This window comes from Clostridium sp. AM22-11AC, assembly GCF_003473545.1.
GTDB lineage: Bacteria > Bacillota > Clostridia > Lachnospirales > Lachnospiraceae > Enterocloster.
Genome location: NZ_QUCM01000008.1, coordinates 39307 through 95803, shown reverse-complemented (window position 1 = coordinate 95803; position 56497 = coordinate 39307). Strand labels below are relative to the sequence as shown.

The following is a 56497-nucleotide window of genomic DNA, read 5'->3' as shown; positions in this document are numbered from 1 at the left end:
GTGAAGACAGCTCTATTCTTGGTAAATCCCTTATCTTCGTAGGTCTTGCCGAAGGTGTGTGCCTGTATGGTCTGATCATTTCCTTTATGATCTTAGGTAAGCTTTAATATGAAAATGTATCTCATCAGCGATAACATCGACACCTGGACCGGCATGCGCCTGGCAGGTGTTGACGGGGCTGTGGTACATGAGAGGGACGAACTGAAACGTGAGCTGGATAAGGTTCTGGCCGATAAATCCATTGGTATTATCCTGTTAACTGAAAAGTTTGGCAGGGAATTTCCGGAGATCATCGACAATGTAAAGCTGGAGCGGAAGCTGCCGCTGATCGTAGAGATCCCGGACCGCCACGGAACCGGCCGCAAGCCGGACTTTATCACCTCTTATGTAAACGAGGCCATTGGACTGAAACTATAGAAAGCAGGTGAAGAGCTTGACAACAGAGGAAAAGCTGAAGCATTTTCAGGAGATCTGTATGACAGATGCAAGGGAAAAAAGTGCAAAAATACTGGACGATTACGCAAAAACTCTTGATAAGGCCTATGAGGAGCATACAGAGGATGCCAGGAAGCGGGCGAAAATGCAGGAAGAGGCTGAGACGGAAAAGTTAGGGCGTGAGCGCAACAAAAAGCTTTCCATCGGACAGCTGGACTTAAGAAGAGAAGTAAGCCGCAGACAGGAAGAATTAAAGGATAAACTGTTTGTAGAAGTGAGAGATAAACTGGCGAATTTCATGGAAACCAGAGAGTATCTGGATCTGTTGGAAAAACAGATCGGGGCAGCTAAAAAGGTTGCCGGTGATGAGGCCATGATCGTGTATATGGATCCTTCAGATGAGGATAAGGCCCGCAGACTGGCCATGCACCACAATGTAACAGTGAAGATCAGTGAATATTCCTTTGACGGCGGTATCCGCGCAGTGATCCCGTCCAAACATATCCTGATCGACAGTTCCTTTAAGACAAAACTGGAAGAAGCGCGCCATGAATTTAAGTTTGACTTGGGAGGTAAGCAGTAAATGGCTAAGACAGGTGTGATCTACGGTATCAACGGACCTGTAGTTTCTCTGGCCGGTGATCCCGGATTTCAGATGAACGAAATGGTGTACGTTGGTAAGGAAAATCTGGTAGGCGAAGTCATTGGGCTTACCTCAGAAAAAACAACGGTCCAGGTGTATGAGGAGACCAGCGGTTTAAAGCCTGGTGAGGTGGTAACAGGAACAGGAGCACCGGTTTCTGTTACACTGGCCCCTGGTATTTTAGATAACATTTTTGATGGTATTGAGCGTCCGTTAAGCAAGATCGCAGAGCGCAGCGGCTACTATATCAGCCGTGGCATCAGCGTAGATTCTCTGGATACTTCCAAAAAATGGAAAACACATATGACAGTAAAGAAAGGCGACCGGGTGCTTCCGGGAACCATTATCGCAGAGGTTCCTGAGACAAGGGCTATTATCCATAAGATAATGGTGCCGCCGGATACAGAGGGCTATGTATTAGACGTAGTGGAAGATGGGGAATATACCATTAATGAGCCTCTTCTTACGCTTCAGTTACTTGATGGAACAGAAAAGAAGCTGACCATGACCCAGAAATGGCCGATCCGTGTGCCGAGACCTTCTGCAAAGCGTTATCCGGCAACCAGACCTCTGATCACCGGACAGCGTATCCTGGATACCATGTTCCCACTGGCAAAGGGAGGTACAGCGGCAATTCCAGGAGGTTTTGGTACAGGAAAGACCATGACCCAGCATCAGATCGCAAAATGGTCTGATGCGGATGTTATTATCTACATCGGCTGTGGTGAGCGTGGAAATGAAATGACCCAGGTTCTGGAAGAATTTTCAGAGCTGATCGATCCAAAGAGCGGAAATCCCCTGATGGACAGAACTACATTGATCGCAAATACCTCCAACATGCCTGTTGCAGCCCGTGAGGCAAGTCTGTATGCCGGTGTAACATTGGCAGAATATTACAGGGATATGGGATATCATGTAGCAATCATGGCAGACTCTACTTCCCGTTGGGCTGAGGCGCTACGTGAGCTTTCCGGCCGTCTGGAAGAGATGCCGGCAGAGGAAGGTTTCCCGGCTTATCTGGCATCCCGTCTGTCTTCTTTCTACGAGAGAGCAGGCATGATGCGCAATTTAAATGGTACAGAAGGTTCCGTTACCATTATCGGTGCGGTTTCCCCTCAGGGCGGTGATTTCTCTGAGCCTGTTACCCAGAATACCAAACGTTTTGTACGCTGCTTCTGGGGACTGGATAAGAACCTTTCTTATGCAAGGCATTTCCCGGCGATCCACTGGCTGACCAGTTATTCAGAGTATGTAAATGACCTGTCATCCTGGTATATTGATAACGTAGACAAGAACTTTGTAAGTGACAGAAACCGCCTGATGGCGTTATTGACCCAGGAAAGCAGTTTGATGGAGATCGTAAAGCTGATCGGTGCAGATGTTCTCCCTGATGACCAGAAACTGGTCTTAGAGATCGCAAAGGTCATCCGTGTAGGTTTCCTTCAGCAGAATGCATTCCACAAGGATGATACTTCCGTACCCCTTACCAAGCAGTTTAAGATGATGGAGACCATTTTATATCTGTACAAGAAGTCAAAGGCACTGATCGCCATGGGAATGCCTATGTCCGTGTTAAAAGAGGACAAGATCTTTGATAAGATCATTTCTATTAAGTATGATGTGCCAAATGACCGTTTGGACATGTTTGATGATTACAAGAAACAGATTGACGCGTTCTATGAGCATGTGCTGGAGCGCAACGCATAAGGAGGACTTAAAATGGCAGTTGAATATTTAGGTTTAAGTGAGATCAATGGTCCTCTGGTAGTGTTAGAGGGCGTTCAGGGCGCAGCTTATGATGAAATCGTGGAAATGACCGTTGGCGGCACTACAAAGAAGATCGGACGTATTATTGAGATCTACGGGGATAAAGCCATTATCCAGGTATTTGAGGGAACAGACGGTATGGCCCTTAGAAATACCCATACAAGGCTGACAGGACATCCTATGGAGATCGCCGTTTCAGAGGAAATGTTAGGACGTACCTTTAATGGTATCGGACAGCCTATTGACGGACTGGGGGATATTATTTCTGATATCCGCATGGACATTAACGGACAGCCCTTAAACCCGGTATCCCGTGAGTATCCAAGAAACTACATCCGTACCGGAATTTCCGCCATTGACGGACTGACTACACTGATCCGCGGTCAGAAGCTTCCTATTTTCTCAGGAAATGGCCTTCCTCATGACCAGCTGGCGGCCCAGATCGTGCAGCAGGCATCATTAGGTGATAATTCTGATGAAAAGTTTGCCATCGTTTTTGGCGCTATGGGCGTAAAGCATGATGTGGCTGATTTCTTCCGCCGTACCTTTGAGGAAAGCGGTGTTTCCGAACATGTAGCCATGTTTATCAATCTGGCAAATGACCCGGTAGTAGAGAGGCTTATCACGCCAAAGATCGCATTGACACTGGCAGAGTATCTGGCTTATGAAAAGGGAATGCACATCCTGGTCATTTTAACAGATATGACTTCTTATGCAGAGGCATTGCGTGAGGTTTCTTCCTCTAAGGGCGAGATTCCTTCACGAAAAGGCTTCCCAGGTTATCTGTACAGTGATCTGGCATCCTTATATGAAAGAGCCGGTATCGTAGCAGGAAGAAATGGATCTGTTACCCAGATCCCGATCTTAACTATGCCAAATGATGATATTACACACCCGATCCCGGACCTGACCGGTTATATTACAGAGGGACAGATCGTTCTGGACCGTCAGTTAAACAGCCAGTCTGTTTATCCGCCGATCAGCGTACTCCCATCTCTTTCACGACTGATGAAGGACGGTATCGGTGAAGGATATACAAGAAAAGACCACCAGGATGTGGCAAACCAGCTGTTTTCCTGCTATGCCAAGGTAGGTGACGCCAGGGCGCTGGCATCTGTTATCGGTGAAGATGAGCTGTCTGCCATTGACAAGAAGTATCTGGAGTTTGGTAAAGCATTTGAGGAGCATTTTATTGGCCAGGCACATCATGAGAACCGCTCCATCATAGAGACTCTGGAGATCGGCTGGAAACTTTTACGTATGCTTCCAAGAGAGGAATTAGACCGTATTGATACCAAGGTTCTGGATCAATACTACGAGGAGTGAGGTGAGCAGGAATGGATCCAAATACATTTCCCACAAAAGGTAATCTGATCGCTGCGAAAAACTCCCTGAAACTGGCAACTATGGGCTACGGATTAATGGATAAGAAGAGAAATATCCTGATCCGTGAGCTTATGGGGCTGATCGATGAGGCAAAGGGGATACAGTCTGAGATCGACACTGTGTTTAAGGCTGCTTATGAAGCACTGCAGAGCGCCAATATTGAGCTGGGCATCAATTATGTCCAGGAGATCGGAATGTCCGTTCCTGTGGACGATACGGTAAAGATCAAGGCAAGAAGTATCATGGGAACGGAAATCCCTCTGGTGCAGCATCAGGAAAAGCCTATGGAGCTGGCTTATGGGTTTAATAATACCTCGGAGGCGTTAGACATTGCCAGAGAGCGGTTTGAACGGGTAAAGGAGCTGACCATTAAGCTGTCTATGGTGGAAAACTCTGCATACCGGCTGGCAAATTCTATTAAGAAGACTCAGAAGCGTGCCAATGCGTTGAAGAACATTACCATTCCTCATTATGAAGAGCTGTCCAAGTCTATTTCCAATGCTCTGGAAGAGAAGGAAAGGGAAGAATTTACCCGTCTGAAAGTCATTAAGAGGATGAAGACCGGGTGATGGAAATAATAAAATGGAGAAGCTGACAAAGCGCCTGAATGGATTGAAATAGGGGGATACTGTATCATGTATACATTTAAAGATCTGGTAGAGATCACCGCGAAATTACGGGCAGAAGATGGCTGTCCCTGGGACCGGGAACAGACCTTTGAAAGCCTGCGAAAATATATGCGGGAAGAGGCAGAGGAAGCAGTTCAGGCAGTGGATAAAAATGACATGGAAAACCTTTGTGAAGAACTGGGAGATGTGCTCTTTCAGGTGATGTTAAACAGCCAGATCGCAAAGGAAAAAGGGCTGTTTTCTATAGATGATGTGATAGGTGGGATCTGCGAAAAAATGGTGCGCAGACACCCCTGGGTATTCGGTGGTGAAAAGATAAATTCGACCGAAGAAGGAGAGGCTCTCTGGGCCCGGATAAAAATGCAGGAAAAGGCCAAAAAACCTTGACAAATTATAGTAAAACAGATATAAATGATAGGGTATCACAGACAAGAACGAAAACGGTCCGAACCTGTTTTTTTCGGATTCGGTTTAGGAGGAAAATTTGATGAACAAGACAGAGTTAATCGCAGCAGTAGCTGAGAAGGCAGAAATTTCTAAAAAGGATGCAGAAAAGGCAGTTAAGGCTTTTACTGATGCAGTAGCAGAAGAACTGGCAAAGGGCGGAAAGGTTCAGTTAGTTGGATTTGGTAACTTTGAAGTTAGCGAAAGACCAGCAAGAGAGGGAAGAAACCCAAGAACCGGCGAGACTATGACCATCGCTGCTTCCAAGACACCTAAGTTCAAACCAGGTAAGGCTTTAAAGGACGAGATCAACAAATAATTGATTTTATAAGAAAATTCGGTAATCCCCTCCGTGAACATTTGCATCATGGAGGGGATTTTGTATTAAAAGGAGCGACTTTATGAGATTAGATAAATACCTGAAAGTATCCCGTATCATCAAGAGAAGAACCGTGGCCAATGAAGCCTGTGACAGCGGTCGGGTTATGCTTAATGACAAAGTAGCAAGAGCCAGTGCAGAGGTTAAAGTAGGTGATGTGATCGAAATTGCCTTTGGTACCAAGGCTGTGAAAGTGAAGGTTACAAGCGTACAGGATGCCATCCGCAAGGAAGATGCCAAAGAGATGTTTGAGTATCTGTAAAAACAGACCAATAAATAGACTTCGTCAGGGAATTCTGTGAAAGTTACAGGATCCTCTGGCGATTTTTAGTTGCCTGAAAAAATTTTTTAATCTATAATACAAATAGAGTGTCAACTCAGTTGTGTAGCAAAACTTTAAAATGTGTTTCTGATCTGAAAGGTTGGGAATGCATTAAAAACATGGAGAACGATATGGCAAGAAATACGGAACGTGACGAGAGAGAAGCCACGCGCAGAAAAGAACAGCTGATGAAAGCTGGATTTAAACTGTTTTCAGAGAATGGGATCGAAAATGTAAGTTTGCAGAAGGTGGCAGATGCAGCGGATGTAGGGGTTGCCACTATGTACAAATATTACCAGACAAAGGTAAAACTGGTAGTAGCCATCAGTGGAAAGATATGGGGGGATATCTGGAAAAGTGTGCTGGCCCAGAATGGACCGGATTTCTTTGAAAACTTTACAGCTTATGAGTATATTGAATTTTATCTGGACATGATCATCCGGTTATACAGGGAAAAACCGGAAATGCTCCGGTTCAGCAATAATTATAAGAACTTTATTTACCATGAAGGAATTGAAGAAGAGCCTTTAGGGGAACACCTGGACGTGTTGGAACCTTTAAGAGCCATGTATCACAAGCTTTATGAACAGGCAAAAGTGGATCACAGTATCCGCACCGATCTTTCAGAGCAGGAGCTTTTCACAACTGTAGCCATTGCCATGCTGGCGGTGGCAGAGCGCTATGCCCAGGGGATCGTATGGGCCAATGATCATAAAACGGACCATACCCAGGAGTTAAAATATCTGAAAGAAATGCTTCTTATGTGGTGTAAGGGAAAAACGGAATAAAAGAAGACAGGAATAGAAGATGGGATCTGGTTTGGGGAAATTTTTCCCCAGCTTCTTTGCTATGATCTGGTAACAGAGATAGCAAAGGAGGATTTTCTTATGAATACACTGTTTACCAGCCGTTTAAATGGGATCTTTATTTTAAACACATTGTTGGAGCTGCATAAGCCGGTTACAGTGTCTGAACTGGCAGGGATCATTAACCATCGCTATGATCATGTAACAGCTCCCCGGAAAATGGTTTCTGCAGATACGGTAAAGCGGTTTCTCAACGATTTTTACCAGACCACTTCCGTGACCGATTACTGCAGCATCCGGCTTTTCTGTTTTAAGAAAAACCGTTATGGCAGTCTGGTCCCGGATCATGATCTGGAAAATGTGACTTTAGCTACTTATGTAGCTGCCTGTCTGGAACTTAATCCTTCGATGAACGTGCGAGACGGAAGGGGATTAAAATCCAATTCTGTTGTGCACTTTCACACGGCCTGAGATCTGTTTGTTTTCTTCCCTTGCCCGCCGGATCGCGCCTTCAATGTCGCTGATCCGGCATTGTTTTATGGCTTTTTCATTAATGGAATTTTGAAGACCTCCGTTTGCATCGCCCATGATCCGTTTCGCCATCTGGACAGAAACTTTTTCAAATAAGGCTCTGGCTTCACGACCGTTTCCAAAGTTTTCATCATTTACACGGGTTGAGAAATAAGCAGTGATCGGTTCTTTCCAGTTTTCCGGCAGTTCGTATCCACTCATTTCCGCATGTTTCTTAAAGATCTCCGCCATCTCCGGGGCTGTATAGGACGGAAAATAGAAAGTGGAGTTAATACGGCTCTTGATACCGGGGTTGGCATCGATAAATTCTTTCATCTTGTTGTTTTTTTCATCTATATCCGTTCCGCCATATCCGGCAAAGATCACCAGTTTATCTTCTGCATGTTCTTCTAACTCGATCACTAACTGGGCAATGGCTTCTCTGCTGAAGGAGTCCGGTTCGCTTCGGTCACCGGTGAGAGAATAAGCTTCATCAATAACGATAATGTCATTTTCCTCAAATAAAGCTTTGGTTTTCGGGGCGGAATGGCCTACATACATGCCCTTTAATTCAGCACCGTTTACGCAGGTGAACTGACTTCCAGGCAGAAGTTTTTCTTCTTCCATGATCTTTCCCATTAATTTAGCTACTGTGGTTTTGGCAGTTCCGGGAGCACCAAGCATCATGTGAACGTTGTGGTAACTGCTCTTTTTCATGCCCATTTCCTTGCGCAGACGGTTGAATTTCATGACCTGGACGGTTTCCATGACCTGTTCTTTTACCTGGTCCATGCCGATCAGATCTTCTCTTAAACAGCGGATGGCAGAACGGGTCTCTGTCTTCTGCTCTGCAGGTCCCCGTTTGCCTGCAAAACGTTCCATAAACTGAAAATCCTTTTTTCGCAGGATACCATGTTCCTTGTTCCGCAGGGCATATTTTAGGATCTTATCTAAAAAGTCATAGGAAAACTCTTTATTCATTTTTTCAATATCCAGTAAAAAATCATGGACCGGAAATTTACGTTCCAGCTTGCAGCCGCTGTTTGTGACCATTTGTTTCCAGATATTTTCATAGTAGAGAGAGACAGAGCTTGTTTTTGGTATTTCCAGCTCTTCTGCGGTAAGGCTTAATATGATCTGGTTCAGGTTTTTATCCTCATTTGACTCAAAGGTGTCAAATCCGCCAAATCCTCCAAAAGAGTTAAAGGAGTCGAAGTCATTTTCTTCGTGAAGGATCAGGACGTAGACCTGTTCATTGCTGCGGAAGCTATTTAAGGTATCAATGATCGGGTCACACCTGAAAAAACTGATATTCTCCATAGAGATACAGACAGGTTTATCCTCATTTTCTGCCCAGTAAGGAACAAAGGTGTCATTTGTCTTCTGGCTGGCCAGAAAGGAGTTTCCAAAAGAGGAGAAGTCATTTTCCTGCCAGTTGTAATAGTCATCGGCTTCTTTAAATGGAATAATGGGGAGGCATTGCCAGCTGTCTGACCACTGGATGTCAGGCTCTGCCCCTTCTTCCCACTCTCCACGACTGTGAATCTCATTGTAGATACCTGCTAAAAGGCTGATAGCCAGGTATCCTTCTTCCAGTTTGGAAGCGTGTACCAGGATATACTGTGGTTCCTGGTGATCCTTTACAAATTTCTGGATCTCTTTAAACTGCACTCCCCCGTCTTTTATGATCTGTGAAAGTCCTTCTTTACAGAACTCTTTGGATATATATAAATACTCTGCTTTCTGGGGATTGACTTTGCCCAGATTTTGTTTTTGAAGTTTTGGTACGATCAGGTTCTTTTTAGTACTCATAGGATCCGCTCTTTTATCTGTATCTGTTTTCAGGTTTTTAAGGTTGTTGTCTTGTTGATCACGCCCTTACTATAACGGATCAGGCTATGCAAAATTGCCTGATTTTGAAAAAATTTATTTTTTCCTGTATACTTGTGAAAGAGAATGGAAACGAGGGTACATAAAATAAGATTACATAAAAATACAAAAGGAGATCACAGACATATGGCTTCCCGGTACAATCAGCTGACTATGCTTTATATTTTTAATATTCTGAAACTGGATGCTTCTCCGAAAAAGCCCTATTCGGCACCTATGGTCCATCGCCGTTTAAAGGAACTGGGGATCGATCTGGACCGGAAGACGGTTTTTAATCATATGAAGATCCTTACAGACCAGATGCTGTCTGCGGACCAGGATGAAGAGTCTTTTTTCAGACAGTATCTGTGCAGCAGGCTGTTTCGCTGCCGGAAAGAGGAAGGGAAAGAAAAAAGCAGGGAAAATGGCAGAAAGCCCGGAAATGAAAGCAGCTACCGGATCTGTCTGCCGGAAGAGGAAATCCCGGAAAACAGTGTTTTATATTATTATATAGAAGATGAAATGTCACCGGAGGAGCTGGAACTGCTTCAAAGTACCGTTGCTATTAACCAGTACCTTTCAGCGGAAAAAACAAGGGAGATCCTGGCTGATCTGGAGCATAAAAAGCCTTTTGACTGCCGGGAACAGTCTCTTTATACAGCATTTGCGGACCCCAGGCTGAAAAACCAGGCAACGGATATTTTCGCCAGTTTGTCAGTAATACGGGACAGTATCCGCAAGAAGAAAAAACTCCGGATCCTATATGGACGGTATGACAGAAATCTGGAACTGGCGCCTACCAGTGAAGATGCACGGACCATTGAACCTTATGCAGTGATGTCAAGTAACGGTTATTATTATCTCATAGCAGGAAATCCCAAATATCCCGATGGACTGACCAATTTCCGCATTGACCGTATTTTACAGATCCAGATGTTGGATGAGCCCAGAAAACCATTGCCGAGCGCCCTTCTTCCCTATTTCAAGGATGCGGCCCATGAAGTTTTTCAGGCCAGCGAGTACCGCAATGACCATCCGGTCATGTATTCAGACGAAACAGTGCGGATCCATTTAAGCTGTGATCCGGTGATCTTAAATAATCTGGTGGATGATTTTGGCTGGAACATCCAGACACGGGATATAAAAGATCCGGACCATCCAGACTGGGTCCATGTAACTGCAAAAGCAAGCCTGATGGGGGCAGCTGTTTTCTGTACCCATCACTGTAGGCACTGCAAGGTGATCAGCCCTCAAAAACTGCGGGAAAAAGTGGTTGAAAACCTGAAAGCAGGGCTGGCTCTTTACGAATAAAAACTTAAAAGTCATAGAATGTGTTTCCACCCCATATATTTAACTGATACATACTCTGAAAGCTCAGAGCAGGTTAATGAGTGAATATATGGGGGTAATTTTTATGGAAGAAAAAATATCATCCGGCAGGCTTCACCGGCTGGTGCTTTCGGACAGGCATACAGGTTCTGTAACAGGAGTCAATGATGTGGTGTCTTTTGATGAAAATGAGATCGTGCTGGATACGGATATGGGCCTTTTGACTGTCAGGGGAAAGGAACTTCATGTAAAGCGGCTTACATTGGAAAAGGGGGAGCTGGATCTGGAAGGACAGGTGGACAGTTTGAATTACAGTTCCAATGCAGCACTGAAACGGTCGGGAGACTCATTTCTTAACCGTCTTTTTAAATAATCCTGGAGGTGATTTATGAGCATGCAGATCCGTTTTGAAGCCTGGCTGCTACTTTTGAGCCTGTTGGTGGGCTGCTGGCTGATGCTGGTGTATGACCTGCTGCGGGTATTGCGGCTTATGATAAAACACAGCTCTTTTGTAATGGGGATAGAAGACTTTTTTTACTGGATCTATGCGGGGACAGCCACTTTTATGCTGCTGTATGAGCTAAATGACGGCGGAGTCAGGATGTATGCAGTTGCGGGCGTCTTTACGGGGATGATCCTTTATGATAAAATTGTCAGCCGGTTTCTCTTTGCAGCCTTGAAAAAGGCTGGTAAATGGTTTAAAATAAAAAGAAATAGATAAAAAAGATGGTGACCGATACATGAGCTCCTACGGAAGATCAAAACGCGTAAAGCGGGAAAAATGGGCAAACAGAATGGCTGTACTGGGCGTTACAATGGTAGTTCTCTGTCTTGCAGTTGCTGTAAATGCCAAGGGCTCAACTTTGAAGAAGTCTGACCTGGATTATCAGCAAAAGGAGAAGCAGCTGGAAGAACAGGTACGGGAAGAAGAAGAACGGACGAAAAAGCTGGAAGAGTACAAGGTATATGTAAAGACAAAACAGTTTGCAGAAGAAGTTGCAAAGGAGAAACTGGGTCTGGTAAATCCGGATGAGATCCTTTTAAAGCCCAATCAGTAAAATGAGTTTCGGAATAAATGACCGGCAGAAAATGTCGAAACATTTTCTGGAAGAAACATGAAAATATGACAGATATTTCCCTCCTGGGTGCGTATACTGGATGTTGCGCAGATTAGGAGGGATTTTTGTGTTATCAGGCAAAAATGAAAATGGGATCAATTATTATACAGCCAGGAAATTAAAAGATATGGCGCAGTCATTAGAGCAGCTGGCAAAGGCCTTTGATGAAGGTGCCGGTGAGACAATGAGCCTTACAAAGGATGATGGACTGGCTGCCATGCAGACCTGCGCTGCACTGGTCTGCGGTAACTGTGGCGGATGCAGCCTTTATGCAGACAGTGAAAAAGAAGACAGTTATTATCTGTATTATCTTTTGCGTATATTTGAACAGAACGGGCGGATCGGCACAGAGGATATGCCGGAGCTTTTTAAGAAGGACTGCCGCAGGAAACGGGATTACTTAGAGCAGTTAAACCGCAGTTTTACCAGGGCTTCCATGAATTTGTCCTGGAAGAACCGCTTTCTGGAAAGCAGGGATGTGGTCATATCCCAGTTCCGTGAGCTGGCAGTGATACTGGAAGAATTTTCCAGGCAGATCGATGAAGCAAAAAATATTACAGAGGAATATAAAGGAGCAGTTAAAAAAGCATTTCGCAGGTATCATATCCTGGTGGACAGTATGCTTTTGCTGGAATATGAAAGCGGGCGCAGGGAGATCTATCTTACAGCAAAGACCACAAACGGACGCTGTGTTACTTCCAAGGATGCGGCAGAGCTGATGGAGAGCGTTTTTCCTGATACCACCTGGCTTCCGGCAAAGGACAGTCGCAGTATCATCACACGCAGGTATGAAACAGTGCGGTTTGAAGAAAAAGGAGATTATTATCTTACCTGGGGTGCTGCGGGAGTTCCCAAACAGGGAGAACGCTACTCGGGCGATAATTACAGTTTTTGTGAGCGAGGCAGCTGTCAGGTAATGTTCAGCCTGTGTGACGGAATGGGAAGCGGGGCAGTGGCAGGACAGGAAAGCCGGCGGATCGTGGAACTTTTAGAGGCGCTTTTGGAAGCCGGTTTTGCCCCCAGATCCGCTTTTAAACTGGTAAATACAGTACTCCTTTTAGCAGGCGGAGAACAACACCCGGCAGCGTTGGACGCAGGCTGTATTGATCTGTATACAGGCGCCCTGGAAGTATTCAAACTGGGGGCTGCTCCTACTTTTGTAATGGGAGAAGAAGGCATACAGGTGTTAAAAGCAGGCCAGGTACCGGCAGGCGCTTTAGGGCAGGCAGAACCGGTCCTTCTTTCACAGAAATTATGGGACGGGGACAGGCTTGTTATGGTGACGGACGGTGTTTTAGACGCCCTTCCGGGAGAAGATAAGGAACAGGTCATGGGGCAGTTTTTAGAAAGTCTGGAGGAAATGCCGCCTCAGGATATGGCAGAGCGGATCCTGGAGTTTGCCCTTTCTTTTGTTCCCGGGGCAAGGGATGATATGACAGTTCTTACTGCGCAGGTGTGGAAACGGTAATATTGCATATGCAATGCAAGAACAGCGGCAGGATAAGGTTGTGTAACAAAAATAAAGAGCCCCTTGCGTATGGGGAAGGATGTGGGTATAGTAAGAGTGGACATGATCTTTAAGGGTCATGTAAGCAAGACAGAAACGGAAATGAACATACTATGGAGAAACTGGAGTATACAGTCAGGCAGACGATCTGCCGGTATCATATGCTGCAGCCCGGTGATCAGGTGGTCATCGCGCTGTCCGGAGGGGCAGACTCTGTCTGCCTTTTAAGTCTGCTTGCGGATATGAGAGAGGAAATGGGGCTGAAACTGAGGAGCCTTCATGTCCATCACGGACTGCGGGGAGAAGAAGCGGACCGTGATGGGGATTTTTCCATAAAGATCAGTGAAGCTTTGGGTGTCCCCTGTCATATGATAAAAGCAGAGGTAAAAAAATATGCATCCCAGACGGGGATGTCGGAAGAAGAAGCCGGAAGGATCCTGCGTTATAAAGCCCTGGAGGAAGAAGCAGGGGCCTGGGAAGGAGAAAACGGTCAGACAGTAAAGATCGCAGTGGCTCATCACAGCAGGGATCAGGCGGAGACCATACTTTTAAACCTGTTTCGGGGTAGCGGTCTTGGCGGTTTAAAAGGGATCCCCTATGTGAGAGATCGTATTATACGCCCTATGTTGGATGTTTCCAAAGAAGATATCATCCCTTATCTTGAAAAAAAACGGTTAAAATGGGTCAATGATTCCAGTAATGACACAGACTATTATGCCAGAAACCGTGTCCGTTCCCACATTCTTCCGGCGATCAAAGAAGAGATCAATCCGGGAGCAGAGGCAGGAATACGCCGTGCCGGGTATCTGGCAGGAATGGCAGATGTGTATCTGAAAAAACAGGCAGATCAGTGGGTGCAAAAATATGTAAAAGAGGAAGAGCATACCTGGATGATCCCGGAAGGACCTTTTAAAGAGGCAGATCCGGTGATCCGCCTTTACAGTGTTATGGAACTTTTAAAAACAGCAGCCGGGTGTGCAAAGGACCTGGGACTGGTCCATGCAGAACAGGTAGAAAAACTTGTTGACCTTCAGACCGGGCGGAAGGTGTCTCTTCCTTATGGACTGGAAGCCCGAAAAGTATACGGCGGGATCAGCCTCCAGGCAGTAAAAAAGGAGCCTTTGGAGGAAAGAATAAAAAATCCCCTTCCGGAGCTTTCTTTTGAGGTTTTTTCTTATGAAAAAGCAATGGAATTTCCCAAAAAGACGTATACGAAATGGTTCGACTGTGATAAAATAAAGGGTACGCCCGTTGTCAGAACCAGGCAGACCGGGGATTATATCACCCTGGAAAATGGCAGTCGCAAACCATTAAGACGCTTTATGATCGACGAAAAAATACCTGCAGATAAAAGGGATGAAATAGCCCTGTTAGCAGATGGGGACCATATCATGTGGATCATAGGCAGGCGGATCAGCAGTTATTATAAAATAGGCCCTGATACACGGCGTGTATTACAGGCGAAAGTTTCCCAAAGTACATTATCATAGAAAACGGAGGATAAATCATGGCAGACAAAATTCGTGTATTATTAACAGAAGAAGAAGTAGATAAGCGGATCAATGAAGTAGCAGAGCAGATCAACAAAGATTATGCAGGCAAGAGCGTTCACCTGATCTGTATTTTAAAGGGTGGTGTATTTTTTACCTGTGAACTGGCAAAGAGACTGAACATGCCGGTTTCCATGGACTTTATGTCCGTATCCAGTTACGGCGCAGGCACTGTGTCCAGCGGTGTGGTAAGGATCATCAAGGACTTAGATGAACCGTTAGAGGGAAAGAATGTCCTGATCGTAGAAGATATCATTGATTCCGGCCGTACCCTGGCTTACCTGATCGAAGTATTAAAGCAGAGAGGACCGAAGGATATCCATCTTTGTACCCTTCTTGACAAGCCGGAGCGCCGTGTAAAGAAGCAGGTAAAAGTAGATTACACATGCTTTACCATTCCGGATGAGTTTGTAGTAGGTTATGGACTGGATTATGACCAGAAATACCGCAACCTTCCTTATATCGGAGTGGTAGAGCAGGATCAGGAAGAGACACAGGAATAATTCCGGGTCCTAAAATTAAGGAGGCAATTCGTTGAAACAGCAACAGACATTCAGAGGTTTTATGTTTATTATCCTGATGCTGATCCTTCTTATGCTTGCGCTGCGTTTTCCTTATGCAAGGCAGGCACAGACGGTAACAGCCCAGGAATTTGAGCAGATCTTGGGAAGCGGAAACGTGGCAGAGGCAGTGATCAGCCCAAATCCCCAGACACCAAGCGGATATGTGACAGTTACACTGGCAAATGGCCAGACAGTCCGCCAGAACGTATCTGACGTAAAAGATGCAGAGCAGCTTTTAAAGGACAATAGCATTGATTATTCCATGGAGGATGTACCTCAGGAGAATACCCTTCTTACTGTGGTAATGCCTTTCATGCTTTCCATCGTAGTGGTGGTAGTGATCGTTACCATGATGAACCGTGGAGCAGCAGGCGGCGGTTCCAATGCCAGAATGATGAACTTTGGCAGAAGCCGTGCAAAACTCAGCCGTGACAGCAAGGTGAATTTCACCAATGTAGCTGGTCTGGAAGAGGAAAAAGAGGAGCTGGAAGAAGTAGTGGATTTCTTAAAAAATCCTCAGAAATACACCAGCGTAGGTGCACGTATCCCTAAGGGAATGCTTTTAGTAGGCCCTCCAGGAACCGGTAAGACCCTTCTTGCAAAGGCAGTAGCCGGAGAAGCGGGAGTTCCATTTTTTTCCATTTCCGGTTCTGATTTCGTAGAAATGTTCGTAGGTGTGGGCGCTTCCCGTGTCCGCGACCTGTTTGAAGAAGCAAAGAAAAATGCACCATGTATCGTTTTCATTGATGAGATCGATGCAGTGGCCCGTCGCAGAGGTACCGGAATGGGCGGCGGACATGATGAGAGAGAGCAGACATTAAACCAGTTACTGGTTGAGATGGATGGTTTCGGTGTCAATGAAGGCATTATCGTTATGGCTGCTACTAACCGTGTGGATATCCTTGATCCGGCGATCCTTCGTCCGGGACGTTTTGACCGTAAGGTGGCTGTAGGCCGCCCGGATGTAAAGGGAAGAGAAGAGATCTTAAAGGTACATTCCAAAGAAAAGCCTTTAAGTGAAGATGTAGACCTTCGCAGAGTAGCCCAGACAACAGCTGGATTTACAGGTGCAGATTTGGAAAACCTGATGAATGAGGCAGCAATCATTTCCGCAAGAGACAACCGCCGCTTTATCCGCCAGGCAGATATTGACAAGGCATTTGTAAAGGTTGGCATCGGTGCTGAGAAGAAGAGCCGTGTGATCTCTGAGAAAGACAAGAAGATCACTGCTTACCATGAGGCAGGCCATGCGATCCTGTTCCATGTGCTTCCTGATGTAGGTCCTGTGCATACCGTTTCCATTATTCCTACCGGTGTTGGCGCAGCTGGTTATACCATGCCGCTTCCGGAAAAGGATGAAATGTTTAATACAAAGGGTAAGATGCTTCAGAACATTATGGTAGACCTGGGCGGACGTATTGCAGAGGAGATCATCTTTAAAGATGTGACCACCGGTGCTTCCCAGGATATCAAGCAGGCAAGCAAGCTTGCAAGAGCCATGGTCACCCAGTATGGTATGTCTGATCGTGTGGGAATGATCCAGTATGGCAGTGATGAGGACGAAGTATTTATCGGCCGTGATCTGGCACACACCAAGTCCTACGGAAACGAGATCGCAGATGTGATCGACGAAGAAGTAAAGCGGATCGTAGATGAATGCTACACCAAGGCGAAAAATATCATTCTGGAACATGAAGATGTACTTCATTCCTGTGCAGCCCTTCTCATCGAAAAAGAGAAGATCGGACAGGAAGAATTCGAGGCTTTGTTTAAAAATCACGAACCTGTCATGCACAATGATGGTGAGATGTAAAAATACAGCAAAAAGCAGCTGTTAAAATTGACAGCGAAAAACCGTGAAAAAAATATATCTTTGTGCACACTTTTGTGGGGAGTTATGCTATTATAATAGATGTAACCCCCCAATACATTATATAGTTTTTGCTACACCCCATAAGAAACGAAATACCTTCTCCTGAAAAGCCTGGCTACCCCGCCAGGCTTTTCGCATATCTGGATATGTGGAAAAAAATGGAAAATAAAGAGAAGAAAGTTAATAACCGGTATACCGGTGTGTTACATATTTGAAAAAATTGATTTAAAATAATTATGGATTTAATAATAAATATAAAAGAGGAAAAACCTGTGAAAAATAATATTCAGATAAACAGGGATGCCCTGTTTTCAGCAGAAACTCAGGATTACCGTATGCCTGCAGAGCCGGATATTCATGATAAAGTTGTAGTGAGAATGCGCACGGCAAAGGATGATGTGGATCATGTTTATTATATAGAGGGAAAGAAAGAGACAGAGATGAAAAAAACTGTCTCAGATACTCTTTTTGATTATTATGAGCACACAATGACAGCAGGAGAGGAACAGATCCTGTATCATTTTAAAATAGTAAAGGGAACAGAAGTCTGTCAGTATAACCGTCTGGGAGTTTCTGATCAGGACACGGACCAGTTTGATTTTAAGATCACACCTGGTTTTCACACTCCGGACTGGGCAAAAGGTGCCGTGATGTACCAGATCTTTGTAGACCGTTTCTGCAATGGAGATCCGACCAATGATGTACAGTCCTGTGAGTATGTCTATATTGGCAAACCGGTTTACCAGGTAAAAGACTGGAGCAGAAATCCTTCTACTATGGACGTAGGCTGTTTTTACGGCGGCGACCTTCAGGGCGTGTGGGACAAACTGGACTATATCAAGAGCCTGGGCGTAGAAGTTATTTATTTAAACCCGGTATTCGTATCCCCGTCCAACCATAAATACGACTGCCAGGATTATGAACATATTGATCCTCATTTTGGAAAGATCGTAAAAGACGGCGGTTCCATGGTGGATCAGAATGCTGCGGATAACACAAAAGCAGAGCGGTATGTAGTGCGCTCCGCAGACCGTGAAAACCTGGAAGCCAGTGATGCCTTTTTTGCGGAATTCGTAAAAGAAGTACACAACCGCGGCATGAAGGTGATCTTAGACGGTGTGTTCAATCACTGCGGATCCTTTAATAAATGGCTGGATGCAGAGCAGATCTATGAGCGTTCCGGTGATTATGAGCCAGGGGCCTATATTTCCAAGGACAGCCCTTATCACAGCTTTTTCCATTTTCATGACAACAGTGATAAAGCATGGCCTTACAACCGCACCTATGACGGCTGGTGGGGGCATGATACCCTGCCAAAGCTGAATTATGAAGGCTCTGATAAATTAGTTGAGTATATTTTAAATGTGGCAAAAAAATGGGTGTCTCCGCCTTACAGCGTAGATGGCTGGCGTCTGGATGTAGCGGCAGATCTGGGACATACAGCAGAATATAATCACGCTTTCTGGAAAAAATTCAGAAAGGCGGTAAAAGAGGCAAATCCCCAGGCACTGATCCTTGCAGAGCATTACGGCGACCCGTCCGGCTGGCTTCAGGGAGATGAGTGGGACTCTATTATGAACTATGATGCCTTTATGGAGCCGGTCACATGGTTCCTGACAGGTATGGAAAAGCACAGTGACAGCTATAATGGCGGTCTTTACGGAAATGGACAGTCTTTCTTTGATGCCATGGCTTATCATATGAGCCGGATGCAGACCAACACGGTGTTTACAGCCATGAACCAGCTGTCAAATCACGACCACTCCCGCTTCCTTACAAGGACCAACCAGGTAGTAGGCCGTATCGGAAGTATGGGACCGGAACGTGCTTCTGAAAATGTAAAGAAATGTGTTATGAGAGAGGCGGTCATGATTCAGATGACCTGGCCGGGTGCTCCTACACTGTATTACGGCGATGAGGCCGGTGTGTGCGGCTGGACCGATCCGGACAGCAGAAGAACTTATCCATGGGGAAGAGAAGACCTGGAATTAATGGAATTCCACCGTTATATGGCCGGTATCCACAAACGTCTTCCTGCACTGCGAAAAGGCGCTGTAAAGCCATTATTTGCGGCAAACCAGCAGATTGCCTATGGCCGTATGTGGGACAGATACCAGACAGTGACAGTTATTTCCAATTTGCCACAACCGTCTGCGATAGAAATTCCGGTATGGCAGTTAGGCATCACAGATGAAGATATTATGGGACGTCCTATTATAACAACAGAGGACGGCTACAATGCAGGAATTTTATTCTACCATGTAAAAGACGGTATTTTGAAAGTAAGAATGCCTGCATACAGCGGTGCGGTCTTTGCTTCCCATCCGGAAGATTTTTATCCGGTGCTTCCATCTCGTTTTGTAGAAGAGGGAGAAGAAGAGGCAAGGGAAAAAGAGCAGCTTGAGAAAGCTGCGGAAGCATAAAAAGATATAAAAGAGCATATAAAAGAAGCAGACTCCGGTTTTGCTGGGAGTCTGCTTCTTTTGCAGTTATTGTGGCAAGACGAAACGAAATTTGCCACGCTGTTTACAAAAAAAGAACAGAACCAATCAGGTTCTGTTCCAAAAGCTGCCGTAGACCGGAATCGAACCGGTACGGGTATCACTACCCACGGGATTTTAAGTCCCGGGCGTCTGCCAGTTCCGCCACTACGGCATATTCTTTTTTCATACATACCTATTGCTGAAATCAGGCGCATACGTGCAAGCACTGTCGCTCTTAGCAGGTATGTAAATGGGCGAAGGTGGATTCGAACCACCGAAGGCAGTGCCAGCAGATTTACAGTCTGTCCCCTTTGGCCACTCGGGAATTCGCCCATGGCTTTTTCAAGCAGTAATGATGATACCATAGAAAAAAGGAAAAATCAATACTTTTTTTGAAAAAAATTTACGGAATTCTTTGACTGATAATGTTTATCATGGACGAATGGCCCTGCATATGGTATAATTCATAAGATAGGCGTATTCCATTCATTTTTGGGTACGATTGGAGGAAGACTATGGATGAGAAAAGGAAGGTGCGGGGGAACTTCCGCATTTATCTTCAGTGGCCCATTTTTTTATCGGTCCTGATGGTCCTGCTGACAGCTGCTGTGGGGGCAGTTTCATTAAGAGCAGGCATTATAGTTTCATTTTTTACTCTTATCTATATTGGAATAGCGTTATGGATCTACTTTTCCAGAAGAAAGGGCATTCTTGCGGGACTGATCGCATTTTCACAGGTCTACGACAAGAGCAAAAGTAAATTTCTGGAAGAAATGCTGGTGCCTTACTGTGTGGCGGATATAGCAGGTCGTATTTTGTGGATGAACCAGGAAATGGAAGCCATTCTTGGGGATGATAAAGCAACCATCAAAAACATTACCCAGATGTTTCCGGATGTCACAAAGGAAATGCTTGCCACCGGTGGAGAAACTGTAAGTATCCACAGCTCTTTTAAAGATAAGAAGTACCGTGTGGACATGAAAGAGATCCATACAGAAGAGGCTCAGGCAGCGGCAGCTGACTGTGGACTGGATGAGGGAAATTCCCTGGTAACAGCCATTTATCTGATCGATGAGACTCAGATGCTGTTATATAAGCAGCAGATCAATGACCAGAAACTGGTAGCCGGTCTTATTTATCTGGACAATTATGATGAGGCGCTGGAAAGCGTTGAGGAAGTACGCCGTTCTCTTTTAACAGCTTTGATTGATCGAAAGATCAGCAAGTATATTTCTTCCATGAACGGTATTGTAAAAAGTATTGAGAAGGATAAATATTTCTTTGTGATCAAGCAGCAGTATGTTGCAAAGATGCAGGATGAGCGTTTTTCCATTCTGGAAGATGTAAAAACAGTCAATATCGGTAATGACATGGCAGTCACTTTAAGTATCGGTATTGGTATGAACGGTGAAAGTTATGCACAGAATTATGATTATGCAAGAACTTCCATCGATATGGCACTTGGCCGCGGCGGTGACCAGGCAGTTGTAAAGGACTCCGATAAGATCCTTTATTACGGCGGAAAAGCCCAGCAGATGGAAAAGACCACCCGTGTAAAGGCCCGTGTGAAGGCACATGCTTTAAAAGAGCTGATGGATAATAAAGACCGTCTGTTGATCATGGGACACAGGATGGCAGATATTGATGCTTTCGGTGCGGCAGTTGGTATTTACCGTATTGCCATGTCCATGAATAAAAAGGCAAATATCGTACTCAATGATGTAACTTCTTCTGTACGTCCTATGATGGAACGTTTCCAGAACAATCCGGAGTACCCGGATGATATGTTCTTAAACGGCGCCAAGGCTGCGGAGCTGGTGGATGCAGGTACTATGCTGGTGGTTGTGGACGTAAACCGCCCAAGTATTACCGATGAACCGAGCCTGCTGCGTCTGATCCGGACCATTGTGGTTCTGGACCATCACCGTACCAGCAGCGAAGTGATCGACAATGCGGTTCTTTCTTATGTAGAGCCATATGCTTCTTCTGCCTGTGAAATGGTTGCGGAAGTATTGCAGTATATTGCAGACGGCATTAAAGTAAGGCCCTGTGAGGCAGATGCCATGTATGCAGGTATCGTGATCGATACCCAGAATTTTACCAACCAGACAGGCGTGCGTACCTTTGAGGCGGCAGCATTCCTTAGAAGAAGCGGCGCGGATGTAACAAGAGTGCGCAAGCTGTTCCGTGAAAATATGGTAGATTATCAGGCGAAGGCAGAGGCAGTAAGGGCTGCAGAGGTTTATATGGACGCATTTGCTATCAGCGTCTGCCCGGCAGAAGGGTTAGACAGCCCGACGATCATCGGTGCCCAGGCGGCTAATGAGCTTCTTGAGATCAAGGGCATTAAGGCTTCTGTGGTACTTACTGATTACAATAATACCATTTATTTCAGTGCCCGGTCTATTGATGAGGTCAATGTTCAGGTTATGATGGAAAAACTGGGTGGCGGCGGTCACAGGACTATTGCAGGTGCCCAGATGCAGGGAGTTACCATTGAAGAAGCCAAGGAGCGCCTGAAAGCGGTTATCCGTCAGATGATGGATGAAGGTGATGTGTCTTAACAGACAGTATCGAAGATATTCAGAGATATAAGATATAGAGATATTCAGATGATATAGAAAGGAAGTTTTGTAAAATGGAAATCGTATTATTAGAAGATGTAAAGGCATTAGGTAAAAAAGGACAGGTTGTAAAGGTAAATGACGGTTACGCACGCAACTTCATCCTTCCAAAGAAATTAGGTGTAGAAGCAACCTCCAAGAACTTAAATGACTTAAAGCTTCAGAAAGCAAATGATGCAAAGATCGCAGCGGAGCAGCTGGCAGCAGCTAAGGAACTGGCTGAGAAGTTAAACAATGCTTCTGTGACTGTTTCTATCAAGGCTGGCGAAGGCGGAAGAGCTTTCGGTGCTGTTTCTTCTAAGGAGATTGAGAAGGCAGCTATGGATCAGTTAGGTCTGGAGATCGACAAGAAGAAGATCGTATTAAACACACCGATCAAGGCAATCGGAAGCTTTGAGGTATCTGTAAAGCTTCACAAAGAAGTAACTGCAAAACTGGCAGTTAAGGTAGTAGAAGCATAAAGATAACACAGTCCGGGAACACTACCCGGAAATGTAAGGAGATAAGTTTATGGAAGAGACCCTGATCAAGCGGGTGCTTCCTCACAGTATAGAGGCGGAACAGTCTGTTATAGGTTCTATGTTAATGGACAGGGAAGCGGTAATCGCTGCATCGGAGATCATCACGGGCAGCGATTTTTATCAGCAGCAGTACGGGATCATGTTTGATGCCATGGTGGAACTGTTCAATGAAGGAAAGCCGGTAGACCTGGTCACACTTCAGGACCGTTTAAAGGAGAAGGATGTTCCGCCGGAAGTCAGCAGCCTGGATTTTGTCCGGGATATCATTACCATTGTGCCTACATCAGCCAATGTTAAATCCTATGCTACGATTGTCAGTGAGAAAGCAGTTCTGCGCCGGCTTATAAAGACAACAGAAGAGATCGCAAATACCTGTTATGCAGGAAAAGAGCCACTGGAAAATATTCTGGCGGATACGGAAAAATCTATTTTTGACCTGCTCCAGAACAAGGGCGGACAGGAATTTGTACCCATCAAGCAGGTTGCCATCAATGTTCTGGAAAAGATCGAGGATGCATATAAAAACCAGGGAACGGTTACCGGTATCCCTTCCGGATTTATTGATCTGGATTATAAACTGTCCGGTTTCCAGCCTTCCGATTTTATCCTGATCGCAGCCCGTCCTTCTATGGGTAAAACGGCTTTTGTCTTAAATGTAGTTGACTATGTTTCTGTGCGTAAGAACCTGCCCTGTATGGTATTCAGTCTGGAAATGTCAAAGGAACAGCTGGTAAACCGTATGCTTTCCATGGAGTCCAATGTAGACTCCCAGAAGCTGCGTACAGGTACGCTGACAGACTCTGACTGGGATGCGGTTGTGGAAGGTATCGGCATTATCGGTAATTCCAAGCTGATCATTGATGATACACCGGGTATTTCCATTTCTGAGCTGCGTTCCAAGTGCAGGAAAATGAAGCTGGAATATGGCTTAAGTATTGTTATCATTGACTACTTACAGTTGATGAGCGGAAGCCGCAAAGGGGGAAATGACAACCGTCAGCAGGAAATTTCCGATATTTCCCGTTCTTTAAAGGCACTGGCAAGAGAACTTCATGCCCCGGTCATTGCCCTGTCCCAGCTGTCCCGTGCCTGTGAGACACGTACAGACCACAGACCTATGCTTTCCGACCTTCGAGAGTCCGGAGCCATCGAGCAGGATGCGGACGTTGTTATGTTCTTATATCGTGATGATTATTATAATAAAGATACGGAACATCCAAATGAGGCCGAAGTTATTATCGCCAAACAGCGAAACGGCCCTATCGGTACTGTAAACCTGATCTGGAAACCGGAGTACACCAAGTTTGTAAATGCAGTGCGTCCTCAGGGTGGAAATCAGGAAGGATAATGTATATGATCTGGCACTTGTATCAGTTGATGCAGGTGCCATTTATATTTTTAGTCATAATAGTCATTCTCAACGCATACATTGATAATAAACAGCGGCAAAAGGGCTGCAGTTAATCAGAATGATACGTGTTGTGAAGGAGAGAATGGCTATGGATGAAGTACATTATCTTATATCGGATGCATCCAGAAAGGTGGATGTGGAAGCCCATGTATTAAGGTACTGGGAGGAGGAGTTAGAACTTGCGATCCCACGGAATGAAATGGGACACAGGTATTATACGGATTTTCATATCCGGCTGTTTAAGCAGGTTAAAAATCTGAAGGAAAAAGGGTATCAGTTAAAGGCGATCAAACATGCTTTAGAACAGATAAAAAAGGACGGAAAGCTGGAAGGCGAACTGACAGATGAGATTTTAGAGCAGGATATGGATGCTGCTTTAAAAGAACTTAAGGAAGAAGAGAAAGAGGAAAATACAGCTATGGTAAGCACATCTGCAGATGGAAGTCCGCTGCCTGTAAGCGCAGAAGAGAAAATGGCCCAGTTTCAGCAGATGATGAACCTGATCATTGGACGGGCCCTTGAGGTAAACAATGAAAAACTGAGTCAGGATATCAGCTGCCTGGTAAAACAGCGGCTGGCAGGTGAATTGGAACTTCTTCTTCAGGAGTCCGGCCAGAAGGAAGAGGAACGTTTTCGTCTCCTGGATGAAACCATCCGTTCCTTCCAGAAAGCAGGACAGGAGGAAGCTGCTGCAACAAAAGTGCCATTTTTTAAAAGAAAACGCTTTGGACGGGGGGCTAAGAAGCTTTTTCACAGGGAAAAGAGAAGTTAAAGAAAATAAGAAAAATAATAAAAACAAAGAAAAAGAAGGACAAGCCAGGGAGCGCTGTTATGGAAGCTGTTTCTGGTTTGTCCTTTTTTGCGATTTTCTTAAGACTGTGAAAAATATCGAAAAATAGTAGGATATGTGCTATAATCTGATAAGCGCAAGCAGGCAGTAGAGCGCGCAAGCGCGTGGTCCTGAGTGAAACTAGTGGAAGCGAAATCTTCAGGGATTGGATTTACAGAAGCAACAAACAACAAGCGAGGATACATTTCATGAATGAAAAATATACATATTATCTGCGATATGCCTGCATATCCAGTGCGCTGGCGGCAGCGTTGGCGTTAGGAGGCTGTTCTTCAGGGGAAAGAGGAGTTGCAACTCAGAATGAGGCTGTAGCTGCAAATGCCCAGGACGGACAGGCAGCAGTTTCAGATGGAACAGATGAGACCATAGCACCTTTAGGAATGGATGGGCAGATCCTTCCTGGACTGGATGATGTAGAATTGCCGGAAGATGCACAGGCAGCGCCTCAGTATTTAAGAGAAGGTGTACGCCATGAGATCGTAAAGAAGTTACAGCAGCGATTAATGGACTTGGGCTTTATGGATAACGATGAACCTACTGACTATTTTGGTCAGGTCACTCTTACAGCAGTGAAACATTTCCAGAGACAGAATGAACTGCCTCAGGATGGTATTGTAGGTGATACCACCTGGAATGAACTGATGGCAGATGATGCCAAACATTACGCAGTATCAAAGGGAACCCAGGGGGATGATATCCAGAAGATCCAGCAGCGATTATACGAACTGGGCTATCTGGCTTCTGCAGACCAGGTAACAGGCAACTTTGACGATGCCACAGAAACCGCTGTTTTAAAACTCCAGGGCGTCAATGGCCTTGCAGAAGACGGCAAGGTAGGCCAGCAGACCTATAACCTGATGTACAGCGATGACATTAAGGCAAATATGCTTGCATATGGCGAAAAGAGCGATGTGGTATTAGCATGCCAGCAGCGTTTAAAGGATCTGGGCTATCTGACTACTACACCGGACGGTACCTACGGTCAGGACACTGTGATCGCAGTTAAGCAGTTCCAGGCAAGAAACGACCAGGTAGTAGATGGTTACTTAGGACCATCCACACGTATTGTATTAAACAGTTCTGACGCAAAGCCAAACGGCCTGATGATCGGCGAACAGGGTGATTCTGTTACCAGAGTACAGCAGCTGTTAAGCAAGTACGGCTATCTGCCGTCTTCCAATGTAACCGGCTACTATGGTGAAGCAACAGAAGACGCGGTAAAGAACTTCCAGTCACGAAACGGCCTGTCTGCAGACGGTAAAGTAGGCGTACAGACCATGGCAAAGCTGACCAGTGATAATGTTAAGAAGCCGGCGCCTACTACAGCAGCGTCAACTAAGAGTAATAAATCAAATAGCAGCAGCAATAAGAATAATAGCTCAAGTAAGGGCAACAGCGGTGGAAATACCAGCTCACCGGCTCCGAGACCAGCTTCCGGTGCAGGTGTTTCAGCTCTGATATCCGTAGCATCTTCCAAACTGGGAAGTCCATATGTATGGGGTGCAAAGGGACCAAGCTCCTTTGACTGTTCCGGTTTTGTATATTGGTGCTTAAAGCAGGTAGGCGTGAGCCAGAGTTATATGACTTCTTCCGGCTGGAGAAGCGCAGGACGTTATACAAAGGTAAGCAATTTCAATGATATCCAGGCAGGAGATATCGTAGTAGTAAGAGGCCATGTAGGTATCGCTGCAGGCGGCGGAACAGTCATCGATGCTTCTTCCAGTAACGGTAAAGTTGTCCACAGAGGTTTAAGTTCCTGGTGGAGAAGCAACTTTGTCTGCGCTTGGCGTATCTTCTAAATTAAGTTGCCCCGCGCCTGCCGGCGCGGACGCAGGTGGTACAAATTGTAGCAAATTTGCGCCCGGCCGGGCGCAGAAGGATATATCAATAAAAGGAGGGACATTTATGCAGACGATTCTGGTATGTGATGACGATAAACAGATTGTGGAAGCCATTGACATTTATCTTACAGGAGAAGGCTTTAAAGTTATAAAAACATATGACGGTTATGAGGCTCTGGAATATCTGGAGACCCAGTCCGCAGATCTTTTGATCTTAGATGTAATGATGCCGGGACTGGATGGCATCCGCACTACTTTAAAGGTACGTGAGACCAGCAGTATCCCGATCATCATTCTTTCCGCAAAGTCAGAAGATGCAGATAAGATCTTAGGACTTAATATTGGTGCAGATGATTACATTACAAAGCCATTCAACCCGCTGGAACTGGTTGCAAGAGTTAAATCCCAGCTGCGCCGTTATACACAGCTTGGAAACATGAACCAGCAGGCGGAAGGACAGGTCTACAAGTGTGGCGGTCTTCAGATCAATGATGATAACAAAGAAGTTACAGTTGATGGAGATCCGATTAAGCTGACTCCTATTGAATACAATATCCTCCTGCTTCTGGTAAAGAACGCAGGAAAGGTATTTTCCATTGATGAGATCTACGAAAAGATCTGGAATGAGGAAGCCATTGGCGCGGATAACACAGTAGCTGTCCATATCCGCCACATCCGTGAAAAGATCGAGATCAACCCAAGAGAGCCAAAATATCTGAAGGTAGTATGGGGCGTAGGCTATAAGATCGAGAAACAGTAGGTGGCCTATGGAAAAAAGAGCGTTTGGTCTGAGAAAATGGAAGGTGCTTCTGTCAGTGTTTCATGTGATATTTCTTGTTATCACACTGGCAGGGATCAGCGCCATGTACTTAAACGGCGGATATGGAAAAGGGATCCGCTGGATCTATGATGAGACTTATGAAGACTCAGATGCCTTCTGTTCCCAGCTTGGCATAGATATCAGTAATATTTTTACCTATATCGGATATAAGGATATGTTTGAGACCAATGGTGTCCTGGATATGCACAAACCCATTGTGCGTATTATAGACGGTCCCGGTGTAGATGAGGATATGACACTGGATCAGATTGTCCGCTATGCCAAGATCCGGGGATATTATCTGGGAGAAGATTTTACAGTACAGGGATCTCCTATGGCCATGGATGATGATGACATGGAGATAACGGTAGAGTATAAATCCGCAAAAACGGACCTGGCAGATGTTGATGGCCTGGAGACCAGGATGACCAAAGAGGAAATGGCACTGGACATCCTGGACCGGTTGGGAAAATATTATACCATTTATTATAATTTCATCAGCAATAACACAAATGTCCGTTTCCGTATCCTCTATAAAAGCAATGATGGAAGAGAAGTGGTTTATACCAATGTTCCTTCTATGTCTTTAGATGAGCTGCGGGGATTTGGAAAATATCTGTTCATTCCCGGAAATACCATTCGTATGGAAAGCAATCTTGCAACGATCCCGGACAATGCGGCTTCTCTTCTGGAAACATGGAATCCCTTTGACAATGACCAGAATTATATGGTGGTCTCTGTGGATACTACCTATCCTTATTCTGATAATTATGCAGAGGAAGCCGGGGAATATAAAAGTGCCAGATCCACGTTTATCATGGGAATGGGCGGTGTGATCGTAGGAATTGCAGGATTTTTTGCTACACTGGTAACATTGGTCCTTTTATCCGGCCATGAAGATGGAGCAGATGGCAAGATCCGTCTTTTCCCCATCGACAGGATCTATACAGAAACCTGTGTCCTTTTGTGGGCGGTGGTGACAGCTGTGATCTTGTACTTCTGTAAAAGACTGGGGATGATGGTGATCGGCTTATTTGCCTCCGAAGAACACCTGGCATACTGGAGTAAACTGCTGAAATATGTGATCATCTACGGGTGCAGTATTCTATGCGGTTTCAGTCTTTTAAGAAGATACAAGGCAGATACCCTGTGGAAAAAGAGTATTGCAAAAAAGGTAGTAAAGGCTTCTAAGGATTATATTGCAAAAGCCAGTTTTGTAGCCGGGATCGGACTTTGCTATCTTCTGTTTTTAGGAGCCAATGGCGTAATGCTGTGGGGCATTTTATTCCTGTTTGCCTATATAGATGAGAAACTGACTTTCCGTATTCTCTTTTATGTATGTGCTGTTTTATTTGTTGGTCTGGATGGATGGGTATTCCATAAGCTGTTCAGGAAAGCGGAGCAGAAGGATCTTTTAAATAATGCGATCACCTGTATTGCAAAAGGCGATACCGGTTTCCGCCTGGATACGAAAAAGCTGACAGGAAAAGAGCGGACAGTGGGAGACCACATTAATAACATTGGAAGCGGCTTGGACACGGCTCTTCAGGAGAAGGTAAAGAGCGAACGCCTGAAAGCGGATCTGATCACCAATGTGTCCCATGATATTAAAACGCCTCTTACGTCCATTATCAACTATGTGGATCTGTTAAAACGCCAGAAGATACAGGATCCTAAGATCGCTTCCTATCTGGAAGTTTTGGACCAGAAATCCCAGCGTTTAAAAACACTGACGGAAGATCTGGTGGAAGCTTCCAAGGCAAGTTCCGGAAACCTGAAGCTGGAGATGGCAGATATTGACTTGGTGGAGCTGGTACAGCAGACCAATGGTGAATTTGAAGAGCGTTTTGAACAGCGCCATTTAAAGATCATCTCTGATTTCCCAGATGGTATGATCATTATTAGAGCAGATGGGCGCAGATTATGGCGTGTTCTGGAAAATCTTTATACCAATGCTTTTAAATATGCCCAGGAAGGCAGCCGGGTATATGTGGATGTGGCTTCTGTAGATGGAAAAGCCATTTTCACTATGAAAAATATTTCGGAAAAGCCGTTAAATATCAGCCCGGATGAACTGACAGAACGTTTTGTCAGAGGAGATGTGGCGCGGACAACAGAAGGCAGCGGATTAGGACTTTCCATTGCCCGGAGCCTGACCCAGCTGCAGAAAGGTGAGTTTGTGATCACCATTGACGGCGATCTGTTCAAGGCTCAGGTTATTTTCCCGCAAGTGCGCCAGGAGACCAGGGCGGAAATGCGTCTGGAACGGGCTGCGGAAGAGAAGCAGGCAGAAGAACAGTCCGGGGAGAAAATGTCCGGGGAAATGCCTGTGGGAGAGAACCTGCTGGAAAGTGCCCCCTATAACTGGGATGTAATGGTAGAAAATGACAAGAATTTAACAGCAAAAGAGGAAATCCTGATCCAGAATGGAAAACGGGAGCATAAACCGGAAACGTAAATAGAAAACATAAATAGTAAAAAAATAAATAGAAAATGTAAGGAAGATCCTAAAAAGAGACAGGCCCACAAGGAACCTGTCTTTTTTTAGATTCGGATTTAATGACCGGAAACTTTATAGCAGAGGTGTGACTTAGGAGTATCAGAGAGCAGGTATTCTTCTGTAGTCATGAGTACTGTGTGGAGCGGAGCAAAGTAAGAGATAATGTTTTCGGTTTCTTTGCGGGAAACTTCACTGAGTCCGGCTACGGCATCGGTCAGGTAAATGACTTTACAGCCGGCGTCAATGGCAGAAAGCACAGTAGAGAGTACGCAGCATTCTGCTACTACGCCGGAGATGACAAGATGCCGGGCTTTTTTTGCGGCTTTTACAACCTCGGGGATGGCAAAGGAGGAATAGACACTTTTGGTGAATACCGGGTATGTTTTTACCCATGGAAGGAATTCCGGCATCATTTCATTGAGCCATGGATCAGAGTTTACAGCCGCATTAACTTTATTATATTCTTTCCAGACACCGTCCGGGTGTTCTGTAGCCAGATATTGGGTAAAGATGACCTGCTTTGTTTTTTGACTGTTTAATAGACGGAGGATGGAGGCAGATGCATGTTCAATGCCTTTACAGGCCCATTCCTGTCCTTTTGTATAAACATTCTGCATGTCAATGACTAACAGCAGGTCTGATGAATTGTTTTGTTCCATTCTGAAAATCCTCCGGGAGAACAGTATTAATGTATTTTCAGTATAGTTTTACACTTAAAATTTTACAAGCAAAACAATATGTTAATTTATTAACAATAAGACTCTGAATTGGCTCATTTCATTGACTTTGTGTAAGGATAATGTTATCTTTATCGTAAATTGTTGTTAAATTCATAAATGGGTGTACATTTTCCTGATTTAGAAGGAACAACATGAAAAAATCTGGTGGCAGATATACAAGGTACAAAGTGTCATACAGTTGGGAAGGAGATTGTGAAATGGGAGAAAATAAAATGCCGCATATCCAGCTTCCGGAGAATCTGGGAATCCGGTATGCAGTGCTGCCGGGAGATCCGGCCCGGGCAGAGCGGGCAGCAGGTTATTTAAAAGATGCAAAGCTCTTAACCTTCAACCGGGAGTATAAAAGCTACAGCGGTTTCTGGAATGGTGTGCCGGTTCTGGTCATGTCCACCGGAATGGGTGGTCCGTCTATGGCAATTGCTGTGGAAGAACTGCAAAAGATCGGTGTAGAAGCGGCTGTGCGGATCGGAAGCTGCGGTGCGCTGCAGCCGGAGGTCAGAGTCGGAGATCTGGTTATGGTAGAAGCCGCTGTACGTGATGAAGGAACTTCACTTGGATACGCGCCACTTAGTTATCCGGCTGTTGCAGACCACAGGCTGCTTACCGCCTGTGAGGAGAGCGCAAAGGAGGCCGGCTGCCGGTTCCATACCGGCATTGCCAGAAGTCATGACTGCTTGTACCGGGATGACAATCCGGTTATTTATGAGGAATGGGCAAAGAAAGGCGTGCTGGCGTTTGACATGGAAACTGCGGCACTTTTTGTGGTTGGCAGGATACGTGGTATGAGGACAGCATCTATTTTAAATGTAGTGGCAGCCTGCAAGGGCAATGTAGCTGAAAACATCGGACGATACGTGGATGGTGAGACATTGACTGCCCAGGGCGAGGAATATGAGATCTTGACAGCGTTTGCAGCGTTAACAAGACAGTAATGCAGCAAAAAATACAGCTTCTGAAACTGGAGCGATCAAATGGGAAAGGATGTATGTTATGAAGAATTTATTCAAAACTAAATTTGATGTGGCAGTGATCGTATTGATTCCGGCCTGCATCGGTATTAACTATCTTGGAAAGCTGTTTGCCAGCGTGTTAAAGCTTCCGTTGTGGCTGGATTCCATTGGAACCTGTATCGGTGGATGCCTGGGTGGTCCCATTATCGGAGCAATCTGCGGAGCAGCTAATAACCTGATCTACGGATTTTCCGCAGGTGATAATATTACGTTGATTTATGCACTGACCAGTCTTGGTATTGGCGCGGCGGCAGGAATCATGGCACGTCTGGGCTTTATGAAGTCCTTCCCGAAGGCTATCATCACCGCCTGTGTGGCAGGTTTTGTGGCTGTAGCTATTTCAACTCCGTTGAATGTTCTGTTCTGGGGCGGCACTACTGGTAACGTGTGGGGTGATGCTGTATTTGCAGCAACCCAGGCAGCGATTGCCAATGCAGGAAAGTAGAAGAGCGTAAATATTTTTACTTCACAACGCTGATTGTTACAAGGGATGATGTGAATGAGTACATGAAATATCATGCTGAGTACACGAAAGCGAACCGATTTAAAGATATTGTTTGCAAAATCTATATATAACTCGAAAGGGAAGCGCAATGCTTCCCTTTCTTATATCTCTCGATTAGGACTAAATCCTTAAAGCTATGGCTTAAAAAGGACTTAGTCCTTTTTTATATGCAAAATAAAAATTTTTTAAAGGAGGTTCACTATGAACAACACAGCGTTAGGAGCAGAAAACAATAAGAAACAGACAATCAATTTTATCAGCGAAGCACATGAAAAATTCTACTATGAAAAATTAAAAGAGGTACGCTATCAGGATGTGTACCACAAGGCACTTTGCTATTGTCTTGGTATCAGTGATGATACGAGAAGAAATATCAATAGCATCTATGATTTTAAAACAGGATGTGTAAAAACAGAGTGTCTGCATGAAGGCTGGCAGACCAGTGGCAGTATGAAGGTGGTGCGAATGGCATTTAATCTGTATTGCAACGGCACACCGAGTGTAGATGATTACACAAAAACAGAGGAACAGGTAAACGAGTGCAGGCAGTATACAGTGGAGGACTTGTTCTGCTGTGCCTATGCACCTTTCTTTTGGCAGGCGATACAGATCCGCTATCCGGAGTATGCGACTTATAACCGGGAACTGTATGCCTTATTTGGAGGAGCAGACTAATGTTAAAAGTCAGACTGATGGGAACAAAGAATGACATTGTATGGTTTCAGAAAATTTTACAGCGTCATCCCAAAATTGAGGTATTGGAAATATCAGAGCTTTATAGCAACAAAGGAACAAACAAATATTACAGAGCTTATGCGGAAGTACAGAAAAGCAATGTGAAAAATCAATAGTAGAGAATAAGGAGAATTTTATCATGTGTAAAGTTATAGCAATCGCAAATCAGAAGGGTGGAGTTGGAAAGACCACCACAACAAGCAATTTAGGAATCGGACTGGCAAAACAGGGAAAGAGAGTTTTGCTGATAGATGCAGATGCACAGGGTAGCCTTACGGCAAGTCTTGGTATTCAGGAGCCGGATAGACTGGAAATTACACTTGCAACCATTATGGCATCCATTATCAATGATGAGGAAATAAAACCGGAGTACGGCATTTTAAGACATGAGGAAGGTGTGGATTTCATGCCGGGAAATATTGAGCTTTCCGGTTTGGAAACCTCGCTTGTGAATGTTATGAGCAGGGAGACGGTGCTTCGTACCTACATAGAACAGCAGAAAGACCGCTATGATTACATTCTAATTGACTGTATGCCATCACTCGGCATGATTACGATAAATGCTTTTACCAGTGCGGACAGTATCTTGATTCCGGTACAGGCAGCGTATCTGCCGGTAAAAGGTCTGGAACAGCTGATTAAAACTATTGGAAAAGTAAAGAGACAGATCAATCCGAAACTGGAGATTGAGGGAATTTTGCTTACAATGGTTGATAATCGTACCAATTATGCCAGAGACATCAGCAATCTGCTGATTGAAAATTATGGAAGTAGAGTGCGGATATTTGAAAACAGTATTCCAATGTCGGTAAGAGCTGCGGAGATTTCTGCGGAAGGTGTGAGCATTTATAAGCACGATCCGAATGGCAAGGTAGCAAGTGCCTACCAATCACTGACGGAGGAGGTGCTTGGCAATGAGTAAGACAGGAAGTGCCGCAAAGGTAAAGTTGAACAGTTTTGATGATTTATTTGGAACGGAGCAGCCACAGACAGGAACAGAGCAGGTACAGGAAATCGCATTGTCAGAACTGCATGAGTTCAAAGGACACCCGTTTAAGGTACTGGATGATGAAAAGATGCAGGAAACGGTAGAAAGCGTCAGGGAGCATGGAGTGTTGATGCCAGGCATTGCCAGACCAATGAAAGATGGCGGTTATGAGATTATTGCCGGACATCGCAGGAGACACGCCTGTGAGCTTGTCGGACTTACTACAATGCCGATGTTCATCCGTGATTATACGGATGACGAAGCTACGATTATCATGGTAGATTCCAATATTCAGCGGGAGGATATTCTTCCGAGTGAGAAAGCAAAGGCATACAGAATGAAATACGATGCAATGAAGCATCAGGGAAGTAAGGAAGGCGGACTTACGCTTGGAGAACTGGGAGAAGCGGCAGGAGAGAGTGCAAAGACGGTTCAGAGATATATATGGATTTCACGCCTGTCGGATTCGCTACTCGATATGGTGGATGCAAAGAAAATCGGTATCATGCAGGCGGTTGACTTATCATTTTTATCAGAGGATGCACAGCAATGGGTTTTGGTTGCAATACAGGAAACAAATGTTGTTATCACAACTCAGCAGAGTGCCATGCTCAAGGAAAGTGACAAAAAAGGGGAACTTACCTTTCCGATGGTTCGCATGATGTTGGAAAAAGAGAAAACCGTGGAGCGAAAGGTTGTCATAAAAACAGAGCGCATTAACAATTATTTTCCTGCGACATACAGCAGGGAGCAAATAGAGAATATTATTTATCAGTTATTGGAGAATTGGAAGAGCACACAGTAGAAAGGAGGAGCCGGGAATGAGTGAAATATTACAACTGGATTATTATTATGGAATAGAAGCAGAACAGTTCTCATTCTATCGTGTTCCCCGCCTGCTGATCAAGGATGAAAGATTTAAGAAATTATCCAGTGATGCAAAACTTTTATACGGTCTGATGCTTGATCGTATGTCCTTATCTATAAAAAATGAGTGGTTTGATGAGGACAATCGGGCATATATCATATACACCATAGACAGTATTATGGAAGATTTGGGGTGTGGAAAGGAAAAGGCGGTTAAGGTTCTTGCAGAGCTGGATTCTGTTAAGGGAATTGGGCTGGTAGAGAAAGTGCGTAGAGGATTGGGCAAACCGGACATCATATATGTGAAGAACTTTGCTTCACTGGCAGAAAATGTAGATGAAAAAAAGTCTAGAAACACTGATAAAATCACAGAAGTCGGAAAATCAGACTTCAAGAAGTCGGAAAATCGAACTCCAAGAAGTCCGGAAATCGAACTTCAAGAAGTCGGAAAATCGAACTTCAAGAAGTCGGAAAAACAGACCTCTGGAAGTCCGGAAATCGAACCTCAAGAAGTCGGAGAATCGAACCCTAATTATACTAACTATAATCAGACTGATTTAAACTATACTGAGGAGAGTTATATCAATCCTATCATTCAATCTGATTCAAGGAAAAAGGATACGATGGATGTGATGGATGATGTCCAGACATACATAGAGCTAATCAAAGAAAATATCAGTTACGATCACCATATGCAGTATGATGGTTATGGAAAGAGAGAGCTTTACGATGAACTGTTCCAGGTAATCTGTGAGGTAGTCTGCGTGAAGCATCCAACAATCAGGGTAGCAGGAGAAGAATATCCGTATGAGCTTGTGAAATCAAGGTTTTTGAAACTGGAAAGCAGCCATTTGGAATATGTGATTGGCTGTATGCAAAATACCACCACTAAAATCACAAATATCAAGGCATATATGGTTACGGCACTTTATAATGCACCCACTACGATAAATCATTTTTATCAACAGGAAGTGCAGCATGATATGTATGGGGGAGGCTGGCATGAAAAGGGTATTGTTTAAGGTGATACTGCCATTGCTTGTGATTGCAGCGTGGATGAATATGTGTTATTGGATTTGCATAAGGGCAGATGGCTTTGATTTTTTCCTTTACTGGATTATGATTGGATGCCCCTATGGTATCCGAAAAATGTGTATGTTTATTGTGCCGAAGAACTTTGGTATTGCTGGGAATATAGGAATTCTGGCATTAAATTGTGTCATTGGAGGTGTGATAGGCGGAGGAATTATTATTATTAAGATTACAAGTATATTTATCGAAATACTAAATTTTGTAAGATGTAAAAAATAGCCCGTTTATGCTATAATTGGTCTTATCTTAAAAGACTGGGAGAATATTTCATGAGTAATAATAGTTTTGATATAAGTGGTGATCTGGTTAGAATACACACTGCAGATGGTATGTTTCATGCGGTTGCATCTATACGGGATGATTATCGTGATGAATTGATGTCTGTCACATGGGGAAAGAACGGAAAATACTTTTACAATGCAAAATTGGGATACTTGCATAGATATATTATGGAAAAGTGGTATACAAAGGAAATTCTTGATACTATGACAGCAGATAATTTTGTTGTTGACCACATGGATGGAGATGGTTTTAACTGTAATATAAATAATCTATGTTTTCTCTCAAGAAATGAGAATGTAGCCAAAGGAAACACATTAGATATAGAGTGTAAGAATACAGAGCATATTGCATTAAAAATGTTTAAGGATTTTCAAACGGAATTGATACAGATTACCATTTTCTTTAATTACCCTGCAAAGTTAATATTGGAGGGACTTGAAAGAGATGCAGTGGTGGAACTGGCATTTTTATTATATGATGCTGATTACAGAATTGTTATAAATGATGCTCGTTCAATTATGTTAGATTATCGGAACAATTATGAATTTATTCCTAATAAACTTAGATTTATTGATTATCAAATAGAGGGAAGTTATGGTGTGGCACCAGGTATAAAATGGTTTGAAGAATATATTTCTGGGAAACATGGACATGGGGTTGCATTACTAAATCGGGTGGCACCAATTAAAAATTGGACGAAAGAGAAGAAAAGGGAATATATAAGTATTAGGTAAAAATAGCAATAGGGCAGTTATGAGTCGAGAGATTTGTAACTGCCTTTTTATAACTTCTGGTCACAACGTCCAGAAGTGGAAAGGAAATAAAATGGAATCAATGCGTGATACGAAACGGATTATGGAGCGGGAGATTAAGAAAGGCAGTACACCGCTTCAATTTGAAAGGATTGAACTGGACGCAACCTGTTATCAGGAGATCGCATCAAAAGAGAAATTGACAGAGGTATTGAAGTATCTCCATAGAGTGGGGGAATATAAGGCATTGGCGGGCAAGACCATAATCAATAATGTCTATACGTTTATGAGAGGAAAAACACCGGATTTTACAAGGGCAAGAAGTGTTTTTGACAGGGAGAAAATCTATCATCAGATGCTGCGGCAGGAGAAAAAGTTACAGCCGACTTATCAGGGAGACTGCTATGTCGAGACGGCAAGGTGTTACTTTTCTTTGCCGGAGGAAGAATGGAATACACACAAGATGACGTATCAGAAGAATGAAGCGTTTGGATTTATTATGTCAAACAAGTATATTTTGGGGTTATATAAGTATTGCAGGGAAGCTAGGCGGGATTTTGCTGTATGTTCAGCCAAAGTACCGGACAAAGGGAATGAGGTGGTTAATCGGCTTATGGATATGGAGGATGTAGAGGTATTGGCACATTGTCTGTTATTGGATGATGTGGTGCTGCGGGACGGAGAGATTGAAGCTAAGCTCTATACAATTTTTATAGGATAGTGAAAAAGTAACAGCGTTAAGGCAGGTATGAGATCGAAAGATTTTGTAGCTGCCTTTTTTTATTGCAACAACTTCTGGTCACAACGTCCAGAAGTGGAAAGGAACAAAAATGAGTAAAAAAAATGGAAAGAAGTTATTGATTGCGGTTGCAGTAGGGGCAGTTGTGGTAAAGGCAGTGAGGGATGTCATAAAGGCAAAAAAGCAGGAAGAAGAACTCAGGTCTGCATTGGATGATTTTTATGAGGAAGAACTGAACTGGTGGGACAGGGAGTTTGAGGAAGGAGAGGAATTGTAAATATGGGAATGAAAATACAGCTCCACAGGCTGTTGGTTCCACCCTGAATCCAATCGGTGCAGATAAGGAAGGAGGTACACCGTGCAGGAGGAAACAACACAGAAAACGATTGCTCTTGCAATCAAGACTTCCAAGCTGACCGCAAGCGTTTTACAGAAGGCAATGAAGATGTATCTGGAGCATCAGAAGCATAAGGAGCCTTCGCATGGGAAAATTCCGGTAAAAAAGCTGGTCGGTCAGGGAGAGGGTGCAAAGTCCATTGAGGTTACGGATAGCAATATAAAATCCTTTGAGCGTGTCGCAAGGAAATACAATGTCGATTTCGCAGTAAAAAGGGATAAGACCACGGAACCACCCAGGTATCTTGTATTTTTCAAGGGCAAAGATGCCGATGTGATTGCACAGGCATTCAAGGAATTTGTAAAAGTTAATGAGAAAAAACAGCAGCGTCCGTCACTCAGACAGAAACTGAAAGGACTTCAGAAGATTGTTGCACAGAATAAAAATAAGGAGCGCAGCAGAGAGAAAAATAAGGACAGGGGACAGAGCTTATAAGCAAGGTCATTGACGGGATTGTGAAAGATTTGCAGTCAATTCCGAAAAATCTCAAAGAAAAAACAAAAGGGGTAAATAAAAAGCAGCTTGCCCTGAAATGCGCTCCCTATGTGATCTTCGGGTATGTTCTGAATAAGGTTTCATGGCTGTATGGACAGCAGGCAGGTGATAACACCTTACAGAAGGTGTTGGACACGATCAATGGGATGGGAGGTGCGTTTGTAAACCCGTTTCCCAGTTTTATGCCAAGGGATTTACTGGTTGGCGTGGGATGCGGGATAGGATTTCGTATGGTAGTATATTATAAAGCGAAAAATGCAAAGAAATTCCGGCAGGGAGTAGAATACGGTTCGGCAAGGTGGGGAACTGCCAAAGACATAGAGCCTTATGTCGATCCGGTATTTGAAAACAACGTGCTTTTAACGGCAACGGAGCGTCTTATGATGTCCGGCAGACCAAAGCAGCCGAAGTATGCGAGAAATAAAAACATACTTGTAATCGGTGGTTCCGGTTCCGGAAAGACCAGATTTTTTGTAAAGCCGAACCTCATGCAGATGCACAGTTCCTACGTTGTGACTGATCCCAAAGGCACAGTCCTCGTGGAATGTGGCAAAATGTTGTCCAAGAATGATTACCGGATCAAGGTGCTGAATACCATTAACTTTGCAAAATCAATGCATTATAATCCTTTCGCTTACATCCGGAGCGAAAAGGACATTCTGAAACTCGTAAACACAATCATTGTAAATACCAAAGGGGAAGGACAGCAAGCCTCTGAGGATTTCTGGGTGAAAGCCGAAAAGCTCTATTACACGGCACTGATCGCATATATCTGGTACGAAGCACCGGAGGAAGAACAGAATTTTTCCATGCTGATTGATCTGGTGGATGCCAGCGAAGCTAGGGAGGATGATGAAAATTTCAAAAATGCGGTTGACCTGCTGTTTGAGGAGCTGGAGCAGAAGAACCCAAACCATTTTGCGGTAAGGCAGTATAAGAAGTATAAACTTGCCGCAGGAAAGACAGCAAAATCTATTCTGATTAGCTGTGGTGCAAGGTTGGCACCATTTGACATCAAGGAGCTGCGTGACCTGACTGCTTATGATGAACTGGAGCTTGATACATTGGGGGAGAAAAAGACAGCACTGTTTGTCATTATCTCCGATACCGATGCGACATTCAATTTCATTGTAAGTATCATGTATTCGCAGTTATTCAATCTGCTTTGTGACAAGGCAGATGATGTATATAACGGAAGACTGCCGATTCACGTCCGGTGCTTACTGGACGAGTTTGCAAACATCGGGCAGATTCCACAGTTTGAGAAGCTGATTGCTACCATTCGTAGCCGGGAAATATCAGCTTCTATTATTTTGCAGTCAAAGTCACAGCTCAAGGCTCTGTACCGGGACAACGCTTCCACGATTGAAGGAAACTGCGACACTACCCTGTTTCTGGGAGGAAAAGAGAAAGATACTCTGAAAGATCTGGCAGAAATCCTTGGAAAAGAAACGATTGACCTTTATAATACCTCGGATACGAGAGGTACGAGCCAGTCCTACGGTCTGAATTATCAAAAGACCGGAAAGGAGTTAATGAGTCAGGACGAGATTGCGGTCATGGATGGCAGCAAGTGTATCATGCAGCTTAGAGGTGTAAGACCATTTTTCTCAGATAAATTTGATATAACGAAGCATAAGCAGTACCCGCTGTTATCCGATTATGACAAAAAGAATGAATTTGACATTGAAAAATACGTGAAGAACCGCAACAGACTTCGTTTTAAGAGGAATGATGTGGTGGATGAGGTATGCGATGTCGGAGAAATCACAGCTTAACTTCTGGTCACAGCGTCCAGAAGTGACTTTACAACTAAATATTGGAACTATTGTTATGGGAGTTTTTCTGAAAAATCACAAATCAGAACAGCTCCCTTTTTTCATTTAATTTTCAAGCAAAAGGAGACGATCAAATGGGCTTTTTTACAACATCAGTAACAGGACTTAAAACAGTAGTAACCGCAATCGGCGCAGGTGTAGGTGTGTGGGGAGTAATCAATCTTCTCGAAGGATATGGAAATGATAATCCAGGTGCAAATGCTCATGTGCGGTAAAGAAGCTAAACCAAGACAAAGGCAGCCAAGGCTACCGCTATACCGTATAAGAATGGAGCAGTAACACCAAGATGTTGCTGCTTCATTTTCATATTTCCAAATTTCTTTGAACGCTGTTGACTTCTATTACGGTTAGTGATATATTTATTACAGTAACCGTAACAAGGAGGATAAACAATGCGTGATAATATGAAAGGTGGTGCGCTTACAGAAGTGACATTTTACATTTTACTTTCTCTCTATGCTCCAAAACATGGATATGCTGTCATGCAATTTATCGAAGAAAAAACAGGTGGGCGGCTTTCATTGGGAGCAGGCACTTTGTATGGTGCGCTAAACTCTTTGCAGGAAAAGAAATGGATTAAGCCTTGCGGAGATTGTGAAGGTAGAAAAAAAGAATACATCATTACCTCACTGGGAAAAGAAGTTGCGAAAAAAGAACTTGTAAGGCTTAATGAACTTGTAGAGGTTGCAAGTGGAATTATTGGAGGTACAGTATGAGAAAAAAATGTTATCATTTTTTTGGTGGTCTGTTGAATGCACAGGCGAATTGGCTGAATAAAATGTCGGAGAAGGGCTATCGTCTTATTCGAGCGGGGAAAATGTTATATGAGTTTGAAGAATGTAAACCTAATGAAGTAAAATACTGTGTAGAATTTATCGGAGAAAAATCGAAAGAGAATGCAAAAGACTATTCCCTCTTTTTGGAAGATATGGGCTATAAGGTATTTTTCAAAAATATCAATCTTAACTATTCTGTCGGTAAGGTGCGTTGGCGTCCATGGGCTGAAAAAGGCGGACGCATTGCGACCAACACTACAACCTTCAACCGTGAATTGTTGATTGTAGAAAAAGAGAATGATGGAAAGCCGTTTGAACTTCATACTTCCTATGAGGACAAGGAAAACTATTACAGAAATCTGCGTAATCCATGGTTGTTGATACTGCTTATGTTTGCAATATTTGCAGTTATAAATCATTCGATTGTTTTTGGTGTGCTTGCTTTGATTTCTCTGATTCCCGTTCTTATATATCAAATACAAATCATGCACAACAGACAAGAAGCAAAAACACAAGAATGATAATATAAATAGCAAATCCAGCCGAGCCAGTCAACGGCAAGTAAATGGGCTGCACCCACCGTTGACAGCCCCGCCTGTCCTTGCCGGTGGGTAATCAAGGGGCGACAGCAGAAAATGCTGCCGCCCTTTCCCATAATTGAAGAAAGGGGGATTTTCCATGACCGAACAGGAAGCCTATCAAGAACATATCCGCTATACCCATGATACCTATTGCCGGATTGTTATTCGCCATGCGTCCTTTGACGCTGCCCGTATGCTGGCGGCGAGGTGGAGACGGGAAATCTCTCTTGAATATTTGACCGAAGAAAAGTTTGTCCCACTAAGCACCACAGACGAGTATTTTCAAGTGCCGGACTATGGCGAAACTTATCTGTTTTCTGTCCGGGGGCAGACGATATTTTTAGATAGCTGTTCCCTTGCGGCGGCTCTTGCCGGGCTGCCGGAACAGACACAAGAGGAAATCTTTTTATATTACTTCCAGCACTTGACACAGAAAGAAATCGGAGAACAAAGCGGCTGGACACGCAGCACAATCGGGCGGCATATTCAGCTTGCCTTGAAGCGGCTGAAAGAGGAAATGGAGGTGTTGTCCCATGAGTAACCGACTTCTCCCCTATGACACTATCATAAAGGCACATGAGGGCGACCCCATAGCGATACAAGCCGTCCTTGACCGATACGCTGGATATATCCGCTACTTCTCCAACATGAACGGTTATTATAACTCTGATATGGAGGACTACATCAGAACAAAGCTGATTGAAAGCCTGTTCAAGTTTCGGCTTGACCGATAACATAAAAACTGAATATCCCGCCGCCCCGCAGCGGCACATGAAGCAGTAAATCCGAAAAAGATTTGCTGCTTTTTTTGCGCCCATTTTTGGCAAATTTCCAAATGTTCCGTATTAGACAGTGAAGCCAAAAAAGATTGCCGTTTTTTTCAGACGGCGAGCAAAACACAGTTTCCAAAACGCCTTATTGTCGGGAAAGACCACGCCGCAGGAAAAGTTCTTGCCGGAAAGTCCGTCATTTTTGCTTTTTGCGGTGTTGTAGGGAGTAAGGGGAGAACGCCGCCCGCAGCCTTTTATAAAAAAGCTGGTTATAGATTTCCCGAAAAAGTGGCAGTAGCAAGTGAACGGCAGTCCGGCAGTTTCTTAGAGCAAGATTCTACCGAGGTGCCAAAATTCGCTTATCGCTCATTTTGCCCCTGCGGGAATCTTGTTGGGGAGTGCCTTCCCCAAACCCTGCTATGCGGCTTGTGCCGCTTGAAAATCCCACCAAAAAATACTTAAAAAATCGCCCACAAAACGGCGGTAAGTGAAAGGAGTTGATACCCATAGGAAAGCGATACAATACGCCCCACCGAAGCCATGTAGTCAAGACACGCATGACCGAAGAAGAATATGCCGACTTCACAGAACGGCTAAAGAATTATGACATGAGCCAAGCCGAGTTTATCCGACAAGCCATTACAAGGGCGACCATTCGCCCCATTGTTACCGTTTCCCCGGTCAATGATGAACTGCTGTCCGCTGTTGGAAAGTTGATAGCCGAATACGGAAAAATCGGCGGCAACCTTAATCAGATCGCCCGTGCCCTCAACGAATACGGAACGCCCTACAATACGCTGTCCGTTGAAGTGCGAGCCGCCATTTCCGACCTTGCCGCCTTGAAGTTTGAAGTCTTGCGAAAGGTAGGTGACGCTGTTGGCAACATTCAAGCATATCAGCTCTAAAAATGCGGACTACGGTGCAGCCGAGCAGTATCTAACCTTTGAGCATGACGAGTTTACCATGAAGCCCACCCTTGACGAAGCCGGGCGGCTCATTCTCCGGGAGGATTACCGAATAGCCACGCTGAACTGCGGCGAGGAAGATTTTGCCGTTGCCTGTATGCGGGCAAATCTCCGATACGGCAAGAACCAAAAACGGGAAGATGTGAAAAGCCACCACTATATCATTTCCTTTGACCCACGGGACGCAGCGGACAACGGCTTGACCGTAGACCGGGCGCAAGCATTGGGCGAGGAATTTTGTGCCGAGCATTTCCCAGGACACCAAGCCATTGTCTGTACCCACCCGGACGGACACAACCACAGCGGCAATATCCATGTTCACATTGTTATCAATTCTCTGCGTATCGAGGAAGTACCCTTACTGCCCTACATGGACAGACCGGCAGATACCCGTGCCGGGTGCAAGCACCGCTGTACGGACGCTGCTATGGAATACTTCAAAGCCGAGGTCATGGAGATGTGCCACCGGGAAAATCTCTATCAAATCGACCTTTTGCATGGCAGCAAAAACCGCATTACCGAGCGTGAGTATTGGGCGCAGCGGAAAGGGCAGGCAAAGCTGGACAAGGAAGCTGCCGCCTTGCCAGCCGAGGAGCAGCCAGCCAAGCCCACGAAGTTTGAAACAGACAAGGAAAAATTGCGGCAGGCCATACGCACCGCGCTGTCCTCTGCCGCAAGCTATGGCGAGTTCGCCGCCGTTCTCTTGCAACAGGGCGTGACTGTCAAGGAGAGCCGAGGGCGGCTATCCTACCTCACGCCGGACAGGACAAAGCCCATTACCGCCCGCAAGCTGGGAGATGATTTTGACCGCGCTGCCGTTCTTACTCTTTTGGAGCAGAACGCCCACAGAGCCGCCGAAAAGACCGTACCCATACCCGAATACCATACCGCTGAAACAAACCGCACAGAGCGAGGAAAAACGCAGAAAATCGCCCCGACAGGCAACATTCAGAGAATGGTTGACCGTGCGGCGAAGCGAGCCGAGGGAAAAGGTATCGGCTATGACCGTTGGGCGGCTGTCCACAATCTCAAACAGATGGCGGCTACCGTTGCCGCTATGGAGCAATACGGCTTTACCCCGGATGAACTGGACGCAGCCCTTGTGTCTGCCAATGCGGATTTACACAGCAGCACCGCCAAGCTGAAGCCCATTGAAACGGCTATCCGTGAGAAAAAGGACTTGCAGAAACAGGTGCTTGCCTATGCCAAGACAAGAGATGTGCGTGACGGCTTGAAAAAGCAGAAAACCGATAAGGCACGCAAAGCCTACCGTGAAAAGCATGAAAGCGACTTTATCATAGCAGACGCAGCCGTAAGATATTTTCGGCAAAAAGACATTATCAAGCTGCCCACCTATAAATCGTTGCAGGCTGAAATCGAGCAGCTTACCGCCGAGAAGAACGCCCTTTACAACGAGTACCGGGCAAATAAAGAGCGTGTCCGGGAGTTGCAGACCATGAAAAGCAATCTTTCCCAAATGCACCACGGCGAACCGAGCAGACAGAAAAAGCATGAACAGGAGCGTTAAAAACCGCCCCGAAATGATACCGAAACCAAACAAAAACAGGGATATACCCTTACCCCTATCCGCAATACTCCCCGACCTCAAAACAGGGCGTACAGGGCAAAAAATCCCCGAAAATGATACCGAGAAGATACAGTTTTCCCGCCCTATCCGTGATACCCACGGAAACGGCAGAAAGGAGCGTACCAATGCCACGCATGAGCAACAAACGGCGGATTGAATGGAGCTTTTTCCTCAACCACCGAAACCGAATTACCTATAACGACCTTTGCCGGGGTTGCACCCACGATTGCAAGCAGAGTTTCCGAGCCGTGATTATCCTCTGCCACCGGTATTACTCCAAGCGTTGGAAACCAAAGGAGGACACCGCCTATGGCAGATAACCGCAAATATTACTACCTCAAACTGAAAGAAAGCTATTTTGATGATGACGCTATCGTGCTGTTGGAGAGTATGCCGGACGGTATTCTCTATTCCAACATTCTCTTGAAGCTGTACTTAAAATCGCTGAAAAACGGCGGCAAGTTGCAGCTTGACGAGAATATCCCTTACACAGCACAGATGATCGCCACTCTTACCCGTCAGCAGGTAGGCACGGTGGAACGGGCGTTAGGGATTTTTCAGCAGTTGGGGCTTGTGGAGCAGCTACACGGCGGCTTGCTCTACATGACCGATATTGAACTGATGATAGGGCAATCCTCTACCGAAGCGGAACGAAAACGGGCGGCAAGGCTTGCAAACAAGGCTTTGCCACCACCCCGGACAAACGGCGGACATTTGTCCGACATTCGTCCGCCAGAGATAGAGATAAAGAAAGAGATAGATATAGAGATAGAAAAAGAGAGAGAGTTAGAAACGGGACAAGCCCCCGCCCGCAGCTATGGCAGATACAACAATGTTTTTCTTTCCGATACGGAACTGGACGAGCTGAAAGCGGAACTGCCCGACAAATGGGAGTATTATATTGACCGCTTATCTACTCATATAGCGTCCAAAGGAACGAAATACCGCAGTCATGCAGCCACGATATACAAGTGGGCGCAGGAGGACGAAGCCAAGAAACCGCCGAAAAAAGGCATACCCGATTACACCTTTAAGGAGGGCGAGAGTTTATGACTGAACTTTTTACCGATACCGTTTTGAATATGATGACTACTACCGCAGAGCCGGAGGACTACACGGGCGAGGACGGTCTGCTTTACTGCAGCAAATGCCGCACGGCGAAAGAAGCCTACTTTCCCAAAGAAACCGCCGCATGGTTGGGGCATGACAAGCACCCGACAGAATGTGACTGCCAACGGGAGAAGCGTTTGGAATGTGAATCCGCCGAGGAACGCAGACGACACCTTAACACCGTTATGGAACTGAAACGCCGGGGCTTTACCGACCTCACCATGCAGGAATGGACTTTTGCACATGACAACGGCAAATGCCCGCAGATGAGCAAGGCACATTTATATGTGGAGCATTGGGAGCAGATGAGAGAAAACAACTATGGTCTGCTCTTGTGGGGCAAGGTAGGCACAGGAAAAAGCTATTTTGCCGGGTGCATTGCCAATGCCCTTATGGAACAGGAAATCTCCGTCCGCATGACAAACTTTTCTGCGATACTGAATGATTTAACTGCCAGCTTTGAGGGGCGAAACGAATATATCGAGCGTCTTTGCCGTTTCCCTCTGCTGATACTTGATGATTTTGGTATGGAGCGTGGCACAGAGTACGGTTTGGAACAGGTCTACAATGTAATTGACAGCCGATACCGCAGCCGAAAGCCGCTGATTGTCACCACCAATCTAAGCCTTACGGAACTGCAGAATCCACAGGACACCGCCCACGCCCGTATCCATGACCGAGTGCTTGAAATGTGTCTGCCTATCCTCTTTACAGGCAAGAACTTCCGAAAGGAAACGGCACAAGCCAAGCTCAATGGACTAAAAGAACTGTTGAAGTGAAAGGAGTTGCCTATGACAGAAAACAAACAGAATAACAATGACCGCACCGACCGCCGCCCGGACTGCGTGACGGAGATCCGCATGGGTAACACCGTGCTTGTTGTGTCCGGCTTTTTCAAGAAAGATACCACAGCCACCGCAGCCGACAAGATGATGAAAGTGCTGGAAGCGGAAACTGCTACACAAAAAACGGTGATTTAACATGATACTGAAAAGCGGTCACGCTTTTGGCGTGACCGCTGGCGGAGAAATTATAGGTTGAAAAATGCGGAGAGTGCTTTCCCCAAATCTTCGGGAGCGTCTATGTTTACTTCATGTCCAGAATTTTTAATCACTAATAATTCGGCTTGTGGTAACTGCGATTGAAGCTGTAAAGAAGCCTGTTTATTTGCTGCATCTTTCTCCCCGCAGATAACCATTACAGGGCTATTGATACACTTCAATTCTTTTTGGAAATCCAAGTTTATCATGGATTTTGACAGATTGATAAAATCCGTTTTACCAAGTCCCATGCTTTCAAATGTTCTTTTAGGCATAAACTGAAAGAGCATATTTTGAAATTGCAAGAGTTTTTTCGGCATTGTATATTGTGTCGCAACCAACGCCAAAGAGTTTATTTTATCTGGATTTTCAATCCCATATTGCAATGCGAGAATACCGCCTAAAGATAGCCCACAGATATTGACCGGTTCTGAAAATTGCTTACAGTATTCGGAGAAAGCAAGATATAAAACTTGATAGCAGACCTCTTTATCTTCAAACCAATCAAAAAGGTTCGGGCATAAAATGTCCGCACTTTTCCCCATAGTGTTAATCGTATTTTTCCAGCTTGATGATGTTTGCCCTAATCCATGAAGTAATATAGTTTTCATTTTCTCTCCTGCAATGTCTGATGTGTATTTACGGTAAAGTATATCACAGAGTTATGAACTTTTCTATCTTTTTTGCAGCGAGAAGCCGCACAGTAAAAAATCGTCATTTTACCGGGCGGTAAAGAAGCAGAAGCCGCTATACAGACAGCCGCCCCATGTGGTATAATCGAAATACGGAATAGTGGGGCTGGCTGTCGGAAACGGAGGATTTTATGTTAAGACAGACCAACCAACAACCAATTACCGCCCTTTACCCAAGACTTTCCCATGAGGACGAGCTGCAAGGCGAGAGCAATTCCATTTCCAACCAGAAGCGTATTCTTGAAACCTATGCAAAGCAGAACGGCTTTTCCAATCTGCGCTGGTACACGGACGACGGTTATTCTGGTGCGAACTTTCAAAGACCCGGTTTTCAAGCCATGCTTGCGGACATTGAAGCCGGAAAAGTCGGGACAGTTATCGTAAAGGATATGTCGAGGTTAGGGCGAAACTACCTGCAAGTGGGAATGTACACGGAAATGGTTTTCCCACAGAAAGGCGTCCGCTTCATCGCTATCAATGACGGAGTGGACAGCGCACAGGGCGACAATGACTTTGCCCCGCTGCGGAATATCTTTAACGAATGGCTGGTGAGAGATACGAGCAAGAAAATCAAAGCAGTAAAACGCTCAAAAGGTATGAGTGGCAAGCCAATCACAAGCAAACCTGTGTATGGCTACCTCATGGACGAGGACGAAAATTTCATTATTGACGATGAAGCTGCACCCGTAGTTAAGCAGATATACAACCTCTGCCTTGCCGGGAACGGTCCGACCAAGATAGCCCGTATGCTCACAGAGCAGCAAATCCCCACGCCGGGAACGCTTGAATACCGCAGGACGGGCAGCACCCGCCGCTACCACCCCGGCTATGAGTGCAAGTGGGCGACCAATACCGTAGTGCATATCCTTGAAAACCGGGAATACACAGGCTGTCTGGTAAATTTCAAGACAGAAAAACTTTCTTACAAAGTCAAGCACAGTGTAGAAAATCCCCCGGAAAAGCAAGTGATTTTCGGGAACCACCACGAGCCTATCATAGACACCCAAACATGGGAACGGGTGCAGGAGCTTCGCAAACAGCGCAAACGCCCAAACCGCTATGATGAAGTGGGTTTGTTCTCCGGCATACTGTTCTGTGCGGACTGCGGCAGCGTGATGTATCAGCAGCGATACCAGACGGACAAGCGCAAGCAGGACTGTTATATCTGCGGCAACTACAAGAAACGCACCCATGACTGTACGGCGCACTTTATCCGCACCGACCTCTTGACCGCTGGTGTACTCTCCAATCTGCGGAAAGTGACCAGCTATGCGGCAAAGCATGAAGCCCGGTTTATGAAGCTCTTGACCCAGCAGAACGAGGACGGGGGCAAGCGCAGGAACGCCGCCAAGAAAAAGGAGCTGGAAGCCACCGAGAAACGCATAGCCGAGTTATCCGCTATCTTCAAGCGACTGTATGAGGACAGCGTGACCGGGCGCATATCAGACGAGCGTTTCACAGAGCTGTCGGCAGACTATGAAGCGGAGCAACGGGAACTGAAAGAAAGAGCCGCTGTTATTCAAGCGGAGCTTTCCAAAGCACAGGAAGCCACCGTGAACGCAGAAAAGTTTATGAATGTTGTCCGGCGGCATACCAGCTTTGAAGAACTTACCCCTACTTTGTTGCGGGAGTTTGTAGAGAAAATCGTTGTGCATGAGTGCAGCTATGACGAGAACAAGACCCGTAGGCAGGACATTGAGATTTATTATTCTTTTGTTGGCAAGGTGGACTTGCCCGAATAACCGCCCGACCTATCCGACACAAGAGCTAAGTGCCGGATAGGAACGGCAAAATTTTTTGCACTTCTATTACTTCTTTATCACACATCAACAAAATCGCAGGGCATCAAGCAGTTCATGGCTAATTAAAGGGAACAAAAAGAAAGGAAAAGCACAATCCAGACGGTATCAGCGGCAGTCCACAAGAATAAATTGTGATTTCACAAGATTGGTGCTATAATAAGAGAAAAGTTCCTGCCGGGGCAGCCGCCCCGGTGGTATGGATAGGAAGGCGGGAAAGCAATATGCACATCAGCTATAAACCACTCTGGCATACACTGTTAGAGCGTGATATGAGAAAAGAAGATTTAAGGCTTGCTGCTGGTATGACAACGAATATGATTGCCAACATGAGCAAAGAGGGAAAGCACATCAGCATGGATACATTAGCCCGTATCTGCGAAACGCTGAATTGTGAGATTACCGATGTGATTGAGTTAGTATCAGACGAGCCTGCTTCCACAGGAGGTAAGGAGCATGAGCGAATTGAAACCAAGAATAACGGAAAACGGAATTGATTATATCCTTGTCGGAGATTACTATATCCCAGATTTGAAGCTGCCGGAGGAACACCGCCCTATCGGAAAGTACGGACGGATGCACCGGGAGTATTTAAGAGAAGTCCACCCAGCCAAATTGAACACCTTGACCTTGACAGGGGAGTTATGGACATACCTTGCAGACCTGAACGAACAGGTACAGGAACGGTTAGACACCATCATGGAGCAGATGAAAGCTGCCGAGGGCGTGACCGAGGAATTGAAGCGTACCTGTCAAATGGAATGGGTGCAGCGTTGCAATAACATTCACAACCGGGCAGAAGAAATTGTTTTGTATGAGATGATTTATTCATAATGGTATGGTAGAATGATTATGACAAAATAGAGTTTGAAGGGGGTATGAAAATGGCAATTTCGAATATAAATGCGATTATCAATGATGATATTCATAAAGTTTGGGATATTGTTTTTGCTGTTGATAAATATAGTGCGTGGCGAAGCGATTTAAGCAAAACAGAAATCATAAATGAGAAGCAGTTTATTGAGTACACGAAAGACGGATATGCAACTACATTTTCTATTACTGCTGTTGAGCCATATAACCGCTGGGAATTTGACATGGAAAATAGCAATATGGCCGGGCATTGGACTGGTATTTTTACAGCTAAGGGAAATGAAACACAAATTGATTTTACAGAAAATGTGACACCTAAAAAGTGGTTTATGAAACCTTTTGTAAAACTCTATTTGAAGAAGCAGCAAACTCAATTTGTTCTGGACTTAAAAAAAACATTGGAACAACAAAGTTGAAGTTGTAAAGGAGAGAATACTATGAATAGAATCAAATATGCAGAACAGTTATATGCTCTTATTTCTATGTGCTTAGGCTGTGCTTTTATCGTTTTTGGTTTGCTTAGTTTTATTGGAATATTACAGCCTACATCAGCGTCAATAGTTCAAAGTCAAAGGCACATTGGGATTGTTTTTTCTGTACTTGGTGTCGCTTTTTTAATTGCACAAGCTATTTTTACAGTTCTCGCTTCAGCAAAGAGGAAATCATATTGCGAGTTGATTTCTAACGGAATTAAAGTTAATGGGATTGTAGAAAAGGTATATATGCAAAAGTTTCTACAATATGGAAAAAAGTCCCCGTACAGAGTTCTTTACAGCTATACATACGGAGGGAAGATTTATCATCACAAAAGCCATCTTTTATGGGATAAGCCGTATATGAAAGAAACAGATTCGATTGCAGTATATATAAATGATTCAGAGAAATCGGCAATCCAATTATAGGGAGTATTTTAGTTGTATCCTCAGTTTGTCACCCTAAATTTTAACTAAATAAGCACAGCATAAACCGCTGCTACATGGAAGCCACCCCAACCATGCAACAGCGGTTTTTTGTTACCGTTTTTTCCTCTGGCTGATAGGCGTTCCCATTTTCTTTGATTTTTGGAGAATCCGAATCAGCCAGCGAAATTCTTCTTCCGATAAATTTTTGTAGTTGATACCAAGCTGCTTGCAGTAAAGTACAACGAGCTTTTCATCCCGGCTGCCCTTGAAATTTTCGACCGCTTCCAGATTTTCTTTCAGTTCATCAGCAACGGTGGTCTGGGGTGCACTCTCGCTGTCCTTTTTGTGAGCTTCCCGAATATCCCGGATAATCAGGTTGAGGTCATCCAGAACCATGTGGCTGAAATATTCATCATCGCTGATATGGGCGGCTTGCAACACTTTCAAATGGGGGTCATCTTCGCCGGGGCGATACCGTTCAATGATTTCATGCCGGACGGTATCGACAAGGGCGTTGAGGTTCTGAATCTGCATGGTGGCAATCCCATCCACATAAATCTCAATGTCCGCAAGAAACTTGATAAAATCTTTATGTGTGGCAAGCTCACAGAGCAGGCGGTTGTTAATCCGACCGCTTTTCAGAAGTGCAACCATCTCATCATTCAAATGCAGCTCTGTTAGTGGCGTGTTAATCTGCTCCCGGTTCTCTGTCCGGCACAGCAGATAATCAACGGAAACCCCATAGAAATCTGCCAGCGTGATAAGGTTGCCATGATTGATTTCCTTATAATCCTCTTTCTCATAACTGCCAAGGGCTGATTTGGAAATACCCGTCAGCTCTGATAATTCTTCCAGATTTAAGCCTTTGTCCTTGCGGAGTTCCCAAAGGCGTTCCTGTATGCTTGTTGCTCCTTTCATGGGCGCACGCTCCTTTCCGGCGGTTGCATTGCTGCCGCTTAACTGGATTATAGCACACTTTCCGCAATCGTGGAAATTTCTGATTTTTACCCCTAATTCCTACTTTGTGGACATACGGCACAGGGCACAAAAATGTTCTATGATACAGGTAGTTCATCGATGGATTATTCCAATCGAATGACCAGCCTGTGTGGGATATGCTTCCCCGGCGATGTAGCGCCATGACTTTTGGCAGGGATATGGAGGAACCCTGACCAAAACGAGCGTACCAACGGGAGCGATACGCCGCTGTGAGATTCAGGGGAGGAACGACACCGGGGAGAACTGGCGGACTGACACCGAAATGATACCGAAACACGACAATCTGATAGGGGGACAGTCTATCCTATCGCTGATACTTCGGGAGATTTTAGGCGGCTCTATGACCGTAATTTTGCCGAAAATCGCCCCGAAACCATACACGAAAACGGGAGGAAGCGCAATATGCCGAGAATGAGCAAAAAGAGGAAGCATGAGCTTTCATTTTACCTCAATGACCGGGGGCGTGTCACTTACAACGAATTATGCCGGAAATGCCAGCATGGGTGCAAGCAGAGCTTCCGGGCGGTTGTGATTGACTGCCCCCGTTATTTATCCAAACGAGCAAAGAAAAAGGAGGAACACACAGAATGAATTTTGAATTTATGACGATAGACACATCATTGCCGCCCTGTATGCCCTTTCCCAGAGCGTTGACAGGATTTCCAGTCAGCAGCACCGCAAAGGTCATGTACTGCCGGATGCTGGACGCTATGCTATCCAAAGGGCAAGAGGACGAGAACGGAATCCTGTTTGTCTGCTTCCCTGTCACAGCCATTGCCGCAGTCCTGTCCCGCAGTCCCATGACGGTCAAGCGTTCTCTGAATGAACTGGAAACCGCCGGACTTATCATGCGGGTGCGTCAGGGCGTTGGAGAACCAAACCGGATTTATGTGCTGATACCGGGAAAGGGGGACGCTGCCCTTGCCTGATACCTCAAAGCTGGAAAAGCTAAACCGGGAGCTGGAGAAAAGCGAAAAGAAACTGCGGAAAGCCATCCATGATGAAAAGGCATTGCAGCACCAGTTAAAGCAGCTTACCCGAAAGGAACGGACGCACCGGCTCTGTACTCGTGGCGGTATGCTGGAAAGTTTTCTACAAGAGCCGGAACGCCTGACAGATGATGATGTCATGCTGTTGTTGAAACTCATTTTTCACAGACAGAACACACAGGAACTGTTGAAAAAACTGCTGGAACGGGAGAAGCCGGAAACCCCTTAGTTTACTAAGGGCGCAATTATACACCACCCAGAGGTCGGTGCATTGCGTTCTCCGAAGGCTCCTCGCCGGAGGGCTGTGATTTTCCGCAGTCATGGTCTGCTCCAAATCAAACAGGGGACGCTACGCTTCCCCTGCGCTGGCTTTCGCCAGCTACCCTTTTGTGGACTTGCCATCTGGGGACACCTTGCATTGCAAGCTGTTCCCAGCCGACAAGTTTTATAAAATATACTATCTTTTCGATAGGCAATGCAGTATAATAAAGACAGCAACAAATTAGAAGTTATAAGTGGACTTTTGCGAAGTTGTATGATACTATTATTTTACAAAGATTTGAAAATTCGTGGATTATTTAACAAATTAGAAGGAGGTATTTTATATGTTTAAAAAGGCTTTTTGGGTTCCTTATGAGGATAGTACCAATTACCCAACTCTTGCAAAAACTATGGAAGCAATTTCAAAATATTGTGAAGAAAATGGCGAGTCTTATACATTTATTAACGATGACGAAGTGGAGATAAATGGAAAAAGATATGAAATATATCGGGGCTACGAAAATGGTAGTAGGGGAAATTACGGTATAAAATGCAAAGAAAAATAATTTCCAGTTTTTCATTCCCTACACATCGGGTCAACTTGCCCCGAACTTTCACAACTAAATACCCGCCGCCTACACAGTGGCACACCAAGCAGGAAATCTGAAAAGATCTCCTGCTTTTTTTCTGCCCAAGGTGGGGTGGCAAAACGCCACCCCATCAGTCAATCACAGGAAGGAGGGACACGAAATGCCCTGTCCACACAACGAAATTTCTATTGTGCAGCGCAGCCAGCGGCAGTCTGCTGTTGCCGCCGCTGCTTACCAGAGCGGCGAAAAGCTGTTCTGTGAATACGACCAGGAAGTGAAGCACTACCCGGAAAAGCGTGGTATCGTCCACAATGAAATCCTGCTCCCGGCAAATGCTCCGCCGGAGTATGCAGACCGCAATACCCTATGGAACGCCGCCGAAGCTGTGGAAAAACAATGGAACTCCCAGCTTGCAAGGAGGTGGGTGCTTACCATTCCCAGAGAGATACCGCCTGACCAGTACGCTGTCCTTGTCCGGGAGTTTTGTGAGCAGCAGTTTGTTTCCAAAGGAATGATTGTTGACTTTGCCATCCATGACACTTATCCGCCGGGACACAATCCCCACGCCCATGTCATGCTCACTATGAGGGCAATGGACGAACATGGAAAATGGCTTCCCAAGAGCCGCAAGGTTTATGACCTTGACGAAAACGGGGAACGGATAAAACTTCCGTCCGGCAGATGGAAAAGCCACAAGGAGGATACGGTGGATTGGAACGACCAGAAGTATTGCGAAATCTGGCGGCATGAATGGGAGGTCATCCAGAACCGCTATCTGGAAGCCAATGACCGCCCAGAGCGTGTGGACTTGCGTTCTTATGCCAGACAGGGGCTTGATATTATCCCTACTGTCCATGAGGGAGCTGCTGTCCGGCAGATGGAAAAGCGGGGTATCCAGACGAACATCGGCAACCTGAACCGGGAAATCAGAGCCGCCAACCGCCTGATGCAGTCCATTCGGCAGCTCATTCAAAACCTCAAAGGCTGGATTACCGAACTGGGAGAAAAACGGAAAGAGCTGCTTGCACAAAAAACGGCGGAGGAAGCGACACTTCTTCCCAATCTGCTGATGAAGTATATGGAGATACGAAAAGAAGAACGGAGGGACTGGACAAGGGCTGGACAGAACCGGGGGACTTCACAGGACTTAAAGGCAGTCAGCGAAGCATTGTCCTATCTCCGGCAAAAGGGACTTTCCACTGTGGAGGACTTAGAAGCGTTTCTGGAATCTTCCGGGAAATCAGCCGCAGATTACCGCAATCAGATGAAGCCAAAGGAAGCCCGAAGCAAAGTGATTGACGGGATTCTTGCCAGCCGGACAGACTGCAAGGAATGTAAGCCTGTCTATGAGAAGTACCAGAAGATATTTTTTAAGAAAACAAAGGAGAAATTCAAACAGGAACACCCGGAGGTTGCCCGGTATGAAAAAGCCGCCGCCTACCTTGCCAAGCACCCAGATGATAAGGACAGTACCCAAAAGGAGCTGCAAGAGGAGCAGGAAACGCTTTTGGAAGAAATCGCAGAGTTGAAAGTACCACTGACCGAGGTACAGGAGGATTTGAAGAAGCTGCGGGACATCCGCTACTGGGTACGGAAAGCCACACCCGGCACAGAGGAAAGTAAAGAGCCGCCTAAGAAGCAGCCCATCAAGGAAGTCTTGCAGGATAAGGCAGACGAGAAAAAGGCTCAAAGAACCGCCCCGGCACAGGCGAAACACAGACAACAGGATATGGAACTTTAACAGGCACTTGCCATTTTCAATCAGAGAATGTCAGGTGCTTTTCTTATTTTCAAGGAGGGATAGATTTGAATGTATTTGAAGCTGTGAAGCAGTCCGTCACAACAAGACAGGCTGCGGAGCATTATGGAATCCATGTAGGTCGGAACGGGATGGCTTGCTGCCCGTTCCATAATGATAAAACCCCAAGCATGAAGCTGGATT

The 56497-nt window shown here is 45.1% G+C and carries 65 protein-coding genes, 2 tRNA genes and 1 pseudogene (1 of these 68 cut by a window edge); 62 read left to right on the top strand and 6 right to left on the bottom strand.

Annotated elements, in window-relative coordinates; all coding sequences use genetic code 11:
* The 11 genes from DW251_RS09900 to DW251_RS09850 form a co-directional block, all read left to right on the top strand.
* A protein-coding gene (locus tag DW251_RS09900) for an ATP synthase subunit C (protein ID WP_021869968.1) crosses the window boundary here: on the top strand, positions 1-107 show its final stretch. The gene continues 328 nt to the left of window position 1, outside the view; only the last 107 of its 435 coding nucleotides appear in the window; the start codon falls outside the window, past its left edge; the stop codon is at positions 105-107.
* Between the two features lies 1 nt (position 108).
* A complete protein-coding gene (locus tag DW251_RS09895; RefSeq protein ID WP_021869969.1) occupies positions 109-417 on the top strand; it encodes a V-type ATP synthase subunit F in 309 nt (102 codons plus the stop codon).
* 16 nt (positions 418-433) lie between these two features.
* Complete coding sequence (locus DW251_RS09890; RefSeq protein ID WP_118300922.1) at positions 434-1018, top strand: V-type ATP synthase subunit E; 585 nt, start codon at positions 434-436, stop codon at positions 1016-1018.
* Positions 1019-2785 carry a V-type ATP synthase subunit A gene (locus tag DW251_RS09885; protein ID WP_118300920.1) on the top strand — a complete coding sequence of 589 codons (1767 nt, stop codon included), beginning with the start codon at positions 1019-1021 and terminating at the stop codon, positions 2783-2785. It abuts the gene before it with no gap.
* 12 nt (positions 2786-2797) lie between these two features.
* Positions 2798-4171, top strand: a complete 1374-nt coding sequence (locus tag DW251_RS09880; RefSeq protein ID WP_021869972.1) for a V-type ATP synthase subunit B — start codon at positions 2798-2800, stop codon at positions 4169-4171.
* Between the two features lie 11 nt (positions 4172-4182).
* Positions 4183-4800 carry a V-type ATP synthase subunit D gene (locus DW251_RS09875; RefSeq protein WP_021869973.1) on the top strand — a complete coding sequence of 206 codons (618 nt, stop codon included), beginning with the start codon at positions 4183-4185 and terminating at the stop codon, positions 4798-4800.
* Between the two features lie 66 nt (positions 4801-4866).
* The gene (locus DW251_RS09870) at positions 4867-5247 is read left to right on the top strand and encodes a MazG nucleotide pyrophosphohydrolase domain-containing protein (protein ID WP_118300918.1); all 381 of its coding nucleotides are present in this window, start codon (positions 4867-4869) and stop codon (positions 5245-5247) included.
* 100 nt (positions 5248-5347) lie between these two features.
* Positions 5348-5623: an HU family DNA-binding protein gene (locus DW251_RS09865; protein WP_021869975.1), complete on the top strand. Its 276-nt coding sequence runs from the start codon at positions 5348-5350 to the stop codon at positions 5621-5623.
* Between the two features lie 82 nt (positions 5624-5705).
* Positions 5706-5945 (top strand): RNA-binding S4 domain-containing protein, encoded by a 240-nt coding sequence (locus DW251_RS09860; RefSeq protein WP_021869976.1) that lies wholly within the window; start codon positions 5706-5708, stop codon positions 5943-5945.
* Between the two features lie 191 nt (positions 5946-6136).
* On the top strand, positions 6137-6793 hold the full coding sequence (locus DW251_RS09855; protein ID WP_182433603.1) for a TetR/AcrR family transcriptional regulator: 657 nt from the start codon (positions 6137-6139) through the stop codon (positions 6791-6793).
* Positions 6794-6892: 99 nt separating this feature from the next.
* The gene (locus DW251_RS09850) at positions 6893-7282 is read left to right on the top strand and encodes a hypothetical protein (RefSeq protein ID WP_021869979.1); all 390 of its coding nucleotides are present in this window, start codon (positions 6893-6895) and stop codon (positions 7280-7282) included.
* Here the strand turns inward: DW251_RS09850 and DW251_RS09845 are convergent.
* Positions 7244-9133: an AAA family ATPase gene (locus DW251_RS09845; protein ID WP_118300914.1), complete on the bottom strand. Its 1890-nt coding sequence runs from the start codon at positions 9131-9133 to the stop codon at positions 7244-7246. The two genes, DW251_RS09850 and DW251_RS09845, sit on opposite strands and share 39 nt — an antisense overlap.
* Before the next feature lie 204 nt (positions 9134-9337).
* Between DW251_RS09845 and DW251_RS09840 the strand changes: the two genes are divergently transcribed.
* From DW251_RS09840 to DW251_RS09800, 9 genes are all read left to right on the top strand, one after another.
* Positions 9338-10501 (top strand): WYL domain-containing protein, encoded by a 1164-nt coding sequence (locus DW251_RS09840; RefSeq protein ID WP_182433602.1) that lies wholly within the window; start codon positions 9338-9340, stop codon positions 10499-10501.
* 103 nt (positions 10502-10604) lie between these two features.
* Entirely contained in the window at positions 10605-10892 is a 288-nt protein-coding gene (gene yabP / locus DW251_RS09835; RefSeq protein ID WP_118300940.1) for a sporulation protein YabP, read from the top strand.
* 15 nt (positions 10893-10907) lie between these two features.
* Positions 10908-11240, top strand: coding sequence for a spore cortex biosynthesis protein YabQ (gene yabQ, locus DW251_RS09830; protein ID WP_021869983.1), 333 nt, complete (start codon positions 10908-10910; stop codon positions 11238-11240).
* Between the two features lie 19 nt (positions 11241-11259).
* Positions 11260-11577 carry a hypothetical protein gene (locus DW251_RS09825; RefSeq protein ID WP_021869984.1) on the top strand — a complete coding sequence of 106 codons (318 nt, stop codon included), beginning with the start codon at positions 11260-11262 and terminating at the stop codon, positions 11575-11577.
* Between the two features lie 127 nt (positions 11578-11704).
* Complete coding sequence (locus DW251_RS09820; protein ID WP_021869985.1) at positions 11705-13105, top strand: SpoIIE family protein phosphatase; 1401 nt, start codon at positions 11705-11707, stop codon at positions 13103-13105.
* A 152-nt stretch (positions 13106-13257) separates the two neighbouring features.
* Positions 13258-14634 (top strand): tRNA lysidine(34) synthetase TilS, encoded by a 1377-nt coding sequence (tilS, locus tag DW251_RS09815; protein WP_118300910.1) that lies wholly within the window; start codon positions 13258-13260, stop codon positions 14632-14634.
* Positions 14635-14651: 17 nt separating this feature from the next.
* Positions 14652-15197, top strand: coding sequence for a hypoxanthine phosphoribosyltransferase (gene hpt / locus DW251_RS09810; protein WP_021869987.1), 546 nt, complete (start codon positions 14652-14654; stop codon positions 15195-15197).
* A 31-nt stretch (positions 15198-15228) separates the two neighbouring features.
* Positions 15229-17070 (top strand): ATP-dependent zinc metalloprotease FtsH, encoded by a 1842-nt coding sequence (gene ftsH / locus DW251_RS09805; protein WP_021869988.1) that lies wholly within the window; start codon positions 15229-15231, stop codon positions 17068-17070.
* Positions 17071-17366: 296 nt separating this feature from the next.
* Positions 17367-19553, top strand: coding sequence for a glycoside hydrolase family 13 protein (locus DW251_RS09800; protein ID WP_347474645.1), 2187 nt, complete (start codon positions 17367-17369; stop codon positions 19551-19553).
* Between the two features lie 146 nt (positions 19554-19699).
* On the opposite strand, the gene DW251_RS09795 is transcribed toward DW251_RS09800, so the two are convergent.
* Together DW251_RS09795 and DW251_RS09790 are read right to left on the bottom strand one after the other, a co-directional pair.
* A tRNA-Leu gene (locus DW251_RS09795) sits at positions 19700-19785 on the bottom strand.
* 79 nt (positions 19786-19864) lie between these two features.
* Positions 19865-19946, bottom strand: a tRNA-Tyr gene (locus tag DW251_RS09790).
* Positions 19947-20128: 182 nt separating this feature from the next.
* On the opposite strand from DW251_RS09790, the gene DW251_RS09785 reads away from it, so the two are divergent.
* The 7 genes from DW251_RS09785 (at position 20129) to DW251_RS09755 (ending at position 30138) form a co-directional block, all read left to right on the top strand.
* Positions 20129-22177, top strand: coding sequence for a DHH family phosphoesterase (locus tag DW251_RS09785; RefSeq protein WP_118300907.1), 2049 nt, complete (start codon positions 20129-20131; stop codon positions 22175-22177).
* A gap of 74 nt (positions 22178-22251) precedes the next feature.
* Positions 22252-22698 carry a 50S ribosomal protein L9 gene (gene rplI / locus DW251_RS09780; RefSeq protein WP_118300905.1) on the top strand — a complete coding sequence of 149 codons (447 nt, stop codon included), beginning with the start codon at positions 22252-22254 and terminating at the stop codon, positions 22696-22698.
* A gap of 49 nt (positions 22699-22747) precedes the next feature.
* Positions 22748-24106, top strand: a complete 1359-nt coding sequence (gene dnaB / locus DW251_RS09775) for a replicative DNA helicase (protein ID WP_021869993.1) — start codon at positions 22748-22750, stop codon at positions 24104-24106.
* A gap of 151 nt (positions 24107-24257) precedes the next feature.
* On the top strand, positions 24258-24941 hold the full coding sequence (locus DW251_RS09770) for a MerR family transcriptional regulator (protein ID WP_021869994.1): 684 nt from the start codon (positions 24258-24260) through the stop codon (positions 24939-24941).
* A 266-nt stretch (positions 24942-25207) separates the two neighbouring features.
* Positions 25208-26818 carry a peptidoglycan-binding protein gene (locus tag DW251_RS09765; protein ID WP_021869995.1) on the top strand — a complete coding sequence of 537 codons (1611 nt, stop codon included), beginning with the start codon at positions 25208-25210 and terminating at the stop codon, positions 26816-26818.
* Positions 26819-26924: 106 nt separating this feature from the next.
* Positions 26925-27620, top strand: a complete 696-nt coding sequence (locus tag DW251_RS09760; RefSeq protein ID WP_021869996.1) for a response regulator transcription factor — start codon at positions 26925-26927, stop codon at positions 27618-27620.
* Positions 27621-27627: 7 nt separating this feature from the next.
* Positions 27628-30138, top strand: a complete 2511-nt coding sequence (locus DW251_RS09755; RefSeq protein ID WP_118300903.1) for a HAMP domain-containing sensor histidine kinase — start codon at positions 27628-27630, stop codon at positions 30136-30138.
* A 98-nt stretch (positions 30139-30236) separates the two neighbouring features.
* On the opposite strand, the gene DW251_RS09750 is transcribed toward DW251_RS09755, so the two are convergent.
* Entirely contained in the window at positions 30237-30839 is a 603-nt protein-coding gene (locus DW251_RS09750) for a cysteine hydrolase (protein WP_021869998.1), read from the bottom strand.
* A gap of 278 nt (positions 30840-31117) precedes the next feature.
* On the opposite strand from DW251_RS09750, the gene DW251_RS09745 reads away from it, so the two are divergent.
* The 24 genes and pseudogenes from DW251_RS09745 to DW251_RS09620 all read left to right on the top strand — a co-directional run bounded on the left by DW251_RS09745 (position 31118) and on the right by DW251_RS09620 (position 47390).
* Positions 31118-31852 (top strand): nucleoside phosphorylase, encoded by a 735-nt coding sequence (locus tag DW251_RS09745; protein ID WP_118300901.1) that lies wholly within the window; start codon positions 31118-31120, stop codon positions 31850-31852.
* A 58-nt stretch (positions 31853-31910) separates the two neighbouring features.
* Positions 31911-32375: an ECF transporter S component gene (locus DW251_RS09740; RefSeq protein ID WP_347474644.1), complete on the top strand. Its 465-nt coding sequence runs from the start codon at positions 31911-31913 to the stop codon at positions 32373-32375.
* Between the two features lie 261 nt (positions 32376-32636).
* Positions 32637-33110 (top strand): DUF6075 family protein, encoded by a 474-nt coding sequence (locus DW251_RS09735; protein WP_002593292.1) that lies wholly within the window; start codon positions 32637-32639, stop codon positions 33108-33110.
* A complete protein-coding gene (locus DW251_RS17945; RefSeq protein WP_002593293.1) occupies positions 33110-33286 on the top strand; it encodes a hypothetical protein in 177 nt (58 codons plus the stop codon). Before DW251_RS09735 ends, DW251_RS17945 begins: the two co-directional genes overlap by 1 nt.
* A 23-nt stretch (positions 33287-33309) precedes the next feature.
* Positions 33310-34092, top strand: a complete 783-nt coding sequence (locus DW251_RS09730; RefSeq protein WP_022036315.1) for an AAA family ATPase — start codon at positions 33310-33312, stop codon at positions 34090-34092.
* Complete coding sequence (locus tag DW251_RS09725) at positions 34085-34963, top strand: ParB/RepB/Spo0J family partition protein (RefSeq protein ID WP_002593298.1); 879 nt, start codon at positions 34085-34087, stop codon at positions 34961-34963. Before DW251_RS09730 ends, DW251_RS09725 begins: the two co-directional genes overlap by 8 nt.
* A gap of 16 nt (positions 34964-34979) precedes the next feature.
* A complete protein-coding gene (locus tag DW251_RS09720) occupies positions 34980-36047 on the top strand; it encodes a DUF6017 domain-containing protein (protein WP_002593299.1) in 1068 nt (355 codons plus the stop codon).
* Entirely contained in the window at positions 36028-36336 is a 309-nt protein-coding gene (locus DW251_RS09715; protein WP_002593300.1) for a DUF6050 family protein, read from the top strand. The genes DW251_RS09720 and DW251_RS09715 overlap by 20 nt, the downstream gene beginning before the upstream one ends.
* A gap of 50 nt (positions 36337-36386) precedes the next feature.
* Positions 36387-37133 carry an HNH endonuclease gene (locus DW251_RS09710; RefSeq protein WP_002593301.1) on the top strand — a complete coding sequence of 249 codons (747 nt, stop codon included), beginning with the start codon at positions 36387-36389 and terminating at the stop codon, positions 37131-37133.
* A 91-nt stretch (positions 37134-37224) separates the two neighbouring features.
* Complete coding sequence (locus DW251_RS09705; protein ID WP_038292237.1) at positions 37225-37872, top strand: hypothetical protein; 648 nt, start codon at positions 37225-37227, stop codon at positions 37870-37872.
* A 109-nt stretch (positions 37873-37981) separates the two neighbouring features.
* Positions 37982-38167, top strand: coding sequence for a hypothetical protein (locus DW251_RS09700; RefSeq protein ID WP_002593303.1), 186 nt, complete (start codon positions 37982-37984; stop codon positions 38165-38167).
* An 81-nt stretch (positions 38168-38248) separates the two neighbouring features.
* Entirely contained in the window at positions 38249-38722 is a 474-nt protein-coding gene (locus tag DW251_RS09695) for a PcfB family protein (RefSeq protein WP_002593304.1), read from the top strand.
* A gap of 20 nt (positions 38723-38742) precedes the next feature.
* Positions 38743-40560 (top strand): VirD4-like conjugal transfer protein, CD1115 family, encoded by a 1818-nt coding sequence (locus tag DW251_RS09690; RefSeq protein ID WP_243034911.1) that lies wholly within the window; start codon positions 38743-38745, stop codon positions 40558-40560.
* Between the two features lie 134 nt (positions 40561-40694).
* Positions 40695-40823 (top strand): annotated as a pseudogene (locus tag DW251_RS09685) (Maff2 family protein); the annotation flags it as partial.
* A gap of 189 nt (positions 40824-41012) precedes the next feature.
* A complete protein-coding gene (locus DW251_RS09680; protein ID WP_055247170.1) occupies positions 41013-41336 on the top strand; it encodes a PadR family transcriptional regulator in 324 nt (107 codons plus the stop codon).
* Complete coding sequence (locus tag DW251_RS09675) at positions 41333-41917, top strand: DUF2812 domain-containing protein (RefSeq protein WP_118300897.1); 585 nt, start codon at positions 41333-41335, stop codon at positions 41915-41917. Before DW251_RS09680 ends, DW251_RS09675 begins: the two co-directional genes overlap by 4 nt.
* A gap of 157 nt (positions 41918-42074) precedes the next feature.
* Positions 42075-42518, top strand: a complete 444-nt coding sequence (locus tag DW251_RS09670; protein WP_007054578.1) for a sigma-70 family RNA polymerase sigma factor — start codon at positions 42075-42077, stop codon at positions 42516-42518.
* Positions 42511-42711, top strand: coding sequence for a helix-turn-helix domain-containing protein (locus DW251_RS09665; RefSeq protein WP_118300895.1), 201 nt, complete (start codon positions 42511-42513; stop codon positions 42709-42711). Before DW251_RS09670 ends, DW251_RS09665 begins: the two co-directional genes overlap by 8 nt.
* A gap of 542 nt (positions 42712-43253) precedes the next feature.
* Positions 43254-43652 carry a plasmid mobilization relaxosome protein MobC gene (gene mobC, locus DW251_RS09650; RefSeq protein ID WP_118300937.1) on the top strand — a complete coding sequence of 133 codons (399 nt, stop codon included), beginning with the start codon at positions 43254-43256 and terminating at the stop codon, positions 43650-43652.
* Positions 43624-45240 (top strand): relaxase/mobilization nuclease domain-containing protein, encoded by a 1617-nt coding sequence (locus tag DW251_RS09645; RefSeq protein WP_118300891.1) that lies wholly within the window; start codon positions 43624-43626, stop codon positions 45238-45240. Before mobC ends, DW251_RS09645 begins: the two co-directional genes overlap by 29 nt.
* 185 nt (positions 45241-45425) lie before the next feature.
* A complete protein-coding gene (locus DW251_RS18300) occupies positions 45426-45620 on the top strand; it encodes a hypothetical protein (RefSeq protein ID WP_081731938.1) in 195 nt (64 codons plus the stop codon).
* Positions 45610-46353: a phage replisome organizer N-terminal domain-containing protein gene (locus DW251_RS09630; protein ID WP_024738893.1), complete on the top strand. Its 744-nt coding sequence runs from the start codon at positions 45610-45612 to the stop codon at positions 46351-46353. The genes DW251_RS18300 and DW251_RS09630 overlap by 11 nt, the downstream gene beginning before the upstream one ends.
* Positions 46350-47189, top strand: a complete 840-nt coding sequence (locus DW251_RS09625) for an ATP-binding protein (RefSeq protein ID WP_118300890.1) — start codon at positions 46350-46352, stop codon at positions 47187-47189. The genes DW251_RS09630 and DW251_RS09625 overlap by 4 nt, the downstream gene beginning before the upstream one ends.
* Positions 47190-47201: 12 nt before the next feature.
* The gene (locus DW251_RS09620) at positions 47202-47390 is read left to right on the top strand and encodes a transposon-encoded TnpW family protein (protein WP_024738895.1); all 189 of its coding nucleotides are present in this window, start codon (positions 47202-47204) and stop codon (positions 47388-47390) included.
* A gap of 50 nt (positions 47391-47440) precedes the next feature.
* On the opposite strand, the gene DW251_RS09615 is transcribed toward DW251_RS09620, so the two are convergent.
* Positions 47441-48061: an alpha/beta fold hydrolase gene (locus DW251_RS09615; RefSeq protein ID WP_118300888.1), complete on the bottom strand. Its 621-nt coding sequence runs from the start codon at positions 48059-48061 to the stop codon at positions 47441-47443.
* A 212-nt stretch (positions 48062-48273) separates the two neighbouring features.
* On the opposite strand from DW251_RS09615, the gene DW251_RS09610 reads away from it, so the two are divergent.
* The 5 genes from DW251_RS09610 (at position 48274) to DW251_RS09590 (ending at position 51716) form a co-directional block, all read left to right on the top strand.
* Positions 48274-49884: a recombinase family protein gene (locus DW251_RS09610; RefSeq protein WP_118300887.1), complete on the top strand. Its 1611-nt coding sequence runs from the start codon at positions 48274-48276 to the stop codon at positions 49882-49884.
* Between the two features lie 281 nt (positions 49885-50165).
* Positions 50166-50438 (top strand): helix-turn-helix domain-containing protein, encoded by a 273-nt coding sequence (locus DW251_RS09605; protein WP_009274451.1) that lies wholly within the window; start codon positions 50166-50168, stop codon positions 50436-50438.
* Positions 50398-50775, top strand: a complete 378-nt coding sequence (locus DW251_RS09600) for a TnpV protein (protein ID WP_117685620.1) — start codon at positions 50398-50400, stop codon at positions 50773-50775. The genes DW251_RS09605 and DW251_RS09600 overlap by 41 nt, the downstream gene beginning before the upstream one ends.
* Before the next feature lie 50 nt (positions 50776-50825).
* On the top strand, positions 50826-51230 hold the full coding sequence (locus DW251_RS09595; protein WP_118300885.1) for an SRPBCC family protein: 405 nt from the start codon (positions 50826-50828) through the stop codon (positions 51228-51230).
* Positions 51231-51251: 21 nt separating this feature from the next.
* Positions 51252-51716, top strand: coding sequence for a hypothetical protein (locus tag DW251_RS09590; RefSeq protein ID WP_117685618.1), 465 nt, complete (start codon positions 51252-51254; stop codon positions 51714-51716).
* Between the two features lie 111 nt (positions 51717-51827).
* On the opposite strand, the gene DW251_RS09585 is transcribed toward DW251_RS09590, so the two are convergent.
* Positions 51828-52634, bottom strand: a complete 807-nt coding sequence (locus DW251_RS09585) for a helix-turn-helix domain-containing protein (RefSeq protein ID WP_117685617.1) — start codon at positions 52632-52634, stop codon at positions 51828-51830.
* Between the two features lie 483 nt (positions 52635-53117).
* Here DW251_RS09585 and DW251_RS09575 point away from each other — a divergent pair, with 483 nt between their 5' ends.
* From DW251_RS09575 to DW251_RS09550, 6 genes are all read left to right on the top strand, one after another.
* Positions 53118-53306: a hypothetical protein gene (locus DW251_RS09575; protein ID WP_002304353.1), complete on the top strand. Its 189-nt coding sequence runs from the start codon at positions 53118-53120 to the stop codon at positions 53304-53306.
* The gene (locus tag DW251_RS09570) at positions 53303-53644 is read left to right on the top strand and encodes a DeoR family transcriptional regulator (RefSeq protein WP_117685616.1); all 342 of its coding nucleotides are present in this window, start codon (positions 53303-53305) and stop codon (positions 53642-53644) included. The genes DW251_RS09575 and DW251_RS09570 overlap by 4 nt, the downstream gene beginning before the upstream one ends.
* Positions 53637-53933, top strand: coding sequence for a DUF3847 domain-containing protein (locus DW251_RS09565; RefSeq protein ID WP_118300883.1), 297 nt, complete (start codon positions 53637-53639; stop codon positions 53931-53933). The genes DW251_RS09570 and DW251_RS09565 overlap by 8 nt, the downstream gene beginning before the upstream one ends.
* 376 nt (positions 53934-54309) lie before the next feature.
* The gene (locus DW251_RS09560; protein WP_006876003.1) at positions 54310-54531 is read left to right on the top strand and encodes a DUF4318 domain-containing protein; all 222 of its coding nucleotides are present in this window, start codon (positions 54310-54312) and stop codon (positions 54529-54531) included.
* Between the two features lie 184 nt (positions 54532-54715).
* Complete coding sequence (mobQ, locus tag DW251_RS09555) at positions 54716-56296, top strand: MobQ family relaxase (RefSeq protein WP_118300881.1); 1581 nt, start codon at positions 54716-54718, stop codon at positions 56294-56296.
* Between the two features lie 65 nt (positions 56297-56361).
* Positions 56362-56497, top strand: a 136-nt coding sequence (locus DW251_RS09550) for a CHC2 zinc finger domain-containing protein (RefSeq protein ID WP_243034914.1), incomplete at its 3' end; no start/stop codon positions are given.

Bases quoted from the DNA above. Each gene is read 5' to 3' on its own strand.
- DW251_RS09595 (WP_118300885.1), top strand. From the start codon at position 50,826: ATGGCAATTTCGAATATAAATGCGATTATCAATGATGATATTCATAAA.
- DW251_RS09850 (WP_021869979.1), top strand. From the start codon at position 6,893: ATGAATACACTGTTTACCAGCCGTTTAAATGGGATCTTTATTTTAAAC.
- DW251_RS09845 (WP_118300914.1), bottom strand. From the start codon at position 9,133: ATGAGTACTAAAAAGAACCTGATCGTACCAAAACTTCAAAAACAAAAT.
- DW251_RS09870 (WP_118300918.1), top strand. From the start codon at position 4,867: ATGTATACATTTAAAGATCTGGTAGAGATCACCGCGAAATTACGGGCA.
- DW251_RS09720 (WP_002593299.1), top strand. From the start codon at position 34,980: ATGAGTGAAATATTACAACTGGATTATTATTATGGAATAGAAGCAGAA.
- DW251_RS09885 (WP_118300920.1), top strand. From the start codon at position 1,019: ATGGCTAAGACAGGTGTGATCTACGGTATCAACGGACCTGTAGTTTCT.
- DW251_RS18300 (WP_081731938.1), top strand. From the start codon at position 45,426: ATGCCACGCATGAGCAACAAACGGCGGATTGAATGGAGCTTTTTCCTC.
- DW251_RS09600 (WP_117685620.1), top strand. From the start codon at position 50,398: ATGAGCGAATTGAAACCAAGAATAACGGAAAACGGAATTGATTATATC.
- DW251_RS09630 (WP_024738893.1), top strand. From the start codon at position 45,610: ATGGCAGATAACCGCAAATATTACTACCTCAAACTGAAAGAAAGCTAT.
- DW251_RS09860 (WP_021869976.1), top strand. From the start codon at position 5,706: ATGAGATTAGATAAATACCTGAAAGTATCCCGTATCATCAAGAGAAGA.
- hpt (WP_021869987.1), top strand. From the start codon at position 14,652: ATGGCAGACAAAATTCGTGTATTATTAACAGAAGAAGAAGTAGATAAG.
- DW251_RS09605 (WP_009274451.1), top strand. From the start codon at position 50,166: ATGCACATCAGCTATAAACCACTCTGGCATACACTGTTAGAGCGTGAT.
- DW251_RS09585 (WP_117685617.1), bottom strand. From the start codon at position 52,634: ATGAAAGGAGCAACAAGCATACAGGAACGCCTTTGGGAACTCCGCAAG.
- DW251_RS09800 (WP_347474645.1), top strand. From the start codon at position 17,367: ATGGATTTAATAATAAATATAAAAGAGGAAAAACCTGTGAAAAATAAT.
- DW251_RS09670 (WP_007054578.1), top strand. From the start codon at position 42,075: ATGACCGAACAGGAAGCCTATCAAGAACATATCCGCTATACCCATGAT.
- DW251_RS09855 (WP_182433603.1), top strand. From the start codon at position 6,137: ATGGCAAGAAATACGGAACGTGACGAGAGAGAAGCCACGCGCAGAAAA.
- DW251_RS09880 (WP_021869972.1), top strand. From the start codon at position 2,798: ATGGCAGTTGAATATTTAGGTTTAAGTGAGATCAATGGTCCTCTGGTA.
- DW251_RS09725 (WP_002593298.1), top strand. From the start codon at position 34,085: ATGAGTAAGACAGGAAGTGCCGCAAAGGTAAAGTTGAACAGTTTTGAT.
- DW251_RS09750 (WP_021869998.1), bottom strand. From the start codon at position 30,839: ATGGAACAAAACAATTCATCAGACCTGCTGTTAGTCATTGACATGCAG.
- DW251_RS09865 (WP_021869975.1), top strand. From the start codon at position 5,348: ATGAACAAGACAGAGTTAATCGCAGCAGTAGCTGAGAAGGCAGAAATT.
- DW251_RS09680 (WP_055247170.1), top strand. From the start codon at position 41,013: ATGCGTGATAATATGAAAGGTGGTGCGCTTACAGAAGTGACATTTTAC.
- DW251_RS09590 (WP_117685618.1), top strand. From the start codon at position 51,252: ATGAATAGAATCAAATATGCAGAACAGTTATATGCTCTTATTTCTATG.
- DW251_RS09875 (WP_021869973.1), top strand. From the start codon at position 4,183: ATGGATCCAAATACATTTCCCACAAAAGGTAATCTGATCGCTGCGAAA.
- DW251_RS09610 (WP_118300887.1), top strand. From the start codon at position 48,274: ATGTTAAGACAGACCAACCAACAACCAATTACCGCCCTTTACCCAAGA.
- DW251_RS09700 (WP_002593303.1), top strand. From the start codon at position 37,982: ATGAGTAAAAAAAATGGAAAGAAGTTATTGATTGCGGTTGCAGTAGGG.
- DW251_RS09825 (WP_021869984.1), top strand. From the start codon at position 11,260: ATGAGCTCCTACGGAAGATCAAAACGCGTAAAGCGGGAAAAATGGGCA.
- DW251_RS09675 (WP_118300897.1), top strand. From the start codon at position 41,333: ATGAGAAAAAAATGTTATCATTTTTTTGGTGGTCTGTTGAATGCACAG.
- DW251_RS09765 (WP_021869995.1), top strand. From the start codon at position 25,208: ATGAATGAAAAATATACATATTATCTGCGATATGCCTGCATATCCAGT.
- DW251_RS17945 (WP_002593293.1), top strand. From the start codon at position 33,110: ATGTTAAAAGTCAGACTGATGGGAACAAAGAATGACATTGTATGGTTT.
- DW251_RS09665 (WP_118300895.1), top strand. From the start codon at position 42,511: ATGAGTAACCGACTTCTCCCCTATGACACTATCATAAAGGCACATGAG.
- dnaB (WP_021869993.1), top strand. From the start codon at position 22,748: ATGGAAGAGACCCTGATCAAGCGGGTGCTTCCTCACAGTATAGAGGCG.
- DW251_RS09840 (WP_182433602.1), top strand. From the start codon at position 9,338: ATGGCTTCCCGGTACAATCAGCTGACTATGCTTTATATTTTTAATATT.
- DW251_RS09745 (WP_118300901.1), top strand. From the start codon at position 31,118: ATGGGAGAAAATAAAATGCCGCATATCCAGCTTCCGGAGAATCTGGGA.
- DW251_RS09620 (WP_024738895.1), top strand. From the start codon at position 47,202: ATGACAGAAAACAAACAGAATAACAATGACCGCACCGACCGCCGCCCG.
- yabQ (WP_021869983.1), top strand. From the start codon at position 10,908: ATGAGCATGCAGATCCGTTTTGAAGCCTGGCTGCTACTTTTGAGCCTG.
- DW251_RS09615 (WP_118300888.1), bottom strand. From the start codon at position 48,061: ATGAAAACTATATTACTTCATGGATTAGGGCAAACATCATCAAGCTGG.
- DW251_RS09575 (WP_002304353.1), top strand. From the start codon at position 53,118: ATGCCGAGAATGAGCAAAAAGAGGAAGCATGAGCTTTCATTTTACCTC.
- DW251_RS09755 (WP_118300903.1), top strand. From the start codon at position 27,628: ATGGAAAAAAGAGCGTTTGGTCTGAGAAAATGGAAGGTGCTTCTGTCA.
- DW251_RS09705 (WP_038292237.1), top strand. From the start codon at position 37,225: ATGGAATCAATGCGTGATACGAAACGGATTATGGAGCGGGAGATTAAG.
- DW251_RS09895 (WP_021869969.1), top strand. From the start codon at position 109: ATGAAAATGTATCTCATCAGCGATAACATCGACACCTGGACCGGCATG.
- tilS (WP_118300910.1), top strand. From the start codon at position 13,258: ATGGAGAAACTGGAGTATACAGTCAGGCAGACGATCTGCCGGTATCAT.
- DW251_RS09770 (WP_021869994.1), top strand. From the start codon at position 24,258: ATGGATGAAGTACATTATCTTATATCGGATGCATCCAGAAAGGTGGAT.
- DW251_RS09625 (WP_118300890.1), top strand. From the start codon at position 46,350: ATGACTGAACTTTTTACCGATACCGTTTTGAATATGATGACTACTACC.
- DW251_RS09710 (WP_002593301.1), top strand. From the start codon at position 36,387: ATGAGTAATAATAGTTTTGATATAAGTGGTGATCTGGTTAGAATACAC.
- DW251_RS09735 (WP_002593292.1), top strand. From the start codon at position 32,637: ATGAACAACACAGCGTTAGGAGCAGAAAACAATAAGAAACAGACAATC.
- DW251_RS09715 (WP_002593300.1), top strand. From the start codon at position 36,028: ATGAAAAGGGTATTGTTTAAGGTGATACTGCCATTGCTTGTGATTGCA.
- rplI (WP_118300905.1), top strand. From the start codon at position 22,252: ATGGAAATCGTATTATTAGAAGATGTAAAGGCATTAGGTAAAAAAGGA.
- DW251_RS09570 (WP_117685616.1), top strand. From the start codon at position 53,303: ATGAATTTTGAATTTATGACGATAGACACATCATTGCCGCCCTGTATG.
- DW251_RS09785 (WP_118300907.1), top strand. From the start codon at position 20,129: ATGGATGAGAAAAGGAAGGTGCGGGGGAACTTCCGCATTTATCTTCAG.
- DW251_RS09760 (WP_021869996.1), top strand. From the start codon at position 26,925: ATGCAGACGATTCTGGTATGTGATGACGATAAACAGATTGTGGAAGCC.
- yabP (WP_118300940.1), top strand. From the start codon at position 10,605: ATGGAAGAAAAAATATCATCCGGCAGGCTTCACCGGCTGGTGCTTTCG.
- DW251_RS09730 (WP_022036315.1), top strand. From the start codon at position 33,310: ATGTGTAAAGTTATAGCAATCGCAAATCAGAAGGGTGGAGTTGGAAAG.
- DW251_RS09740 (WP_347474644.1), top strand. From the start codon at position 31,911: ATGAAGAATTTATTCAAAACTAAATTTGATGTGGCAGTGATCGTATTG.
- mobQ (WP_118300881.1), top strand. From the start codon at position 54,716: ATGCCCTGTCCACACAACGAAATTTCTATTGTGCAGCGCAGCCAGCGG.
- DW251_RS09560 (WP_006876003.1), top strand. From the start codon at position 54,310: ATGTTTAAAAAGGCTTTTTGGGTTCCTTATGAGGATAGTACCAATTAC.